The organism is Actinophytocola sp., assembly GCF_045807065.1.
GTDB lineage: Bacteria > Actinomycetota > Actinomycetes > Mycobacteriales > Pseudonocardiaceae > Actinophytocola.
Map to the genome: position 1 here is coordinate 1 of NZ_JBJMIE010000819.1, position 51,755 is coordinate 51,755.

The 51,755-nt window shown below is 66.9% G+C and carries 49 protein-coding genes, 1 tRNA gene and 1 pseudogene; 24 read left to right on the forward strand and 27 right to left on the reverse strand.

Annotated elements, in window-relative coordinates; genetic code table 11:
* Positions 1–549: 549 nt before the first annotated feature.
* Complete coding sequence (locus ACJ73U_RS47260) at positions 550–1,128, forward strand: hypothetical protein (protein WP_407784361.1); 579 nt, start codon at positions 550–552, stop codon at positions 1,126–1,128.
* A 20-nt stretch (positions 1,129–1,148) separates the two neighbouring features.
* Here the strand turns inward: ACJ73U_RS47260 and dusB are convergent, their stop codons facing one another.
* The 3 genes from dusB to ACJ73U_RS47275 form a co-directional block, all read right to left on the reverse strand.
* On the reverse strand, positions 1,149–2,291 hold the full coding sequence (gene dusB / locus ACJ73U_RS47265) for a tRNA dihydrouridine synthase DusB (protein WP_407784362.1): 1,143 nt from the start codon (positions 2,289–2,291) through the stop codon (positions 1,149–1,151).
* A 63-nt stretch (positions 2,292–2,354) separates the two neighbouring features.
* On the reverse strand, positions 2,355–5,504 hold the full coding sequence (locus ACJ73U_RS47270) for an SNF2-related protein (RefSeq protein WP_407784363.1): 3,150 nt from the start codon (positions 5,502–5,504) through the stop codon (positions 2,355–2,357).
* Positions 5,505–5,515: 11 nt separating this feature from the next.
* A complete protein-coding gene (locus ACJ73U_RS47275; RefSeq protein ID WP_407784364.1) occupies positions 5,516–6,727 on the reverse strand; it encodes an MFS transporter in 1,212 nt (403 codons plus the stop codon).
* A gap of 42 nt (positions 6,728–6,769) precedes the next feature.
* Between ACJ73U_RS47275 and ACJ73U_RS47280 the strand changes: the two genes are divergently transcribed.
* Positions 6,770–7,294: an ArsR family transcriptional regulator gene (locus ACJ73U_RS47280; RefSeq protein ID WP_407784365.1), complete on the forward strand. Its 525-nt coding sequence runs from the start codon at positions 6,770–6,772 to the stop codon at positions 7,292–7,294.
* Between the two features lie 4 nt (positions 7,295–7,298).
* Positions 7,299–8,075, forward strand: a complete 777-nt coding sequence (locus ACJ73U_RS47285) for an FHA domain-containing protein (RefSeq protein WP_407784366.1) — start codon at positions 7,299–7,301, stop codon at positions 8,073–8,075.
* Between the two features lie 81 nt (positions 8,076–8,156).
* Here the strand turns inward: ACJ73U_RS47285 and ACJ73U_RS47290 are convergent, their stop codons facing one another.
* Complete coding sequence (locus ACJ73U_RS47290) at positions 8,157–10,505, reverse strand: serine/threonine protein kinase (RefSeq protein ID WP_407784367.1); 2,349 nt, start codon at positions 10,503–10,505, stop codon at positions 8,157–8,159.
* A 32-nt stretch (positions 10,506–10,537) separates the two neighbouring features.
* Between ACJ73U_RS47290 and ACJ73U_RS47295 the strand changes: the two genes are divergently transcribed.
* The 3 genes from ACJ73U_RS47295 (at position 10,538) to ACJ73U_RS47305 (ending at position 12,235) form a co-directional block, all read left to right on the forward strand.
* Complete coding sequence (locus tag ACJ73U_RS47295) at positions 10,538–11,023, forward strand: hypothetical protein (RefSeq protein ID WP_407784368.1); 486 nt, start codon at positions 10,538–10,540, stop codon at positions 11,021–11,023.
* A 93-nt stretch (positions 11,024–11,116) separates the two neighbouring features.
* Positions 11,117–11,635 (forward strand): hypothetical protein, encoded by a 519-nt coding sequence (locus tag ACJ73U_RS47300; protein ID WP_407784369.1) that lies wholly within the window; start codon positions 11,117–11,119, stop codon positions 11,633–11,635.
* A 132-nt stretch (positions 11,636–11,767) separates the two neighbouring features.
* A complete protein-coding gene (locus tag ACJ73U_RS47305) occupies positions 11,768–12,235 on the forward strand; it encodes a DUF6328 family protein (protein ID WP_407784370.1) in 468 nt (155 codons plus the stop codon).
* Here ACJ73U_RS47305 and ACJ73U_RS47310 read toward each other — a convergent pair.
* The 3 genes from ACJ73U_RS47310 to ACJ73U_RS47320 form a co-directional block, all read right to left on the reverse strand.
* Positions 12,232–12,957 (reverse strand): hypothetical protein, encoded by a 726-nt coding sequence (locus ACJ73U_RS47310; RefSeq protein ID WP_407784371.1) that lies wholly within the window; start codon positions 12,955–12,957, stop codon positions 12,232–12,234. The two genes, ACJ73U_RS47305 and ACJ73U_RS47310, sit on opposite strands and share 4 nt — an antisense overlap.
* A gap of 106 nt (positions 12,958–13,063) precedes the next feature.
* The gene (locus ACJ73U_RS47315; RefSeq protein WP_407784372.1) at positions 13,064–13,555 is read right to left on the reverse strand and encodes a hypothetical protein; all 492 of its coding nucleotides are present in this window, start codon (positions 13,553–13,555) and stop codon (positions 13,064–13,066) included.
* A 258-nt stretch (positions 13,556–13,813) separates the two neighbouring features.
* On the reverse strand, positions 13,814–14,554 hold the full coding sequence (locus tag ACJ73U_RS47320; RefSeq protein WP_407784373.1) for an isocitrate lyase/phosphoenolpyruvate mutase family protein: 741 nt from the start codon (positions 14,552–14,554) through the stop codon (positions 13,814–13,816).
* A 105-nt stretch (positions 14,555–14,659) separates the two neighbouring features.
* On the opposite strand from ACJ73U_RS47320, the gene ACJ73U_RS47325 reads away from it, so the two are divergent.
* Positions 14,660–15,145 carry a methylated-DNA--[protein]-cysteine S-methyltransferase gene (locus ACJ73U_RS47325; protein WP_407784374.1) on the forward strand — a complete coding sequence of 162 codons (486 nt, stop codon included), beginning with the start codon at positions 14,660–14,662 and terminating at the stop codon, positions 15,143–15,145.
* A 219-nt stretch (positions 15,146–15,364) separates the two neighbouring features.
* Here the strand turns inward: ACJ73U_RS47325 and ACJ73U_RS47330 are convergent, their stop codons facing one another.
* Entirely contained in the window at positions 15,365–15,895 is a 531-nt protein-coding gene (locus ACJ73U_RS47330; protein WP_407784409.1) for a bacterial proteasome activator family protein, read from the reverse strand.
* Between the two features lie 76 nt (positions 15,896–15,971).
* Between ACJ73U_RS47330 and ACJ73U_RS47335 the strand changes: the two genes are divergently transcribed.
* Complete coding sequence (locus ACJ73U_RS47335; RefSeq protein WP_407784375.1) at positions 15,972–17,180, forward strand: cysteine desulfurase-like protein; 1,209 nt, start codon at positions 15,972–15,974, stop codon at positions 17,178–17,180.
* Here the strand turns inward: ACJ73U_RS47335 and ACJ73U_RS47340 are convergent.
* A complete protein-coding gene (locus tag ACJ73U_RS47340) occupies positions 17,173–18,138 on the reverse strand; it encodes an NAD(P)H-quinone oxidoreductase (protein ID WP_407784376.1) in 966 nt (321 codons plus the stop codon). The genes ACJ73U_RS47335 and ACJ73U_RS47340 overlap by 8 nt on opposite strands.
* A 148-nt stretch (positions 18,139–18,286) precedes the next feature.
* Here ACJ73U_RS47340 and ACJ73U_RS47345 point away from each other — a divergent pair, with 148 nt between their 5' ends.
* From ACJ73U_RS47345 to ACJ73U_RS47355, 3 genes are all read left to right on the forward strand, one after another.
* Positions 18,287–19,825, forward strand: coding sequence for a M28 family metallopeptidase (locus ACJ73U_RS47345; RefSeq protein ID WP_407784377.1), 1,539 nt, complete (start codon positions 18,287–18,289; stop codon positions 19,823–19,825).
* A gap of 542 nt (positions 19,826–20,367) precedes the next feature.
* Positions 20,368–20,452, forward strand: a tRNA-Ser gene (locus ACJ73U_RS47350).
* A gap of 1,124 nt (positions 20,453–21,576) precedes the next feature.
* Positions 21,577–23,706: a CHAT domain-containing protein gene (locus ACJ73U_RS47355; protein ID WP_407784378.1), complete on the forward strand. Its 2,130-nt coding sequence runs from the start codon at positions 21,577–21,579 to the stop codon at positions 23,704–23,706.
* A 133-nt stretch (positions 23,707–23,839) separates the two neighbouring features.
* Here the strand turns inward: ACJ73U_RS47355 and ACJ73U_RS47360 are convergent, their stop codons facing one another.
* From ACJ73U_RS47360 to ACJ73U_RS47395, 8 genes are all read right to left on the reverse strand, one after another.
* Positions 23,840–25,162, reverse strand: a complete 1,323-nt coding sequence (locus tag ACJ73U_RS47360) for a tyrosine-type recombinase/integrase (protein WP_407784379.1) — start codon at positions 25,160–25,162, stop codon at positions 23,840–23,842.
* A 1-nt stretch (position 25,163) separates the two neighbouring features.
* A complete protein-coding gene (locus ACJ73U_RS47365) occupies positions 25,164–25,472 on the reverse strand; it encodes a helix-turn-helix domain-containing protein (RefSeq protein WP_407784380.1) in 309 nt (102 codons plus the stop codon).
* Positions 25,469–26,791: a DUF3631 domain-containing protein gene (locus tag ACJ73U_RS47370; RefSeq protein WP_407784381.1), complete on the reverse strand. Its 1,323-nt coding sequence runs from the start codon at positions 26,789–26,791 to the stop codon at positions 25,469–25,471. Before ACJ73U_RS47370 ends, ACJ73U_RS47365 begins: the two co-directional genes overlap by 4 nt.
* A complete protein-coding gene (locus ACJ73U_RS47375) occupies positions 26,788–27,315 on the reverse strand; it encodes a hypothetical protein (RefSeq protein ID WP_407784382.1) in 528 nt (175 codons plus the stop codon). Before ACJ73U_RS47375 ends, ACJ73U_RS47370 begins: the two co-directional genes overlap by 4 nt.
* A gap of 315 nt (positions 27,316–27,630) precedes the next feature.
* Positions 27,631–29,865, reverse strand: a complete 2,235-nt coding sequence (locus ACJ73U_RS47380; protein WP_407784383.1) for a cell division protein FtsK — start codon at positions 29,863–29,865, stop codon at positions 27,631–27,633.
* A 3-nt stretch (positions 29,866–29,868) separates the two neighbouring features.
* On the reverse strand, positions 29,869–31,047 hold the full coding sequence (locus ACJ73U_RS47385; RefSeq protein ID WP_407784384.1) for a hypothetical protein: 1,179 nt from the start codon (positions 31,045–31,047) through the stop codon (positions 29,869–29,871).
* Positions 31,044–31,343 carry a hypothetical protein gene (locus ACJ73U_RS47390; RefSeq protein ID WP_407784385.1) on the reverse strand — a complete coding sequence of 100 codons (300 nt, stop codon included), beginning with the start codon at positions 31,341–31,343 and terminating at the stop codon, positions 31,044–31,046. Before ACJ73U_RS47390 ends, ACJ73U_RS47385 begins: the two co-directional genes overlap by 4 nt.
* 61 nt (positions 31,344–31,404) lie before the next feature.
* On the reverse strand, positions 31,405–31,770 hold the full coding sequence (locus ACJ73U_RS47395; protein WP_407784386.1) for a hypothetical protein: 366 nt from the start codon (positions 31,768–31,770) through the stop codon (positions 31,405–31,407).
* A gap of 123 nt (positions 31,771–31,893) precedes the next feature.
* Between ACJ73U_RS47395 and ACJ73U_RS47400 the strand changes: the two genes are divergently transcribed.
* A complete protein-coding gene (locus ACJ73U_RS47400; RefSeq protein WP_407784387.1) occupies positions 31,894–32,247 on the forward strand; it encodes a winged helix-turn-helix domain-containing protein in 354 nt (117 codons plus the stop codon).
* A gap of 13 nt (positions 32,248–32,260) precedes the next feature.
* Here the strand turns inward: ACJ73U_RS47400 and ACJ73U_RS47405 are convergent, their stop codons facing one another.
* The gene (locus tag ACJ73U_RS47405) at positions 32,261–32,464 is read right to left on the reverse strand and encodes a hypothetical protein (RefSeq protein WP_407784388.1); all 204 of its coding nucleotides are present in this window, start codon (positions 32,462–32,464) and stop codon (positions 32,261–32,263) included.
* A gap of 247 nt (positions 32,465–32,711) precedes the next feature.
* Between ACJ73U_RS47405 and ACJ73U_RS47410 the strand changes: the two genes are divergently transcribed.
* The gene (locus ACJ73U_RS47410; protein WP_407784389.1) at positions 32,712–33,545 is read left to right on the forward strand and encodes a phosphotransferase family protein; all 834 of its coding nucleotides are present in this window, start codon (positions 32,712–32,714) and stop codon (positions 33,543–33,545) included.
* Here the strand turns inward: ACJ73U_RS47410 and ACJ73U_RS47415 are convergent.
* Together ACJ73U_RS47415 and ACJ73U_RS47420 are read right to left on the reverse strand one after the other, a co-directional pair.
* Positions 33,505–34,920 carry an XRE family transcriptional regulator gene (locus ACJ73U_RS47415; protein WP_407784390.1) on the reverse strand — a complete coding sequence of 472 codons (1,416 nt, stop codon included), beginning with the start codon at positions 34,918–34,920 and terminating at the stop codon, positions 33,505–33,507. The two genes, ACJ73U_RS47410 and ACJ73U_RS47415, sit on opposite strands and share 41 nt — an antisense overlap.
* 6 nt (positions 34,921–34,926) lie before the next feature.
* On the reverse strand, positions 34,927–35,136 hold the full coding sequence (locus tag ACJ73U_RS47420) for a MerR family transcriptional regulator (protein WP_407784391.1): 210 nt from the start codon (positions 35,134–35,136) through the stop codon (positions 34,927–34,929).
* Between the two features lie 123 nt (positions 35,137–35,259).
* Here ACJ73U_RS47420 and ACJ73U_RS47425 point away from each other — a divergent pair, with 123 nt between their 5' ends.
* Together ACJ73U_RS47425 and ACJ73U_RS47430 are read left to right on the forward strand one after the other, a co-directional pair.
* Positions 35,260–36,519 (forward strand): helix-turn-helix transcriptional regulator, encoded by a 1,260-nt coding sequence (locus tag ACJ73U_RS47425; RefSeq protein WP_407784392.1) that lies wholly within the window; start codon positions 35,260–35,262, stop codon positions 36,517–36,519.
* Positions 36,516–37,055, forward strand: a complete 540-nt coding sequence (locus ACJ73U_RS47430) for a GNAT family N-acetyltransferase (RefSeq protein ID WP_407784393.1) — start codon at positions 36,516–36,518, stop codon at positions 37,053–37,055. The genes ACJ73U_RS47425 and ACJ73U_RS47430 overlap by 4 nt, the downstream gene beginning before the upstream one ends.
* 138 nt (positions 37,056–37,193) lie before the next feature.
* On the opposite strand, the gene ACJ73U_RS47435 is transcribed toward ACJ73U_RS47430, so the two are convergent.
* The 3 genes from ACJ73U_RS47435 to ACJ73U_RS47445 are packed head-to-tail and all read right to left on the reverse strand — an operon-like array spanning position 37,194 to position 38,850.
* Positions 37,194–38,072 carry a helix-turn-helix domain-containing protein gene (locus ACJ73U_RS47435; protein ID WP_407784394.1) on the reverse strand — a complete coding sequence of 293 codons (879 nt, stop codon included), beginning with the start codon at positions 38,070–38,072 and terminating at the stop codon, positions 37,194–37,196.
* Between the two features lie 11 nt (positions 38,073–38,083).
* Positions 38,084–38,623 carry a helix-turn-helix domain-containing protein gene (locus tag ACJ73U_RS47440; protein ID WP_407784395.1) on the reverse strand — a complete coding sequence of 180 codons (540 nt, stop codon included), beginning with the start codon at positions 38,621–38,623 and terminating at the stop codon, positions 38,084–38,086.
* Positions 38,620–38,850 (reverse strand): hypothetical protein, encoded by a 231-nt coding sequence (locus ACJ73U_RS47445; protein WP_407784396.1) that lies wholly within the window; start codon positions 38,848–38,850, stop codon positions 38,620–38,622. The genes ACJ73U_RS47440 and ACJ73U_RS47445 overlap by 4 nt, the downstream gene beginning before the upstream one ends.
* Before the next feature lie 793 nt (positions 38,851–39,643).
* Between ACJ73U_RS47445 and ACJ73U_RS47450 the strand changes: the two genes are divergently transcribed.
* The 3 genes from ACJ73U_RS47450 (at position 39,644) to ACJ73U_RS47460 (ending at position 42,328) form a co-directional block, all read left to right on the forward strand.
* Positions 39,644–40,090: a hypothetical protein gene (locus tag ACJ73U_RS47450; RefSeq protein WP_407784397.1), complete on the forward strand. Its 447-nt coding sequence runs from the start codon at positions 39,644–39,646 to the stop codon at positions 40,088–40,090.
* A gap of 30 nt (positions 40,091–40,120) precedes the next feature.
* A complete protein-coding gene (locus ACJ73U_RS47455; protein WP_407784398.1) occupies positions 40,121–40,600 on the forward strand; it encodes a hypothetical protein in 480 nt (159 codons plus the stop codon).
* A gap of 345 nt (positions 40,601–40,945) precedes the next feature.
* A complete protein-coding gene (locus tag ACJ73U_RS47460) occupies positions 40,946–42,328 on the forward strand; it encodes a HEPN domain-containing protein (RefSeq protein WP_407784399.1) in 1,383 nt (460 codons plus the stop codon).
* Positions 42,329–42,443: 115 nt separating this feature from the next.
* On the opposite strand, the gene ACJ73U_RS47465 is transcribed toward ACJ73U_RS47460, so the two are convergent.
* A complete protein-coding gene (locus tag ACJ73U_RS47465; protein WP_407784400.1) occupies positions 42,444–43,298 on the reverse strand; it encodes a hypothetical protein in 855 nt (284 codons plus the stop codon).
* A gap of 861 nt (positions 43,299–44,159) precedes the next feature.
* On the opposite strand from ACJ73U_RS47465, the gene ACJ73U_RS47470 reads away from it, so the two are divergent.
* The 3 genes from ACJ73U_RS47470 to ACJ73U_RS47480 are packed head-to-tail and all read left to right on the forward strand — an operon-like array spanning position 44,160 to position 46,726.
* On the forward strand, positions 44,160–44,585 hold the full coding sequence (locus tag ACJ73U_RS47470; RefSeq protein WP_407784401.1) for a hypothetical protein: 426 nt from the start codon (positions 44,160–44,162) through the stop codon (positions 44,583–44,585).
* A 22-nt stretch (positions 44,586–44,607) separates the two neighbouring features.
* The gene (locus ACJ73U_RS47475; protein ID WP_407784402.1) at positions 44,608–45,291 is read left to right on the forward strand and encodes an HD domain-containing protein; all 684 of its coding nucleotides are present in this window, start codon (positions 44,608–44,610) and stop codon (positions 45,289–45,291) included.
* A gap of 31 nt (positions 45,292–45,322) precedes the next feature.
* Positions 45,323–46,726, forward strand: coding sequence for a TIR domain-containing protein (locus tag ACJ73U_RS47480; RefSeq protein ID WP_407784403.1), 1,404 nt, complete (start codon positions 45,323–45,325; stop codon positions 46,724–46,726).
* A gap of 86 nt (positions 46,727–46,812) precedes the next feature.
* Here ACJ73U_RS47480 and ACJ73U_RS47485 read toward each other — a convergent pair whose 3' ends face one another.
* Positions 46,813–47,286 (reverse strand): MarR family winged helix-turn-helix transcriptional regulator, encoded by a 474-nt coding sequence (locus tag ACJ73U_RS47485; protein ID WP_407784404.1) that lies wholly within the window; start codon positions 47,284–47,286, stop codon positions 46,813–46,815.
* Positions 47,287–47,313: 27 nt separating this feature from the next.
* The gene (locus ACJ73U_RS47490) at positions 47,314–48,039 is read right to left on the reverse strand and encodes a class I SAM-dependent methyltransferase (protein WP_407784405.1); all 726 of its coding nucleotides are present in this window, start codon (positions 48,037–48,039) and stop codon (positions 47,314–47,316) included.
* 249 nt (positions 48,040–48,288) lie between these two features.
* Between ACJ73U_RS47490 and ACJ73U_RS47495 the strand changes: the two genes are divergently transcribed.
* Together ACJ73U_RS47495 and ACJ73U_RS47500 are read left to right on the forward strand one after the other, a co-directional pair.
* Positions 48,289–48,813 carry an RNA polymerase sigma factor gene (locus ACJ73U_RS47495; protein WP_407784406.1) on the forward strand — a complete coding sequence of 175 codons (525 nt, stop codon included), beginning with the start codon at positions 48,289–48,291 and terminating at the stop codon, positions 48,811–48,813.
* Positions 48,813–50,057: a hypothetical protein gene (locus ACJ73U_RS47500; RefSeq protein ID WP_407784407.1), complete on the forward strand. Its 1,245-nt coding sequence runs from the start codon at positions 48,813–48,815 to the stop codon at positions 50,055–50,057. The genes ACJ73U_RS47495 and ACJ73U_RS47500 overlap by 1 nt, the downstream gene beginning before the upstream one ends.
* Positions 50,058–50,102: 45 nt before the next feature.
* Here the strand turns inward: ACJ73U_RS47500 and ACJ73U_RS47505 are convergent, their stop codons facing one another.
* Positions 50,103–50,534 (reverse strand): helix-turn-helix domain-containing protein, encoded by a 432-nt coding sequence (locus ACJ73U_RS47505; RefSeq protein WP_407784408.1) that lies wholly within the window; start codon positions 50,532–50,534, stop codon positions 50,103–50,105.
* 159 nt (positions 50,535–50,693) lie between these two features.
* On the opposite strand from ACJ73U_RS47505, the pseudogene ACJ73U_RS47510 reads away from it, so the two are divergent.
* Positions 50,694–51,755 (forward strand): annotated as a pseudogene (locus ACJ73U_RS47510) (hypothetical protein); the annotation flags it as partial.

Sequence of the window (51,755 nt, forward strand, 5' to 3'; positions counted from 1 at the left end):
GCACCACCCCCGGCCCCGGCGAGCCCCGCCGCCCGAGCACGGCCCCACGCTCAGGCGTGCCCCCCGATTCCGCCACCACCTGTCCCCATCCCATCTGTGGCAGCGTTGCCGCCGCCGGCGCCTGGTCAGCAACCACCGAGTCCGCCGTCGCCGAGCGGTGCCTGGCCACCACCAGGCCCGTTGGCGCCACCCGGGCCAGCTCTCCCCGGTGCGGCACCTGTCGAGGCGGCGCCCGCTGAGCCGTCCCACCCTGAACCTGTCCAGCTCCCGGCGGCGCCCGTCGAACCACCGGCCGGTGCGCGGCGTGCTGTCGAACCGTTGCGCGTCGAGCCAGCCCCCGCATCCCCTGCCTCCGCGCCATCCGAGCGATCGCGCCCGGAGCGCGCTTCCGCACAGCCGGGCGCCGTTGAGCGCCCAGAGCCAGCCCCTTTTTCCCCCGCCGGACCCGAGGTGTCGGGTCTTCAGGCCGAAGCCGAGCCGGTGCGCCTCTTGCCGTCCGGGTCGGCATCTCCCGCCGCGCCGTTGCGGCTCGGGCAGGTGCAGCCGGTTGTGACTCCCGGTGGAGAAGTCCCGGTCACCGTTGAGTTCTCGGCGCCTCGGCGGCCCGGTGTCGTGCTCGGGGGGAGTCGTGCGGAGCTCGACTTCGACGACGACTTCGGTGGTGCGCGGCGGGCCACGGTGCTCGCCGGGCCGCTCGCGCCTCCCGACCAGCCCCACCGCCGGCTGATCCGGTACGACCTCCTCGCCGGGGCGGCGCTCCTCCTCGCGCTGCTCGCGCTCGTGCCGCTGCTGCTCCTCCGCGGTGATCCCGAGGAGATCTCCAGCACGCCCAGGGTTCCCGCCGCCGGCGGGGCGGGCTCCGGAGAAGTGACCGTCGAGCTGGCCGAGCCCACCGATCTCAGCGACAAGGTGCAGCTCAGCTGGAAGGCCAGCCGCGATCTCGACTTCGCCGTCGTCGTGGCCGCGGAGGGGGAGTCGACCCGGGTGTTGCTGGCCGAGCGGAACCACACCATGACCGTGGACGTCAAGCCTGGGCGCAAGTACTGCTTCCTCGTCCAGGCGTCGGACGGCGACCGGGTCTACGAGAGCGAACCGCAGTCCCTGCGCGGCGCGAGCTGCCGGAAGTGACCGGTAGCCACCGGAAGTGATCAGCCGCCCGAGTGCATCATGTCGGCGCCGGCCGGCACGGTCGGGTCGTCCGGGTCGTCGAGCCAGCCGTACGGCAGCGTGACCTTGCCCGCCGAGCCCTGGCGGCCGCGTGGACCCTCGCCGGCGGCCGGGAACGGGGCGTCGTGGTCGAGTTCGGGTAGGTACGTGTCCAGTTCGGCCAGGGTGGACACCATCGAGAACTTGCGGCGCAGGTCGGTGCCGACCGGGAAGCCCATGAAGTACCACGCCATGTGTTTGCGCAGGTCACGCATGCCCTTATCCTCGCCGTCGTGTTCGACGAGGAGTTCGGCGTGGCGGCGCAGGACCCGCGCCACCTCCCCGAGGCAGGGACCGTCGGGGACCGGCTCGCCGGCGAACGCGGCCTGCAGCTCGCCGAACAGCCACGGCCGGCCAAGGCAGCCGCGGCCGACGACCACGCCGTCGCAGCCGGTCTTCGCCACCATGGACAGGGCGTCGGCGGCCGTGAAGATGTCGCCGTTGCCCAGCACCGGGATGGTGGTGACGGCCTCCTTCAGCCGGGCGACGTGCGTCCAGTCGGCCTGGCCGGAGTAGCGCTGGGCGGCGGTCCGCGCGTGCAGCGCCACCGCGACCGCGCCCTCGGCCGCCGCGATCCGGCCGGCGTCGAGGTAGGTGTGGTGCTCGTCGTCGATGCCGATGCGGAACTTCGCGGTCACCGGGATGTCCCCGGCGGCCTCGACCGTCGCGCGGATGATGTTGGCGAACAGCTTCCGCTTGTACGGCAGCGCCGCGCCCCCACCCTTGCGGGTGACCTTGACGACCGGGCAACCCCAGTTCGTGTCGATGTGGTCGGCCAGCCCCTCACCCACGATGATCTTCACGGCCTCCCGCATGGTGGCCGGATCGACCCCGTAGAGCTGCACGGACCGCGGCGACTCACTCGGGTCGAACGTCATCATGTGCCGGGTCTTGGCGTCCCCGATGACCAGCGCACGGGCCGTGATCATCTCGCACACGTAGAGCCCGGCACCATACTCCCGGCAGAGTCGCCTGAAGGCGACGTTCGTGATCCCGGCCATGGGCGCGAGCACGACCGGCGGATCGACCCGGTAGGGGCCGATCTCGAGGACAGGCTTGGTCAGCGTCGCGGTCACGCCGTCCATTGTCACTCCCGCCCGAACCAGACTGCCGGTGACCTCCGGTGCCACTCCCCGTGACCACTCGGATCAGTCGAACAGGCCTCGGACGTCCTCCGCGGTGAGGGTGGGGCTGAACGTGTCGCCGTCGTCCATGACGTTGGTGAACAGTTCGGCCTTGCGGCGTTGTAGGGCCATCACCTTCTCCTCGATCGTGTTCCTGGCGATCAGCCGGTAGACCATGACGTTGCGGGTCTGGCCGATGCGGTGGGTCCTGTCCACCGCCTGGGCCTCCGTGGCCGGGTTCCACCACGGGTCCAGCAGGAAGCAGTAGTCCGCCTCCGTCAGGTTCAGGCCGAAGCCGCCCGCCTTCAGGCTGATCAGGAACACCGGGGCCGCGCCGCTCTTGAAGCCGTCGATGACCTCGGCGCGGTCCCGGGTCCGCCCGTCCAGGTAGCAGTACTCGACGCCCTCGGCGGCCAGCCTCGACCGGACCATCGACAGGAAGCTCGTGAACTGGCTGAACACCAGCGCTCGGTGGCCGCCGGCGACGACGTCCACCACCTGCTCGGCCAGCGCGTCGACCTTGGCCGAGGGCATGTCCGCGTGTTCCGGCGACACCAGGCCCGCGTGCAGGCTGAGCTGACGCAGCGCCGTCAGCGACCGCAGGATCGTGAACCGGTTGCGGTCCATGTCCTCCAGCAGGCCCAGCACCTTCTGCCGCTCCCGCTGCAGCACCGTCTGGTACAGCTTCCGGTGCTTCGGGTGCAGCTCCACCTCCAGCACCTGCTCCACCTTGGCCGGCAGGTCCGTGGCCACCTGCTCCTTCGTGCGGCGCTTCATCAGCGGCCGCACCCGGCGGCGCAGCTGCGCCAGCAGCGAGGCGTCGCCCTCCCGCTCGATCGGCCGGGCGTAGTAGTCGCGGAACCGCGTGGGGCTGGGGAACAGGCCCGGTGCGGTGATCGACAGCAGCGACCACAGCTCCATCAGGTTGTTCTCCATCGGCGTGCCCGTGATCGCCAGCTTCACCGGCGCCGGGACCCGCCGCAGGCACTGGTACACCTTCGACTGGTGGTTCTTCGTGTACTGCGCCTCGTCCATGATCAGGCCGGCCCAGGGCACCGCCGCGTACGCCTCCACGTCCAGCCGCAGCAGCGTGTACGACGTGACCACCACGTCGACGTCCGCCGGCAGCCCGGCACCACGCCGGGCCACGGACGCCACGCGCAACCCGGGCGTGAACCGGGCGGCCTCCGCGACCCAGTTGGACACCACGCTCGTCGGCGCCACGATCAGGAACGGGCGGTCCGCCGCGGCGTGGCTGATCAACGCCAGCGCCTGCAGCGTCTTCCCCAGCCCCATGTCGTCGGCCAGGATGCCGCCCAGCTGGTGCTCCCACAGGAACGCCAGCCACTGGAAGCCGTCCACCTGGTACGGCCGCAACCGGGCCTCGAGCGCGGGCACCTCGTACGACGCCACCGACGACAGCGACAGCAGCCCGTTCACCTGGCTCTCCCACGCCGCCGCCTGCCGCTCCACCACGCCGAGCGCCGCCAGCTCGTCCCACAGCCCCGCCTGGTACCGGCTGATCTTCAGCGTGCCGTCGGAGAACTCCTGCAGCGACCGGGCCTCCTCGATCAGCCGCCGCAGCGCCTGCAGCTCCGGTTTCTCCAGCGAGAAGTACGCGCCGTCCGGCAGCAGCAGGTGCGACTGCTCCCTGGCCAGCGCCACGAAGACGTCCAGGAACGGCACCTCCCGCCCCTCGGCCCGGATCGTGATTCCCAGGTCGAACCAGTCGTTGTCACCAGGCACAGACGACGTCGACACGCCGATCGTCACCGAGTCGCCGACCTCGCGGTAGTCGGCCGTCTCGCCCTCGACCACCACGTCGACGTCCGGCCGGTCGAGCAGCAGCGGCAGCACCTCGGTGGTGAACAGCATCGTGTCGATGCCGCGGACCTCGCCCGGCCACAGCGTGCCGTTCGAGCGCACCCCGAACTGTTCCAGCGGCACGTCGTCGAGCCCGTCGAGCAACGCGCGCTCGGCGCCCGGGTCGCGGTAGGCGGCGACCTGACCCTCCAGCGACGAGTACATGGACGTGCCGTCGACCTCGTACCGCCACTCCCACCGCAGCGCCAGCCGGTGCCCGGCGCCGTAGTCGGCGTGCAGCACGAGCACGGGCGCGGAGATCGCGACCGGCGTGAACGAGGAGTCGGACGAGACGACCGGCGCCAGCCGCCGCAGCCGCGGGTAGTACTCGGTGGCGAACCTCCGCTGCTCGGCGAGCGGGATCTCGAGCCGCCGGCCATCCAGGGCCAGCTGGCGCAACTGCGCCGGCACGGCCTCGACCAGCCGGGCCAGCCCCAGCCGCCACTCGCGGTGGTCGCTGACCGCGCTCATCTCCGCCCGGTCGACGTGCACGACACCGTGGTCGCCGACGAACGCCACCGGCACCGGATCGGCGACGCCGTCGATCCGCAGTGCGGGCCCGAGCAGCAGGTTCTTCCCGTGCCGCGTCGCGTCCAGGAGCAGTTGGGCGGAGTCGTGCCGCGGCACGTCACCGAGCCGCTTGCGGGCGTGCACCACCCGCAGGCCCATGGCGTCGGCCTCGTCCAGCATCGACCACAACCGGGCACTCCCGAACGTCGACAGGTCCAGGAAGTGCCCGTCCTGGAAGCCCGACAACGCGTACAGCTCCGTCAGCAGCCGCACGTGGTCCGGTAGGTAGTCGCCCTCCAGGCGCGTCCAGCTCACCCCGCCGCTGGTCCACCCGCTGCGCCCGGGCCGCACCACCCGCGCGTACACCCGCGGCTGGTCGGCCATCGACAGCTCGACCGCCAGCGGCGTCGCCCCGCGCGTCTCGGGCACGGACAGCAGCGAGTCCAGCGACTGGTCCCACGTCACGGCCTTCGGCCTGGCCCGCTGCCGCGGACCGGCGAGCCCGGCCGCGGTCAGCACGAGCGCCACCACGTGCTTGCAGTCGAGCGCCACCGGGCAGTCACACTCGCCCTCCGCGAACCCCAGCGCCTGCCCGAACCCCGAGGCGAAGTACGCCGTGGTCGTGTAGACCTCGCCGTGCGAACCCTGCACCCGCCCACGCACGGCACACGACGACTCGTCCCACCGCATCGAGACGACGGCGCCCTTGCGTGCGTAGGCCAGGCCCCGCGTGTACGACGTGGGCCCGGCCGCCTCCTCGAGCCCGAGGAGGTCGGCGCCGGCGAGCATGGCGTTCTTCATGGTCGCCAAAGCTAGCCGCGGGCACCGACAATCTCGGTTCGGCGCGCCAGCGGCGGGGCCAGCAACCAGACGACGGCCAGACAGGCGACCGCGCCGAACACCAGGAGTGTGGCCCGGGTCCCGGCGTACGTGGCCAGCCAGCCACCGAGCAGGCCGGCCACCGGCACCACGGCCCACGCCGTCAGCTCCATCATCGCGTTGACGCGGCCGAGCAGCTCCGGCGGGCACACGACCTGCCGGATCGTCATGGACACGACGTTCGTCAGGATGACGCAGAAGCTCGCCACGAACCCGCTGGCCACCCACCAGGCGAGCCCCCAGCCCGGGGTCGTGAACGCCTGCGCCAGGAACGCCAACCCCAGCAGCAGGGTGCCGCCGGCCAGCGCCCACGCCTGCCCCAGCCGCGCCACCAGCCGGCGCGCGATCCCGGCCGACAGCACCGCCCCCACCAGCCCCACCGTGCCGAGCAGGCCGATCACCCCGGCCGACAGCCCGATGTCGCGCACCAGGAACACCACGCTCACCGCCATGCCGCCGCCCTGTCCGAACACGATCGTCGCCGTGCTCAGCGCGATGGGCCGCAGCACGGGGTGCCGGACCACGTACCGCACGCCCGCGGCGATCTCACGCCCGAGGTGGCGGTCGGCGGCACGCTCCACCGGCGGCTCGCGGTGCCGCACGGCCCGCACCCACAGCCCCGACCACACGAACGACGACGCGTCGATCAGGAACACGAACGGCGCGGTCACGAGCTGCACGAGGTAGCCCCCGGCGCTGGCGCCCGCGAGCGCGGCCACCGACGCGTTGGCGGCCAGCTTCGCGTTCGCCGCCACCAGCTCGTCCCGCGGCAGCAGCCGCGGCAGGTACGACTGGTGCGCCACCTCGAAGAACACGGTCAGCACGCCGACCAGGAACATCACCACGTACAGCTGCCCGAGCGCGAGCGCGCCGAACGCGGCGGCCGCCGGCACCGACAGCATCAGCGCCGCCCGCCCGAAGTCGGTGACCAGCAGCACCGGCCGGCACCGCAGCCGGTCCACCCACGCGCCGGCCAGCAGGCCGAACAGCAGCCACCCCAGCGTCTCGAACGTCCGGACCAGCGCCACCTGGAACGTGGACGCGTCCAGGTACAGCACGGCGACCAGCGGCGCGGCCAGGAACGTCATCCGGGTGCCGAACTGGCTGACGGCGTCCGCCAACCACAGCCGACGGAAATCCCCCATGACGACACCCTAGCATTCGCTAGGGGGTCGCATACTGGTCGCATGGTGGATCCCGTCCTGCGTGCGCTCGGCCATCCGACCCGGCTGCGGATGCTGTCGTTGATGTGGGCCGGGCCGCTGTCCGCGGCGGGCCTGGCCGCGGAGCTGGGCATCTCGCACGGCCTGGCCAGCCAGCACCTCCGCACCCTCGACCGCGCCGGCCTCGTCGAGCTGGCCGAGGTGCGGGCCAAACGCGGCGGCCGCGAGCGCCTGTACCGGACGGTCAAGGGCAGTCCGCTCTCCGACCGCACCGACGTGTCGCCGCTGCTCACCGAGGCCTTCGTCAGCAACCTGCGCCACCGGCTCGCCACGCGGGCGCCCGACTCGGCCTCGGTCGTCACGGACGCGGAGCTGTGGGTCACCCCGGAGGTGTGGCGCGAGGTCCGCAAACGTTTGGCAGACCTGATGTACGAGCTGCACGAGCACTCCCAGCCACCACACACGCCGGGCACGACACCGATCGGGGCGTTCCTGATGGCCTTCGAGATGCGATCGGGGACCGGTCCCGAGGCACCCGACCCATACTGAGGGCATGTACCCCCAGCGACTGCCCCCGTCGACCGGCGGGCTGGCCGGCCGGGTGCCGCCGGCCCCGCCCGGCAGCATCTTCGTGCTGGCCGCCGGTGGCGGGTTCGCCGCGCCGCCGCGGGCGCGGTTCGAGGTCGTGTTCGGCCGCAGGGAACCGGACGTGCACGTGTGCGTCGGCGCGGACGACCCGCGCATGAGCCGGCTGCAGGGCCGGTTGGTGTGCATGGGCACGGAGTGGTGGCTGCGCAACGAGGGCAAGCTGCCGATCCGCCTGCCGCAGTCGCGCTTCCTGCTGTCCGGCAACGAGATCCCGCTCACCGAGGGCTACAGCCCGCTGTTCATCAGGACGTCCAAGCGGCGTGAGCACCTGCTGGAGGTGCGGGTGGTCGGCGCCGGCCGGCAGGACACGCTGACCGGCGTGGACGAGGGGACGGTCGAGCCGGAGAGTTGGCCCATCGACGACAACGAGCGGGTCGTGCTGACCGCGCTGGCGCTGCGGTACCTGCGGCAGGAGCCGCACCCGCAGCCGCAGTCGTGGAAGCAGGTCGCCGCGGACCTCAACGCCGCGACCGGCATGCACGCGGACTGGACGGAGAAGAAGGCCGCGAACGTGGTCCTGAAGGTTCGCGACCGGCTCGCGCCGCACGTGTCCGGCCTGCGCCTGGAGGACTGGGGCGACCCCGCCGGCAACATGGTCAACCACCAGCTCATCCAGGAACTGCTGCAGACGGCGACGCTCCGCCCCCCGGACCTCCGCCTGCTCGACGCCGACGACGGCTGACCGCCCCTGTGCGTTCCACACCCCCGCCCCGCCATGAACGGCGCGTTGTCGACATCGAGCGTCCGCCACCGGCCCGAACGCTCAGGCCGGTCCGGCGCCGTTCTCCCACCAGGCCAACAGGTCCTCCGTCGTCCAGGCCTGGAAGGCCAGCGCCAGGATGTCGTACTTGTCGGAGGTCCAGATCAGATGCAGGTTGTTCGCCGAACCACACGAGAGCCGCCCGGAGTCGCCGCCGCGCTCGTAGGGCGCGTCCGCGGTGAAGCCGGCCGGGTTCGTGCGGCAGTCGCCGCCGCTGACCTGCTGTTGCGCGAGGTACGCCGCGTTCATCGCGTTCGCGTCGGGGAACTGGTAGTAGAAGACGATCGGCGCACCTGGCGACGGTCCGCACACGACCCCGGCGGTGCTCGCCCCGGCCTCGTTGAGCTTGACCTGGCCCGCCGACGGGCGCATGCAGTTCTTCCTGGTGCCCGCCGGCACGTGGGCGAGCAGCGCGGTCTCACCGGCCGTGGGGAACGGCGGCCGCGACTTCCTGTTCGCCGCGCCGACCACCTTCCCGATCGGGATCCCGTACGTGCGGTTGAACCACTTCACGAGTCCCTCCGGCGTGCCGCCGGTCGCGCGGACCATCACGAGCAGCGGCTCGACCGTCCACTCCAGCACGGGTTGGCCGCGTTCGTCGGTGTAGCAGAGCATCGAGCCGAGGTCGACGCTGCGCAGGTCGTAGGAGCGGTTGCCGAGGAAGTTCGTCGGCAGCGGGTCGTCCGCGCACAGCACGCCGCTCGGCGGGTTGGCGGTGTCGACGTGCTGGTCGTAGGTGCGGCGCAGGGCGTTGACGTCGCTGAACCGGTAGTACGACACGCTCGTCACGCCCTGCTCGATCGGGTCGCAGTCCACGGCCGCCACCAGCTCCCGGAAGGTCGCGAGCGCGCCCGCCCGCGCCCGTTCGCACCGGCTCAGCTCGACCAGGTCCACGAGCGACTTCTCGTCCCCGGTGGGGAACGGCGGGATGCCGACCCAGCCCGTCCACGCCTTCGCGAGCGCCTGGTCGTCCGCCTCGCGGGTCCGCGCCTCGGCGATCGTGCGCCACTCGTCGTTCGTCCACACGAGACTCGTGGAGCCACCCTCGGCGTAGCACAACACGCGGCCGGTCTGCTCGCCCCCGTTGGGATAGCGGTGCTCCGCACCGGTCGCGACCGTGCAGTCGCCGGTGTCCTGCGCGACGCCGGAGCGCTTCACCGCGTCGGCGTACTCGTTGTCCATCGTGGACCGGTCGGCGAACAGGCTGAACCGCACCTGCCAGTCACCTTGTTCGCACAGCAGCGTTTCCTCGGCGCCGGCGAGGTCCGGCGAGGCACCGGTCGTGGTGCAGTCACCCCGCAACGACGGCGGGACGCGGAAGATCGGGCTGGCCGACCCGCCGCCCGTGTTGGTGGCGACCAGGACCGTGGCCGCCGCGGCGACCGCGACCGCGACCGCGACCGCGGCCGTGATCGCGGCGACCGGCTTCCACCCGACCGTCCGGCGGTGTGCGCTCCGCCGCACCCCGCGCACCCGCCCGCCGGACACCGCCCGCGCCAGCTCGTCGGCCAGCTCCGTGCACGTCGAGTACCTGTCCTGCGGCCGCTTCGTGAGCGCGGTGGCGAGGACCTTGTCGAGTGCCGCCGGCAGCCCGGGCCGCAGCGCGGTGACCGGCGGCGGGTCGTCGTGGCCCTGTGCCCACAGCAGGGCGTTGACGTCCGAGTGCTGGTACGGCGGCCGGCCGGTGAGGCACTGGTAGAGCACGACACCGAGCGAGTAGACGTCCGCACGCGGGTCGATCGGCGCCTTTTCCCCTTCCCCGCCCGGAATCAGCTCCGGCGCCACGAACCCGGGCGTGCCGACGGCCGAGCGGCCCACCTCGGTGAACCGCTCACCCAGCGCCTGCGCCGCGATGCCGAAGTCGCACAGCAGCACGCGACCGGACTGGCGGTGCACCAGGATGTTGCTGGGCTTGACATCCCGGTGCACGATCCCCGCCGAGTGCGCGAAGTCCAGCGCGGCGGCGACCTCGCGGATCATGTGGACGGTCCAGGGCAGCTCGAGCGGGCCGTGCGCGAGGAGGTCCCGCAGGTTCGGTCCGTCCACATAGGGCATGACGAGGTAGAGCAGCTCGCCGTCGGTCTGCGCGTGGTAGACGGGCACGATGTTCTGGTGGTCGAGGTTGGCCGTGCGCAGGATCTCGGCGCGGAACCGCTCGCGGAAGCTCTCCTCCTGCGCCAGCATCGGGGCGATGACCTTGACCGCCACCTGCCGGTTGCCGAGGTCGGTCTCCTCGGCCAGGTAGATGACGCTCATCTTCGTCTCCGACAGCTGCCGGACGAGCCGGAAGCGCGGCAGCCTGTCATCGAGCTCCGGCTGGCTGGGAAACTGGTCGTCAGTGCTGTCGTGCAACCAGGAACCCCCCGACGAGACTGGACGCCACCGTGTTGACCCATGATGCCAGGCGCCGTGCCGGCGTCGTCGCGTTGTCGCTGCTGTTGGCCGGCTGCAGCCACGAGGTCGCCGGCTCACCCGTCGGCACGGGCCAGGTCGTGGACTCGAACCCGACCACCGCGAGTTCCGCCGCCGACCCACCACCGAGCCCGACCAACCCGAACTGGCCGAAGGCCGCCGACGGCACGGACATCACTGCCTGCTACGACGGCACGTGCGAGGTCGAGCTGCGCGCCCCGGCCACGATCCCGATGGACCCGGCCACCGGCGTCCGCGAGTGGCACCTGGAACGCGTCGACGACGTCAACGGTGCCCACCTGACCGCCACCACCGCGGACGGCAGCGGCACCCTCTCGGCCGACGTGTACGCCGAACCGGGCAGCGGCGGCGCGACGGTGGTACTCAACGGCATCACGATCGTCGGCCTGGCCACGGCGAACGGCGTGGCGGTCCTGCGCTTCTCGGCCCCGCGCTGACCCCTACACTTCGCTTCTGAATAAATCTCATGTTCCGCATTCCCGGTTCGCCCGCGGCGCCACCGACCCGCCGCCGGTCGCCCGCCCGCGGGCATGACGAAGCTTGGAGGACATGTGGACGCCGCCGCGCTGGCCGCGAGTTTTGACCGTCCGTCCGGATTCGCCGCGGTGATGAAGGGAATGTTCCGCAACGGCAAGGCCACGAAGGCGCACACCCTCTGGGCTTCCGCGCAGCGCAAGGGCGTCTACCCGACCGTCGAGCTGCGCTTCTCGACCCACGACGCGACCGGCTACGCCGTAATGGCCTTCTCCGACCACGGCCCCATCGACCTGCCGACGCAGGAAACCCTTGCGGCGCAGGCGGAACGCTTCCCCCTCGGCACACTGCGGTACGAGGCATGGGTGTACTCCGCGCTCGATCCGCACGGCTGGCACCCGCGCTCCTGGGACCCCAACGCCCACACGATCGACGCCATCGCCGACCCGTACCCCGGCATCCACGTCTTCACCGCGGTCACCAAGCCGAAGGGCGCGGACCGCCCGCTCGTCGCGCACTGCGTGGTCGACGGCAGGAACTACCTCTACCCCATCCCGGGTGATCGGCTTTACTGACATGCTCGGCCAGCCGGCGGCACGTTCTGGGTGGTCCCGGTCGCGCGGCGGCTGCTCAGCGACGGTCCGAGCCCGCTGTGGGTGCCGCTGCGCGGCGGTTTCGGGCCGGTCGGGCCGAGGTAAACATGCGGGGTGGCCACCACCACCGAGTCCCAGGACGAGCAGCTCGCCCGCAACCTCAGCGAGTTACTGCAGGAACTGCGCGTCGCACAGGCGGGCGTGCAGTTCCTCTTCGGCTTCCTGCTGGCCGTCGCGTTCACCGAGCACTACGCCCGCGCGTCGGGGTTCGAGCAGGTCATACACCTGATCGCGGTGGTGTTCGCGACGGTGTCCGTCGCGTGCCTGACCGCACCGGCCGCCTGGCACCGCCTGCTGTTCCGCAAGGGGCAGCGCGTGCAGATCCTGCGGGTGGCGAACAGGCTGACCGTCGCGGGCCTGGCCAGCCTGGCGATCGCGATGACGGCGACCGTGTTGCTGCTGTTCAAGGTGGTCGCCGGCCCCGCCGTCGCAACCGTCGTGACCGTGGTGGTCGCGGCCATGTTCGCCATGCTGTGGTTCGTGCTGCCGGTGCGTGCCCGGCTCAAGTACGAGAAGCGCTAGTTGATCATGTCGTCGTACCACTCGCTGATCGAGTCGTGGTCGACGTCCGGGGCGTCTTCCAGGTTGTCGAACAGCGGGGTCGCGTCGCCGTCCTCGTCGTCACGGGGCTCGTAGCCGGAGCCGGTGTCGTCGTGCCCGGTGTCGTCGTGCCCGGTGTCCGAGCCGTCGGCACCCGAGTCGGGCATTCCCGGCGCGCTGCCGTGGTCGTCGTCACCGGTGTGGTCGCCGTGGTCGCCGGTGTGGTCGCCGGCCCCGGGCAGGTCGGTGTGGTGGGCCCCGCCGCCGTCCTGGTCACCGCCGTCCTGACCGCCGCCGCTGTCCTGGCCGCCGTCGTGGGTGCCGTACGGCTCGTAGCCGTTGTCCGTGTCGCCGCCGCCGTGGTCGGTGGGGCCGGGGGTCGGCTGCGGTTCCGGCTGCTGCTGGTGTTCGGGCGTGGACTGCGCGGTGCCGCCGCCCTGGCCGTGGGCGTTCCACGTGCCCTGCCCGGTCGGGTCGTGGTAGGCGTCCTCGGCGACCCCGTCGTCGTTCTCGTCGAGCAGCGCGGTGTCCGCGACCCCGTCACCGTCGGAGTCCCACATGACGTCGTCGACCCGGCCGTCACCGTCGAAGTCGAGCGCCACGCCGTCGGCGGTGCCGTCACCGTCCACGTCGACGTCCGCCTCCGAGTGGTGGACGTTCGCCGCGCTGTCGCCGGTGCCGAACGAGTACTGGATATCGGGCATGGTGATCCCCCCGGGGCCGGGTCCTGTCTTCGGAACGTAGATGCGCCGGAGGGCGCCTCGGTTCCCGTTCGAAGTGTGCCAGGTCCGGTCCCGCGGGGGAGGCGGGTCAGGCGGCCAGGTTCTGCTGCTGCGTGAGCCGGCGCGTCACGCCGATCACCGCGTAGGCCGGCGGCAGCACACGGCCCGGGCTCGGCGGCTCGATCCAGCGCCAGCCCTGCCCGGAGGTCGTGTGCGGGTCCGTCGGTATCACGATGTACGCGCCGTGCGGTGCGACGTCGACCCGGAGGTGGGAGAGGTCGGCCGCGATGTTGGGTCGCAGCCGGTCGAGCGGCTTGGTCAGGAACGTCCAACGCCCGCCGTCCGGCTCCGCCACGATCGGCGCGGACAGCATCGCTATGCCCAGCTCGGCACACACCCGCGCACCGAGACTCGCCGGCATCGTCACGGCATCGAGGGTCTGGCCGATCGCGACGATGAGTACCCGCTTACCCACCTGGACGGAGACCGGCCAGCCGAGTAACTCCTCGTAGGATGCGCGGCCGTGGGCAAGCTCTCGCAGCCACGCCGGCGCCGGCCGGTTCGTGATCGAGATTGTCATGGTAATCCCCGGTTGAATTCGGCAGTGCCGGAGCCGGGCCCCGGCACTCTTCAGATTTCCACGGCGCGGACGACCACCGCTGGAATTGACATCTACTGCCGATTCACTGGCACCGGAAAAACACGCCGCCCCGACGCGGCGTCCCCGCCCTGGCCTGCTGTCGTACCTCCGTGGTGTACATCACAAGTACAAAACCAACCACCCGGTATGTCAATACCGACCGGCTGGTTTTTTCTGAACCGGAGATCAACCTACCCGTCAGTGAACGAAAGCGGAGTTCAGCTCACCGTGCGTCAGCTCGGCCCGGCTGCGCTCGTAGGTGCCGAACCGGAGGATCTCGGTAGCCGCGGCCATCACAAGCGAGTACGCGGCCATCGGTATCGAGGCCCCGACACTGACCCGCCGCACCCCGAGCCGAGCAAGCTCTGCGACGGACGGCGCCCCGGGCCCGGCCATGACGTTGACCGGCGCGGGGATCTTCTCGACCAACTCGGCGATCACGTCCCCGTCGACCACCCCGGGCACGAAGATCCCGTCGGCCCCGGCGTCGAGATACTGCCGAGCCCGCGCCACTGTCTCACTGATGTCGCCCCCACCGAGCAGGAAGGTGTCGATCCGCGCGTTGACGAAGAGCTGCTCGTCAACAGCCCGCGCCGCCGCGATCCGCTCGGGCCGAGCCCGCGTCCCGTCCTCGATGTTGATCCCCACCACCCCGACGTCCCGAACCCTGCTGACGGTGCCGGCGACGTCCCCGTACCCACCCTCGATGTCCGCGGTGACGGGCACGTCGACCGCCCGCACAATCCGCCGGACGACCTCGACGGCGTCGTCGGCACCGAGCCGCTCCCCATCGGGCACCCCGAGGCTCCAGGCGATTCCGGCGCTGGTGGTGGCGACGACCTCGGCCCCGGCCCTCTCGACGAGCCGAGCACTGGCGGCGTCCCAGGCGTTGGGCAGGACGAGCGGTTCGCCAGACTGATGACGTGCACGAAAGTTCATGCCGGCAACTCCACCAGCAGACCGACCCACGCGCTGGCCGTTTCCGGACACGTACATGTCCGAAAAGGGCCAGCCCCACCACCCCGAAAGCGGAAGGCTAAGCCCATGCGGACACACACGGTGATGGACAGCCCAGTAGGCCCCCTGACCCTGGTGACCACGAACGGCGCACTGGCCGGCCTGTACATGCACGAACAACGCCACCGCCCGCTGCCCGAAACGTTCGGCCCCCGCGACGACACCCAGTCACCACAGGTCATCGAACAACTGAACGCCTACTTCACCGGCGAACTAAGGGAGTTCGACGTACAACTGGCCATGGAAGGCACCGAGTTCCAACGTCGAGTATGGACAGAACTCCAACACATCCCGTACGGCGAAACAACCACGTACGGCGAGTTGGCCGAACGCCTGGGCTGCCCCACAGCCGCAAGAGCGGTAGGCCTTGCCAACGGCAAGAACCCCATCAGCATCATCGTCCCGTGCCACAGAGTAGTCGGCTCCACCGGCAACCTGACGGGCTACGGCGGCGGCCTCCCAACCAAGCGCTACCTACTGTCCTTCGAAAAGGGCGAACCCACACTGCTGTAATGCGCGAGGCCTTCGACCAGGCCCACCCAACCCAACCCTGCACGCCAGGCCCCCGACCACGCGTGGACATCAACCGGGCCTGGCCAGCTCAACCCCGTTCACCAGGCCCCCAACCACGTGAGGGCATCAACCGGACCTGGCCAACCCAACCCACTTGCCAAACCCGTCCCCACGCACCCCCCCGGCCCCACCAACCCGCACCCACCAGAAACCAGAGACTCAGAGATACTGCCCACTCCCCCGAATCCCATGCCCCTCCACCCCTTCAACCCCACCAGCCCCAGCCGGCAACCCCCGCCGCATCTGCTCCAACTGCACCCTCGCCGCCATCTGCTGCGCGAAGAGCGCCGTCTGAATCCCGTGGAACAACCCCTCCAACCACCCCACCAACTGAGCCTGCGCAATCCGCAACTCAGCATCGGAAGGCGTGTTCTCCTCGGTGAACGGCAGCGACAGCCGCTCCAACTCCTCACGCAGCTCGGGCGCCAACCCGTCCTCGAGCTCGGCGATCGACCGCTTGTGGATCTCCCGCAAACGATTGCGCGAGGCCTCGTCGAGCGGTGCCGCCCGCACCTCCTCGAGCAGCTGCTTGATCATCGTGCCGATGCGCATGACCTTCGCCGGCTGCTCGACCATGTCGCCGACCTGCTCACCCGCGCCGTCCTTGAGTGAGGCCGCGCCAACGGGCGTGCCATCGGGGCCCATCACGACCAAGTGCTGCGGCTGCTCGCCGTCCTGGTCAGAGTTCATCTGCACGGGTTCGAGGGTAGCCGTCACGCGCACCCCGCAAACGAGGCCCCCGCGCCCGTCCGTACGGTGTGGTGCCATGGCGTTCGACGTCGCTGCGATTCGGGGTTGGTTCCCCGCGTTGGGTGACGGCTGGATTCATCTCGACGCCCCTGCCGGCATGCAGGTGCCCGAACAGGTGGCGACCGCCGTCTCCACGGCGTTGCGCGCACCCGTCTCCGGTCCCGGCGGCGTCTTCCCGGCCTCGCAACGCGCGGAGGCGATCGTCGACGCCGCCCGCCGCGCCATCGCGGACGTCGTCGGCTGTGACCCGGCGGGTGTCGTGCTCGGGCCGAACCCCGCGGTGCTGCTCCAGCGGCTCGCCGAGTCCATGGGCGCCGGCTGGGTGATCGGCGACGAGGTGATCGTCTCCCGGCTCGACCATCAGCAGAACATCGCGCCGTGGCTGCGGGTCGCCCAGCGCGCCGGCGCCACGACGAAGTGGGCGGAGATCGACATCGAGACCTGCGAGCTGCCCGCCTGGCAGTACGAGGGCCTCATCAACCACCGCACGAAGGCCGTCGCCGTGACCGCCGCCTCCGGGGTCGTCGGCACCCGGCCGGACCTCACCAAGATCACCACGCTCGCGAAGGACGCCGGCGCCCTGGTCGTGGTGGACGCCTCGTCCGCGGCGCCGTTCGTGCCGCTGGACATCAGGGCCCTGGGCGCCGACGTCATCGCCGTCAACGCGAGTGCCTGGGGCGGCCCGACCGTCGGCGCGCTCGCGTTCGCCGACCCGGCCCTCATCGAACGCCTGCCGCCCTGCTCGCTCGGTCCGAACCAGACCGGCCCCGGCCGGCTCGAACTGGGCCAGCACGCGTACCCGCTGCTCGCCGGCCTCGTCGCCTCGGTCGACTACCTCGCGAGCCTCGACGACGCCGCCACCGGCACCCGCCGCGAACGCATCCAGACGTCCATCGGCTCCGCCAGGTCCTACCAGGCCGGCATGCTGGGCAAGCTGATCTCGGAGCTGCGCGGCCTGCTGCACGTCACGGTCATCGGCGACGCCATGCGCCGCATCCCCGCGCTCGCGTTCACCGTGGCCGACATCAAGGCGTCCAGGGTGATCGTGCACCTCGCGGACCGCGGCATCTGCGCGTTCGCCGACGACGTGCCCAGCGGTGTGTTCGCCGCTTTGGGGGTCGCTGAGGTGGGTGGTGCGATCCGTGTCGGGCTCGCCCACTACACGACGTCGGTGGAGATCGAGGCGCTCGTCGAGGCGGTCGCCGCCCTGACCTCGCTCAGCTGACCGTCAGCAGCAGCTTGCCGAACACGTCGCCCTCCTCGAGCCTGCGGTGCGCGTCGGCGGCCCGCTCCATCGGCAGCACGTCCTGGATGATCGGCTTGACCGTGCCCGCGTCGACCAGCGGCCACAGCTTCTCGACCAGCTCGTGGCAGATCTCCGCCTTCTCGGTGACCGGCCGGAACCGAAGGGACGTCGCCGTCACGGTGCCGTTCCTGGCCAGCAGCTTGCCGAGGTTCAGCTCGCCCTTGACGCCGCCCTGCATGCCGATGACGACCAGCCTGCCGAGCCGCGCGAGCACGTCCACGTTGCGCGGCAGGTACTTGGCGCCCATGTTGTCGAGCACGACGTCCACCGTCGGCCCGAGCACCTCGACGAAGTCCTGCTCGCGGTAGTTGATCAGCACGTCCGCGCCGAGCGACGCGCACCGCGCCAGCCGCTCCGCCGACCCGGCGGTCACCGCGACCCGCGCGCCGAGCGCCTTGGCGACCTGGATGGCGTGGGTGCCGATGCCGCTCGCGCCGCCGTGCACCAGCAGTGTCTCGCCGGTCTTCAGGCCCGCGACCATCACGACGTTCGACCACACCGTCGCCGCGACCTCGGGCAACCCGCCCGCGGTAGTCACATCCACAGTGGACGGCAGCCGCATGACCTGCCCGGCCGGCACGACGACCTTCGTGGCGTAGCCGCCACCCGCGAGCAGCGCGCAGACCTCGTCACCGAGGGCGAACTCGTTGACACCCTCACCGAGTGCGGCCACCCGTCCGGAGCACTCCAGTCCGGGGACCTCGGTCACTCCCGGTGGCGGTGCGTAGTTGCCCTGGCGCTGCAACAGGTCCGCCCTGTTCACGCCGGCCGCGACGACATCCAGCACAACCTCACCTGGGCCGGGCCGCGGATCGGGTTGCTCCGTCCAGCTCAAGACTTCCGGACCACCGGGTTCGTTGATCGTGATGGCGTGCATGGGAAGACGGTAACGGGCTGACGTAACAGTCCGTATGTGGGTCTTGACCAGCGCAGGAGTTCGGACAAGGCTGCCGAAGCCGGGCGCGGCGATCGGGGTTCGGGGCAGATCCAGCGCCGGCGTCTGAGCCTGTGAGAGAGGAAACTTCATGCCGTCCGCCAAGACGACATTACGAGCCGGGGTCGCGGTGCTCGCGGCCGCCACCGGTCTCGGTATCGCGACCGTGCCAGCGTCCGCGCAAGCGTCGCCGATCCCTGACGGTCCAGCACTGGCCCGCCAGCTGGTCAAGAAGGTCGACGTGGCGAACACCAACCGCCACCTGATCGCGCTGCAACGACTCGCCGACCGCAACGGCGGCACTCGCGCCGCCGGCACAAAGGGGCACACGGACTCCGCCGAGTACATCGCCACGAAGCTCGAGGGCGCCGGCTTCATCGTGGACCGCCAGGAGTTCCCCTTCACGTTCGACCAGACGACGGCCGCGTCGCTGACCGTCGGCGGGCAGTCCGTGCCGGTTGTCCGTATGACCTACAGCGAGGACACCCCCGCCGGTGGTGTGACGAGCACGCTGGCGGTCGTCCCGGCGGACGCGACACCGGGCTGCGAACTCTCCGACTTCACCGCGGCGGGCGTCGCGGGCAAGATCGCGCTGGTCAGCCGCGGTACGTGCACGTTCGCGGTGAAGGCCGCCAACGCGGCGCAGGCGGGCGCGGTCGGCGTGGTCGTGTACAACAACGTGCCGGCCGCGCCGGGCGGCACGCTCGGTGGTGTCGTCGCGGGCAGCGCCCCGGCGGCCGCCATCTCGCAGGCCGACGGCCAGGCACTGATCGCCAAGAACGGCGCCCCGGCGACCCTCAACCTGCAGGGCCTCACCGAGCAACGCACCACGTACAACGTGATCGCCGAGACCCAGACCGGCCGGACCAACAACGTGGTCATGGCGGGCGCGCACCTGGACAGCGTCCCGGCGGGCCCGGGCGTCAACGACAACGGCACGGGCTCGGCCGCGCTCCTGGAGACCGCGCTGCAGCTCGGCGGTTCCCCGAAGGTCAACAACAAGGTCCGCTTCGCGTGGTGGAGCGGTGAGGAACTGGGCCTGCTGGGCTCGAAGTACTACGTGCAGAACCTCGACTTCGAGCACCAGCTCGACATCGCGCTGTACCTGAACTTCGACATGATCGGCTCCCCGAACGCGGGCTACTTCACCTTCGACGGCGACAATTCGGATGGCGTGGGCGCCGGCCCCGGCCCGTACGGCTCGGCACAGATCGAGCAGGCGTTCACGGCCTACTTCGACTACACCGGCGTACCCCTGGAAGGCCGCGACTTCGACGGCCGCTCCGACTACGGCGAGTTCATCCTCAACGGAATCCCGGCGGGCGGCCTCTTCACCGGCGCCGAGGTCATCAAGACCGAGGACCAGGCCAACAAGTGGGGCGGCGTGGCCGGCGAGGCATTCGACCCGTGCTACCACCAGGCCTGCGACAACCTGGGCAACATCGACCGCGTGGTCCTGGACCGCAACTCCGACGCCATCGCTTTCGTACTGGGCTCGTACGCGATCAGCACCGAGGACATCAACGGTGTGCCCCCGCGTGCCGCCCGCGCGAAGACCCGAGCCGCACAGGCCCGAGTGGCCCAGAAGGCCGTGGCCCACGTCCCAGCAGCGAGCGCCGGCCTGAGCTGACAAGGCCGTTCTCTGCTTGTCCCTCAAGGAAGGGCCCGCATCCGGGAAGACCTGGGTGCGGGCCCTTCCGGCTGCCGCACCCAGGTCTCGCTGTACCGCTCAGTTGTGGTTGGCACCGTCCACCAGGCCGACGTGGATCCTCCCGGCACCTCTCGAGAGATGCGCTGAACCAGAGGAGTCAACAACGCCAAGGCGCACGGAGGTACGTTGCGCGCACGCGCGCACCCAACCCCTGGCACTCGCCCCCGCCACGGGCAGTCATCTCACCCGAAACGTAGGCAAACCCGGCGGCCCACCACATCCTGTAAAGGCATCGCCACGGCACCACCTGCCTCTCCCGGTCTCCCCGGCGGCCCCACATCAGCCGTCCGTACCTCCAGCATGCACCGCCCCACCGCCCCCCACAACCCGAACACAGCCCCCTGAACTGGTGAAACCCCCGCTCACTCTCCGAAACGAACACTCGCGCCGCGCTCCGGTGCCCACCACGGGGACGGCACCACCCCAGCACAGCCCGTGACCCGCTACCCTTGCACCCCAAGGGAGGCGTGGCAGAGCGGCCGAATGCACCTGTCTTGAAAACAGGAGACCTTCACGGGTCCGGGGGTTCAAATCCCTCCGCCTCCGCAGCTGTGACCAGGCAAGACAGCGGTTGTGCTGGGCGGTGAGCTCCGCCGTCTGGCGTCGCAGTCTCAACCGCAGTCTCATTTGCGCCCTCGAAGCAGGACGTGGCGGCATGCGAGCAGTCCGGAGTAGCCCACGCTCCGCGGCAGATTGTTTATCGTCCGCCTCAGCCCGCGACAGTGGCCTCTGCCTCCCCGACGCGCGCTTCACGGGTCCTTCTCCTCGCATCTATCACGCTGAGTTTGGTCATCCTGGTGCTCAGGACAGGTGTCACGGTCACCGCGCTCCTGTCGTCGACGACCACTGGCTGGCTAATGTTCAGCTATGGATGTCGCCGCCTTCATCTTGTCGATCATCGCGTTGGGCTTTTCTGGTGCCAGCGTGCTGTACACGCGCCGAGCCGCTCGGGCGAATGAACTGTCCGCTGCTGCAGATGGCGCTACTGCTGCTTTGGACATGGATCGGCGACATGCCGAACTAACACCACGCCTACGCGTTAGATGTAGGCCGCCCAACCCGAAGTCCGATCGGCTTAAACTGACCGTAGAGTTGATCGGGCCTCCGGAGTTGAATCGGCTGAACGGATTGATTGTGACAATCCGAGACGACCGTCCGTGGCAAGAACAGCCTACGTTGACAGCGGGCGGCCCGACGGCTGAGCAGATTGCAGCCCAGATCTGGGGCCCATTCCGGTTCGTTCCTGGGACCGGCCCCGGAGCTGGACCATCTGGTCTTCCTGGAGCCGACGCCACTGGTCGCAGGACCCCGACAATGGGACTACCAGTCGGCGAGGAACTACCGTTCCACCTGGAACCGACCCAGCCGCCTTCTTGGTCAGGCATGAGCATCCAGGACTGGCGACGTCAACGTGGCGCGACGTTGCGACTGACCTTCGAATTACGCAAGGACGGCATGGAGTCATGGATCTTGACCGCGGAGATCGACACGCAGACCGACAACCCAATCGAGGTTCCTACTCTCAGGCCATGACAGCGCTGAAGGATCTTGGTTGCGTTCGTGGTAACGGTCGCCCAAGAGCGCACGATCCATCGGCGTCCAATCATGGTGCAGGGTTCGCTTGAGCAAATAGCAGGTACCTACAAACCCATTGCCTGAGATGAGAAGAAATGGCGACAGAAGAAGAGGTTTCGATCTACGAGCGACCACCGTTGTATGTTGTGCTCTTCTCAACCAACGAGGATCTATCTTTTCAGTCGCTTCCTGTCAAGTTTGAGCAATTGCGAGCAACAGACCAGGTTACGGTGCCACACGCGATCGCACGGGATATGGCTCAGGCTTTACCTGGGTTATGGTACTGCTTGCACCTGCCGAATACGTTCCAGCACCTGCACGATATTCCAGTCAAGTATCTAAAATCGTTCCAGAAGCTCCACCTTGATCACAACATAATATTGACACCGATTCAAACTTTTAGCGACCAATACTTCGGCGAACTCCTCGATCAGCAGACGGCCGTTCTAGCCGTTTGCCCAGATTCATTGCTTGAAGAAGCCGAGGCCCGCGCTCAAAAGTTGCACTCTTCGCTTCCTGTTGCAGCTTACTCACAGCTATCTGATTCCAGTTTGGAAAAGCATTGGCGAGAGATGAGTGTGCGTTTTGCGCCGAACGTGCCATATTTTGGATATTCGCCATCACTAGCGTCGCGGCTTGACGTTGCCACTACAGACTTGCCGCGACGACTGCTAGAACGCGAGATGTCGCCAGTTAGGCGTGCAACACCGGCACAACCTGAGAACAGCATCAATACCGCTGGACACCTTCAGATCCTCCTAGCCGCCTTGGCGAGGCTGGAACGTGAAGGAAGAACTCCGGCTGAGGCCGATCGTGAACTAGAGCATGTGATGCTTGAGGAGGCGCACACTATGCAACTCCCCGTGGTGATCGGTCTACCTGGCGTATCATCGACCTACTCAAGGAAGGCCTACAGCAAGCCTCTCCTAAAGCGAGTTAGGCCATTTGCTTCGCTTGACGAGCGTGACACGTGGACGGTGGCGACCGAGGATCGACCCGACGATCTCATTGAAAGATCTGCTATTGAATTCTGTGTAACCCATCAAGCTATAGCGCGAAGCTCGATGGGCCTGATGTTGCCGAGCGTGCCTCAAGAAGCATTCACGATACTTGCGCAACTTGAAGAGCATTGTACCGGCAATGTGCACGGTCCAACGGTGTGGCGCCTACTTGAACGGATTAACGGAATCATGGCGCCGATATGGACGGAAGATGTGGTCGCAGCTGTGTCGAGGGCATCGCAGCTAATCGCATTTACCAATTTTCCGATTGGCCTATGTAAACTCCCGGGGGATAGTGCTCCCCTGCTCGATCGCGTCCCGATATCCTACAAGCCAATCTTGCCGCTTACCACTACGATACAGCGGGAGTTGTCCGCAAACCGATCAGTAGACCTGAGTCGTGGGATCCGTATTTTCGTCGCAGAGTGCATTTTCGCAGATGACCCCGTCGGGCAAATATCGCGCGAAGCTTGGAAGACTGTGAGTACGTCAGAGGGGTATAAGGATCTTCCCTTGACGATCACAGTAGGTGAGACGTTGAACGTCGACGATTTGCGTGCAGAGATTGCAGAAAGAAGGCCAGATATTTTGGTGATCAGCGCTCACGGAAAAATAGATGTCAGGCAAAACTTTGCAGGATTGTTGGTTGGCGACGAGCTGTGCCTAGGTCCCGAACTTGGCTCGCTACCTCCGGTAGTAGTTCTCAGTGCGTGTCATGTCGCGCCTCGGGGCGCTAGCGTCGTCACTATCACAGATCTCCTACTTCGGCAGGGTGCTGTAGCTGTACTGGGAACGCAGGTTCCCGTGAACGTAGTCCACAATGCAGTCTTGATGGCGAGGTTCTTTGTATATCTAGCCGAGGTGATGGCGGGACGTGAAGATCATTCGACTATGCTGGAGATTTGGCACAGAGTCCAATCGTCAAACGCGATTAACGATATTGCCAACGGTAGTCCTCAGCTTCGGTCCTGGATCCTCAACAAACAATCCAGTGGAGACTCTGTGTTGGCGGAGTTTATGGCAACTCGTTCCGTTGAACGGTTGCGTCTGCAAGGGGCATACTTAGACACAGAGACAGTCCTGGCTGAGATCGCCGACGAGCAGGGAATGGGAGACCGCGTTCGCAACTGGTTTCGATCGCCAGGTTACATGCCGGAGTCACTTTTTTATGTCTTCGCCGGTAAGCCTGAGAGTATCTATGTAAAAGCAAGAGAGATCACGTGACATATCGGTGACAAGTCGTGATTGTGGCGATGGCTCGGTACTATATGCGGCCGGCCTGCGGGCACTTGGGTTGCCCGAAAATGAGTGACATAATTCTGTGTGGCAACCCCGGACAGTGAACCCGTCGCGGCCTCTATGTGGCTCCCCAAAGCAGAGTGTTGACTTGCGACGCTATGCTGCTCTGAATCGTGGAAGTCACGTGCGAGTAGCGCTTGGCAATCTTCGAGTTGGACCAGCCCATGATGTCCATGACGGCTGGCAGTGGCACGCCGAGCAGCAAGAGAACGGTCGCTGCCGTGTGCCGAGCATCATGGAGGCGCGCGTCTCTGACGTCGGCTTCCGCCAGTAGTGCCTTCCACTCATTGTGGTCGGATCGAGGGTCGATCGGCTTCCCGTTGGGCTGGGTGAACATGAAGTCGCTCTCGTACCACAGGTCGCCCGCGAGTTCCCGCTCCTCGGCTTGCTTGGCCTCGTGCTCCGTGAGCAGGTCGAACAGCTGATTGGGCAGCCGAATACCGCGGCGACCAGCTCGCGACTTCACGTCGACGTCGACAACACCACCGATCCGCTGTGGGCAGTACATGGCGTGCTTCGTGCAGCCCGCTGGGCATAGTGGCGGGCACTTCTTGTGCGTTCTGCACGGTTGGCGGCACGGCTTGACCTTGTGATGGCCAGCCGCGCACGCCACGGGGTCTGCGCACCCATGCCGGTAGGTCTGCCGCTGCCGCTGCTTGCGGACACGCAGTACCTTCGTCTTCTTGTTCAACCATCCCCAGCGGAAACCGATCGTCTCGCCCTTGCGGGTGCCGATGGCCAGCGCCAGGACGAAGCGCACACCATTCCGCCCCTTCAGAGCTGCGGCGAGCAGGGCCTTGATCTCCTCGATCTCGAACGGTTCCACTTCCTCCTCGTCGACCCTAGGAGCCTTCACGATCTCGAACGGGTTCTCGGTGATGACCTTGCGCTTTTTGGCCTCCCGGAACGCGGCCCGGACCGTGATGTGCACGTGGTGCACCGTGTACTGGCTGTAACCCTTAGCGGTGAGGTCCGCGTACACCTTCTCGAACCGCTCGGGCTCGTGCTGGATCTTGTCCATCTTGTGAGCGCCGATTCGAGGGATGAGGTGCTTGATGATGTCGGTCCGGTAGCCCTCCTCCGTCTTGTATCGGATGTTGGGTGCTGCGATGTTGTCGAGCCAGTGGGTGAGCCAGTCAGCTACCGTCTGCGACTTGCTGCCCGGAGCGCGCACTATGCCCTCTTCGCGTTCGCGCTCCAGCTGCTTCACGGCCTCGACAACGGCGTCGTACGCTCCGTCGCCCTTCCGCATGACGTGGCGGCGGTCCGGCTCCCCGTTGTCCTTCAGGCCCATGGTCACGCGGCCGTGCCAGTAGCCGTCCTTGCCGAGGTAGATGCTCGAACGGCCCTTCGGAGCCCTGGTTCCCTTCTTCCGTGGCATGTCAGCGCTCCTCGTCGTCGCTGGTGTTCTGCCACGCCGCTGCCAGCCGAGCGGCGTAGGTGTCAACAGCCGACAACGGGACCCGCCGGAGCCTGCCGATCTGGACCGAGCGCAACTGGCCGTTTCTGACCAGGCCCCATGCCGTAGTTCGTCCCACACGGAGTCGATCGGCGGCCTCCTCCACGGTCAGCAGCACCCGGTCCGGTGAAGAGGCCGGCCGAGGCGCAGGGACAGTGGCAGGCGGGATCGTCGTAAGCAACTGCACGACTTGGGCGAGCAGCGCGGCTACATCGGCACTGGCGGTGGTCACGCGGCACCTCCGGAGATCCTTCGCAGTGGGGTGGTCGTCCCTGCCGTCCCAGGCGTCCCCTTGCTGGTGGGGCTGGGACGGGCCGGCTCGGGGGGACGGGTTGTTCCGTCCCGCGACGATTCCTCGGGTGGGTGGGGACGGCTGGTTCCGTCCCAGACGGTGAAGGCGTCCCGCGCTGACCTGGGCGGGGACGTGTGGGACGGCTGGGACGTCTCCTCCCCTGCATGGCGCGAGGCGGTGAGGTCGGGGCAGTAGCGCATCCAGGCGTCCTCGAAGTGGGCGCGTTGGTAGCCCTTGGCCTGGGTGCCGTCCGGGAACCGGATGTTGGCTGAGCGGATGTCGTACTCGCGCAGCAGGGCGCCGAGCTTGGCCGCGGTGAGGCCGTTGACGCCGTAGGTGAGCCACGGGGCTTCGGGGTCGCGCTTGAGGCGGGTGAGCAGTTCGCTGGTGGACAGTGCGGTGTCGTGGTCGAACGCGGCGTGGCAGTCGATCAGTAGCCGGATGCGGGTGGACTGCTCGCCGTTCTCGTCGGCGTCCGCGGTGAGGGCGAGCACGGCCGCTCGGGCGCGGTCGGGCCAGTGCTGGCCGGCGTGGTCGGCGACGATCACGAGTGGTTCCCAGGTGTCGGCGGCGCGGTCCTCGACGGGCATGGCGGGTTCCGCCGCTTCCAGTGCGGCGAGGTCGGCGCGCAGCCAGGCGGTGAGTTGGTAGGCGATTGCCCGCAGTGCCGGTCGGTCGCGACGGTGGCGGAAGGGAGCGACGGTCTCGCCGGCTGCGCGGCGGCGCATGCGGACGATCACGGCGCGGTCCTCGATGGTGTCGGGCATCGCGCCGATCCCGGCGAGTGCGGCCATGGCGAACGTGGGGATGGACTCAACGCGGTTGCTGGCGGCGTCGTACCGCTTGGCCGGTCGGTTGCGCTGGTGTCCGGCGTTGAGCAGGCCGCGGAGGTCCTCGTTGCCGTCGGCCTTCGGACCGAAGATCGTGTCGGCCTCGTCGACGAGCATGGTCGGCGGATCTTCGGTGATCGATCGGTACACTGCGGCTGAGCTGCTGTTGACCGTGATGAACGGGTTGTGACAGGTCGCCTCGATCACGTCGAGCAGCCGCGACTTCCCGCAACGCTTCTCCGGTGCCCGGATCACCAGCCGCGGTGCGTGCGCCCATGCCGGCTGTGCGTGGGTCGCGGCGATCCACAGCACCACGGCGTCGGCGGCCTCGTCCGACGGCAGGCACACGTAGCGGGTGAGCGCGGTGCGGGTGACGTCGAGCAGTTCGGCGCCGGTCAGGTACTCGTCGCGCGTGTCGTGAATGGTCATGCTGCCCCCTGTTCGTTGAACGTTGCTGTGGTCGGTTGCGCCCAGGAGGCGCGTGCGCGTGCACGCAGCTGCTCCGGTGTCGGCTGGTGCCATCCGCAGTCGCCGCATGCGGTTGCTCCAAGGCGGAGCGGTCGGCGGCACTGTCCACACGGGAAGGTGCTGCGCCGCCGGACGAGTTCGGCGTGGGACGGTCCGATGCCGTACCCGAGGTCATGCCAGCCGGCGGCTATGTCCGCGTGCAGCTCGACGATCGAGCGTCGCCAGGCCGTGGCGCGGTCGTCCAGTTCGGCGCGCAGGCGCTCGGCGACCGCGGCCGGGGTCCGTTCCACCAGCTGCGCGAGCGCCGGACGGAGCGCCGCCGTCAGCTTCCGTGCGTCCGTGTCGGCCAGCGCGGACCACGTCGGCGAACCGAGGGCTGGCACCACGCTGACGGACTCCACTCGCGCGAGCACCCGCGCGGTCCACGCCCGTACCTCGTCCACGTCTGGGGTGTGCTCGGCGAGCCAGCGTCGAACGGCCGCCATGTCTGTGGGATGGGGTAGCTGTGGGAGAGACATCGTGAACCTCGTCTGTCACGTTCAGTGACGGTCAATGGGCGTGCTGGGGCGTGACGAGCGCCAAGGGCAGTGCTCGCTGGTTGTCTTGAGGCTGGTTAGCGCGAGGGTTAGCGGCGGCGCGCGGAGTTAGATTTCTAACTGCGCGGATTGAGTGGGCGATGTGGCCGCTGAGCTGCGCGGAGTTAGGGAGTTAGCGGGTAGGCTCACTGGCCTGGCGGGGTCGGATCGGCCTGTTTAACGGTGGGGCCGATGGTCTCGCCGAGCTAACTCACTCGCGTGCCGTCACGTCTGCTCGTCGTCGGCGTCAGCCGTTGCTCGACGAGCCACAACTTCACGCACGGTGATCGGATCGACGGGGTAGCGGTTCCTAGTAGCGGGGACCTTGACGCCGTACTCGTTGAGTGCGGCGACGAGCTTCGGGACGGTCAGCTCCTTGTACGGCCGCCAGGTCGGGGCAAGCGTGCGCAACGCGCCGATCACCTCGCCGGCCGGGACGGGGGCGGTGTCGAGCACCTTGTCGAGATCGTCGAGCAGGTCTCGGGTGGCTTCGAGCTGCGGCAGCGGCCGGTCCCCTGCGACGACGGTTCCGCGCGCCAGCTGGGCCATGGCGCGGTCGATGATGTCCGCTGCGGCGTCCCACCCGGCATCGTCGTTGACCTCGATGAAGAAGGTCCGGACGATCTCGAACAGTTCATCCGACACGCCGGTCACCACCATCGTTCCCCGGTCCACATTGAACCGCAGCTCGGTCGCCCGGATGCCTGCGGCGAACGATCCGTCGCCCAGGAATCCGTCGTTGCTGCGCCACGTCTTGACCGCGAAGCACCCATTGATGCCGACGTTCTCGACCAGTTGGGACGGGATCGCGTCGGTCCGCGAGGACTGCGTGTCGTAACCGGTGATGACGCCGGTCTTCCGACCGCGCTTCACCACTCGAATGGCCAGCTCAGCGGCCTCCTCACCGCAGTCCTTGTCGCCGAACAGCTCGTGACACTCGGAGAACATCGCCACAATCGGCCGCAGGTCCGCGTGCTGCTCGGCGAGCGGTCGAGTGAGCTTCTTCGCTCCGAGTTCGGCGAGCCGGTTCTCGCGACGTTCCACCTCGGCGAACAGCTCCCGCAGATGCTCGGTGGCGATTGCTGCGTGCTCCGGCGTGGCGCCCTTGTGATAGTGGGACAGCCGCTTCGCGTAGGCGTCGAAGTCGCCGTTACCAGCGAAAACGTGCACTCGCAGCTCGCAAAGCGGGTCCAGCGCTGCGCCGGCCATGACCACCCGAGCGGCGTTGGACTTGCCCTGGCCGGGTTGGCCGCCGAACACGAAGTTGCCGCCGAACAGGACGAACTTCACTACGTCGCCGCGCTGGGTGATGCCGACTGGCACGCCGGCGAACACGTCGCCGACACCGGTGTGCATCAGCGGGTACTCGGGCGTCGGCTTGTCCATCACCCCCGCGTCAGCCACGTACAAGTTCACGTAGCCAGGCTTGCCGCCCTTCTCCTTGCCGTAGTCGCTGGGCCACACCTCCACCGCGTTGCGGTGCAGGTTCGTCGCCAGCACGTCGCCCTTGTCGGCGACCATGTCCGGCGTCACGCCGAGCGGCAGGTCGAAGATCGCTCGGTAGCCCTTGAACGCGCCCTGACCCTCCCGGGTCGGGGTGAGGTCGAACCTCGGCAGCCACCCACCCTTGAACGCCCTGGTCATCGCCGGGATGTTCAGGTGCTGCAAGGCTTGGACGATCGCGTCCGCGGTGACCAGGACCCCGCCCTTGGCCTCGTCCTGGTCGATCGAGCGCAGCCAGCCCAGCGCGGCCATATCGGAACGCCGGCCCAGGTGCCACAGATACAGAAGCCCGATCCACGGCCCGACCAGCACCAACGGCCCCCACACCACTGCGACCAGCCACACGGCCCACTCGATCACGGACAGAACGCCCTCGATCGGCGCGAGTACTTGCGCGAAGTCCTCGGCCGCGAGCGCGAGGATCACTCCAAGGACGAGCAGGAAGAACACGAACCCGACGACACTCGCGGCGAGGGCCTTGAGCAGTTGCCACGGCGCCGTGATCCAGTCCATCACCCGGTCGTGACGGCGCTGCTTGGCCTGCTCAGCTCGCTGCTCCCACTCGCCGAGCGCCTCGTAGTCGCCAGCCATCTCCGAGCGGCGCATCATCCGCTCGTACCGCGAGTTGGTCTTGGCCTCCCACACCCGGCGCAGCAGCACCCCGGCACCCGCCGGGACGTAGAGTACGTTCCGCAGCACGGCCTTCGCGGTGGTCTTCGTCCGGTCGTGCGTCGCCGCACGGCGCGACCAGTTGACCACGGTCACCAGGTCCTGCCTGTAGCCGCGGTACCGCTCGATCGCCTTCGCCTTCTGGCTGGTCAACCGCGCGTACTCCTCGTCACTGACCAGCTCGCCCTCGAGCACCTCGTCCGTACGGTCGGCACGGCACGCGGGCAGGTAGTGCACGTTCGATCCGGTGCCGGGTTGGATCGATCGATTCGCCTTGTCGGTCGTCATCGTCTACACCTCCTTCTCGTCGGACTGGTAGTCGTCACGGAGCTGGCGGGCACGGGCTGGCGAGCACCGCAGAGCACGGCGGATCGACTCCGCTGACCTCGGATCGATGGACCCGGGATTGGCGTCGATTCGTGCCCGCAACTCCGCTCGCAGCTCGTCGATCGATCGGGCCTTTCGCGTACCGCTCGATTTCCGCTGCTCGTCCACCCGATCGACCGGCGGTAGCGCGTCCCGATCGAGGGTGGCGACCCCTCCGTCTCCGGCCGCCACACCACGATCACCGGACTCCTGATCGGGGTCGGCGACTAGGTCGGCCAGCTCCCGATCGAGGGCGTCCCACGCCGAGCCGAGTACAGGTGCGACAGGCAGCCCGGACACCACCTGTGGGGTCAGCCGGCCGCGACGTGGCCATCGGGTGCCCAGGCGGTACCGGCCAGGAGCGAACACGAGCCGAGCGGTGCCGTCGGTGTCGATCTCGGCGACTGCGGCCTGTACCGCTGCTCGGCGCGCTGCTGCGATCTTGCGTGCCTCTCGACGCGCTACCCGTGTGGCGTCCCGGTCCGCACGACTCCGCCGAGGCGCGGCGGTCACCAGCTGGTGTGCCACGACTCCGGCCACGCTGGCCACGGCCATGACCACGCCCGCTTCCACGCCGCGTGTCAGACCGTGCATAGCGTTGAGGACCGCGGCGACCGTGGCGAACGACCAGACGCCGAGTTGCAGCGCCCACACAGGACGGTCCGGGTGCCGCCGATGCGTGTACTGCACGGCCACCGCGAACGCCCACATACCCAGCTCGGTGATGACCGGCAAGGCATAACCGGCAGCCGTGCCATATACGTCATGCCCAAACGTGGCCATCGCTGGAACCGCCATCAAAGCGGACACCACAGCCAGTGGATAGATCAGCAGGTCGACGGTACGCGTGGCCAGCCAGTCCCGAGCCGCGAGCAGCAGGCGCACCCGACGCTGTCGCGCGGCGTCCTTGCGTGCGACGCGAGCCGCATTGCGCTCCCGCACGGCCTCATGCCGCAGCTGCGCCTGCTGCGCGTTGGCGGCCAGGACAGCTTGGGTTCGGGTGCGTTCTCGGATGGCCGCGATCTCCGCAGCGGTGACCGCGTTCGCGCGTGCCTGCTCTGCCTCGGCTGTCCTGTCGCGACGACGCTCCTCACGCCAGCTCATCGCGCATCACTCCGGCCAACCGCCGGATATGGCTTGTCCTCTTCCGGCTTGCTGGCGTCCAGCGCGCGCGTAGTGCGGCTCGCCCTGATCGCTCGCTGCCGTCGCCCCAACCGCACTTCGTGAACCGCCCAGATCACTGCCACCACAGCGGACACCGCGGCTGCCCACGGCGTCACGGTCAGCGCGACAAGGCCGGGCAGCATCACGCCGGCCACCTCGCCGATGTGCCAGCCGATCCACGACACCAGGCTGTCCGTGCGGGGCAGCGCATTTGACCTACGCAGGTTCTTGCTCATGGCGCTCCCTCCCAGACAGACCGCGTCATCCCGCTGGCGCTGATGGCCTTCGACGCAGACATCAGGCAGCGCCTCGTTCCGTGCCGTCCGCCGTGCCGCGTGCTCCGTCCAGCTCGGTGAGCAGCTCCAGGACGGCGTCGTTCGCCGCGTCCAACTCGCCCCGCAGTCGTTCGTTGTCCTCCAGGCAGCGGGCGAGTGCGTCCACCACGTACCGGAGTTCGGCGTTCGCGATGTCCAGCTCGAACGCGTCCTCCGACTCTCCAGCGCCGGTACTTGCCATCACGTTCTCTCCAGTTCCTTCGAGGGCGTCGACCGCCTCGGACTCGATGGCCGCGTGCTCCTCGGCCGCGACGGCAGCGATGTCCTCGTCGAGCAGCGGTCGCAGGGCCTGAACGACCCGTCGGTTGGTGATGCGTGGGGAACTCATCGGTCTCCTCCGCGTGAATCTGGACTAGGCCAGAAGGCAATATTGGGACAGTAAGTGGGCCAGATGAGATGTGTCAAGTTCTGGCCTAGGACAGCTAGACTTCGATGCGCCGAAAGGGGACTAATGCCTTCTCGCGAGGAGATCGCGGCGCAGCTGCGGGAACGGATCGTGTCCGGTGAGTACGAGGTGGGCGCGAAGATGCCGAGTAGTCGCGAGATCGTCGCCGACCTCGGCGGCTCGCGCATGACCGCCTCGGCGGCCCTTCACCTGCTCGCCGAGGAGGGCCTTGTGACGATCAAGGACAAGAGCGGCGCGGTCGTCCGGGCGAGCAAGTCGAGCGACAAGGCGCCGGACGCCCAGCTGGCCGATGCGCGGCGGGAGCTGCTCGCGATCAGGGACGACGTGGCGGACGTGCGGAAGCGGCTGGACGACGTGACGCAGCGAGTCACGGAAGCGCTGACCAAGCTGGGTCCGTGACACGCTGGCTGCGTCACCCGAGTTGCTGCACGAAACTCCACAACCCGTCGAGCACATCGCCTACGAGCCCAGCCACCTTCCTGGCGATCACCGCGGCTTCGGCTGGATGCTTGACCACGATCACGAGTAGCGCGATGACGACCGCGAAGCAGATGATCTTGCGTAGTGGTCCGCCGCCGGTCGGAACCGGTATCTGTGTGCTGGCCCTCTTCGCCATGGCTTCCTCCCCGGTAACCGGTGGTCGCTGTGTGTGCCATGGCTCTATGGAAGCGCCATTTGACTTGCGCAAACAGGCACATAAGGGGGCGCACTCGAACAGTGGGGACACACACCCGGCCCTGCGTTCTCCGCCTACGAGGACTTCGCGAGACACTGGAGCGGGCAGCAGAGACACGAAGGGACTGCGGCGATTGAGCAGCGGGACATCTCTGACCGAGGCAACGGCGCGTCGCGTCCTGGCGGAGGTGTGCGGTCGTGTCGACCTCGACCCGTCTGACGCGGAGTTGGTCCGGCTCGGCTCGAACGCCGTCTTCCGACTCACCGAACCGGTGATCGTCCGGATAGCCGGGGACGGGGCCACCGTCCAGGACGTCCGCCGGCAGGTGCTCGTCGCTCGATGGCTTGAGGAGGTCGGCTATCCCGCGACGCGCGCCCTCGACGTCGAGCAGCCCGTCGAGGTTGACGGGTACGTGGCCACGCTCCTGGTGTCCGTCTCAGATCGGGACGAGTACGCGCCCATCCGAGAGGTCGCGGACCTGGTCCGGCGGCTGCACGAACTCGATCCCCCCTCGGGCTTCACCCTGCCGACAATGCGTCCGTTTGACGGACTCGACGGCCGACTGGTCGGCATGAACGAGGCCGATGAGGCATTCGTCGCGGACCGGCTGCGTGAGCTGCACCGGCAGTACGAGGAGTTGACGTTCGCGCTGCCACCAGGGGTGATCCACGGTGACGCGAACGTCGGCAACGTCATCATGAGCCGCGACGGGAATCCGGTCCTGATCGATCTCGACGGCTTCAGTGTCGGTCCGCGGGAGTGGGATCTCGTCCAGACGGCGCTGTTCTACGAGCGGTTCGGCTGGCACACGGAAGACGAGTACCGGACCTTTGTGGACGTTTACGGGTTCGACATCATGGAGTGGTCGGGCTACCAGGTCCTCGCCGACTATCGCGAGATCTCGATGACACTCTGGCTGGCAGGCAAGGCCAAGAACGACGAAGCGTCGGCAGCCGAAGTCCGCAAGCGCGTCGAGGCCATCAGGACCGGCGGGAGCCGCCGGGACTGGGCGCCGTTCTAGCGTCGTTCGGCGTCCACAGGCGACGCTCGGCCGCCTGCTCGACGAACTCCTTGGCGGCCGGACTGTTGCCGACCTTGGCGAGACGAGCGCGGAACTCGTCGACATACGCGCCGCATCGCGCGGACTTGAGCTGCTCGCCGATTGCCAGTGCTTGAAGCGCCACCTCGCACGCCTGCTCGACCTCGCCCTGGTACAGGTAGGCGTCGGCGAGGACCATCGTCACGAAGAAGTCACTGCGGACGTAGCCGCTGGACGTCGGCCCGAGCGACATCGTGGCGTAGGTGCTGGCGTCCGCCGGGCGGCCGAGGTCGCGGTTGCAGTGGCCGAGTTCGGCGGCCAGCTCGGCGTCGTTGAAGTACCCGAACCAGTCTGCCGGGTCGCTGTCGGTGTTGCGCCGTTCGAACTCCCGCACAGCCGTGGCCATCGCCTCGTCGCAGCCGGCCGCATCGCCGAGCCGGGCCAGCGCGCGTGCTTCCATCGCGGCGAAGTGCGCCGTGGCGCTCGCCGAACCAGCTGTGGCGGTGCCCATGCGTGCGGCACGTGCCAGGTTGGCCGCTTCCCGATATCGGCCAAGAAACGTCGCCTGGTGGCTCATCGCGTCCAGGACGCTGGCGCCGAGCAGCCGGTCCTCGGCCGACTCGGCGAGCCGCAGAGCCTGGATGAAGTAGCGCTGGGCCAGCCCGTGCAGGCCGGCGTCGTAGGACATCCACGCGCCGAGCAGGGTCGCTTGTGCTGCGGCTTTGAACAGCTCGCGCCCGACCTCGGCGTCATACCTTCCGCGCAGCAATGCGGCGAGGTCGGTACGTAGGAACTCGATCAGCGCTCGGCGCGCGTGCCCACCGCCGTGCTGACCGTCGAGGTGGTCGAACATGTCCACCGTGCTGCGGATACCCGCGATGTCGGCAGGGCCGACCCGCCGGCCGCCCGCGCCGCTGGCCGCATCGTGGCGCGCGGCCACGAGCCAGGACAGCGACGCGTCGTTCCACGCACCGACGTCGGGCGGCGCGGTGAGCAACGCGGAGGAGCCGGCGATGTCGGCCCGCCACAGGTCAGTAACCAGGGCGATCCCGTCGGTCGCCTTGTCCGGGTAGACCAGGCCCAGGTCAGGGGCTACGTCCTTACCCTCGCCCAGGCCCACCTCGTTAGGCCGGACCGGTCGGCCGAGCCGCTCGCCGAGCGCAAGCGTGATCGCTCGCCGCATCTTCTCCTCGCGAGGGACCATCCCGTTCAGCCAGCGGCGGACGTACGTGTGCGTCAGCTCGCGGCCGGCGTGACGCCCAACCGCCCGTGCGAACACCTTCAGCCCGACCGTGCCGTCCTCACGCAAGAAGCCCGCTTCGAGCATCAGCGCTTCGAGCTGCGGATTCCCCGACATGAGCTGCTAGCCCTGGCTGGCACGAGGACGTTCGGAGAGCTGGCGCTTGAGGTCCTCGACGTCCCATCGGGCGTGGCCGCCGGCGGTGATGAGAGCCGGAGTCACCAGCCCTTCTGACCACCAACGCGCAAGCGTGGCGCGGCCTACCCCGATCTCGCGGGCAGCCTCGCCAGTCGGCACGTACTTGGGCGGCACGAGTGAGACGTAACCACACATTCAGCTGTGTTTGTGCAGGTGAGAGACGTTTCATAGCGAACGAGACGTAAGAGTCAGTTGTAGTTATTTAAGACGTTTGCGTGTTACCGTGGGCGTCCCGCCCGGTTTGCAGGAGGTGTCGAGATGGGGGCCAAACGTCGCCGAACCGGACTGGTGGCGACCCGCAAGGCGGCCGGATACACCCAGGAAGGTCTGGCCGAAGCCCTGTTCGTCGACCGATGCACCGTGAACCGGTGGGAGTCGGGCCACCATGCCCCGGTGCCGTACCTGTGGCCCAAGCTCGCCAAGCTGCTTGGTGTCACCCGTGAGCAGCTTGCAGAGTTGCTCGCGGATAACGAGCACGCATCCGCGTTGTCGGACACGGTCCCGACGGCGAACCAGGCGGTAGCGTTGGAGGACATGAAGCGCCGGACGCTGATGAAGTGGGGTGTTGCTGCGACAGCAGCGGCCAGCCTGACCAGCGGTGCAGGCACCACAGTCGGACTGGCGGACGTGCAGCGGTTACAACGTGCTGCCGCGCGCCTGCACGGCCTGGACCAGCGACACGGTGGAGACGCACTGTGGCAGGCCGCGCTCGTGCAGGCTTACGACGGCACGCATCTCCTCGATCACGGCAGCTATACCGAGACCGTGGGACAGCTCCTGCTGACCGCGACCGGCCAGCTCTACATCTGCGCCGGTTGGCTGGCGTTGGACGCTGGCCAACACCAGGTTGCCCGTGATTCCTTCGGCGAAGCGCTGAGCATGAGCCGCCAGGCCAACGACCCGAAGATCGAGACCCGTGCTCTCGCCAACCTGGCCTACCAGAGCACCCTGCTCGGCAAGCCGCGGGAAGCGCAGCGCTACGCCTACGGCGCGGAGCTGGCCGCCACTGGCAAAGGCGCACCGAAGTGGCTCGCCGCCATACCGCAGTTGCGGCTGGCGGTCAGCAGCTCCCGGACCGGCAACGCCCGCGACGCTGACCGGGCCGTGGGCCAGGCCCGCCGCGTGCTCGACCGTGACAGCGACACGGCAGGTGAGGAGTGGGCGGCCTTCCTCAGCTCATCGGAGCTCGACGGCATCGAGGCCACGTGCGCGATCGAGCTGGGCCGCCCCACACAGGCCGAACGGCTGCTGGAACAGACCATAGCCAGCTACGAGCAGCAGTTCGCGCGGAACCTGGCGGGCTGGCGGGTCCGCCTGGCCCGCGCTCGCCTGGACAAGGGTGCCGTTGATGGCGCCGCCGAAGCCGCCCATGGTGTGCTCGACGACCTGAGCGGCGAGGTCGCCAGCTGGCGCGTCGGTGCGGAGCTGGACGTCGTTGCCGCCCGGCTGACCGCTGCCCCGGAGGTACCCGAGGTAGCCGACTTCCTGGATCGCTACCGGACCGTGGTCCACGCGTGAATGACGACTTGGCTGTCGCTCGCCACGACGGCGAGGGGCTCCGGGCGCAGCAGGACGACATCCTCGCCGTGTACCGAGAAGCGTATGCCGAGCGCCTCGACGACCCGTTCTTCTACCCGGAGCGCTTCTGGGAGCGGATCGAGCGGGGGAGCTACCGGGAGGGCTTCCGGCTGGTGACTGGACGCGTGCAGAGTGAACTGGTCGGGTTCACGCTGGGTTCGGTGCTGCCCGCGGACACCGCCTGGTGGCGTGGCTTCAAGGGCACTCCCGACCTCGACCTGGTGCGCGAGACCGGCAGCCGGACCTTCGGCATCAACGAGCTACAGGTACGGCCGGCCTGGCGGCGACGCGGCTACGCCAAGGCCATGAGCGAAGCACTGCTGGCGGATCTGCCCGTGAAGCGGGTGACGCTGCTCGTGCGAGCCGAGAACATCCCTGCCTACACCGCGTATCTGTCGTGGGGCTTCCAGGTCGTCGGCCAGATGCAGCCCTTCGACGACTCTCCCCTGTACGAGGCGATGGTGAAAGAGCTGTAGCGCCCAACGGCTATGCGACTGAGCGGCGCAGTCCCGCCGATTGACCAGGTCAGGCCCTGGCTCTGGCAACTACATCGATGCTGATGGAGAACGGCGGCGTGCGCGGCCTGGCGTTCCACCAGCAACGGTTGGCTCCGCTCATGCGGGCCGTCCCTCCAGGCACCGGTTCTGGTCGTCGGCTTCCATAGCTGGACCGAGGCGGTCGGCCAGGCCAAGTAGCCACGTTCGGGTGGTCTCGGCGTCCATAGCGAGGTTGCGGAGGTAGGCGACATGGCTCCGGTAGCCGCCGACCGTGTCTGGGTGTTCGAGGTAGGCGGATGTGTTGAGGTGTTCGAGGTAGACGAGCGGCGGGTGCTTGGCGAAGGTCATGAGGGTGAACGAGCCACTGCGGCGAGGTGCGGCTGTCTCGGGGATGACGCGGATGGTGATATCAGGGCGCACCGTGAGTCGGAGTAGGTGATGGAGCTGGTCGGACATCGTCTCGCGCGGGATGCCACCGTGGGTGAGGGCGCGTGCGTCGATGAAACTGACCAAGTTGAGTGATGCGTCGAGCAGCTGTTGCTGCGCCTCGTAGCGATCGGCTACGAACTCGTCGTGACCCTCGGGCGTGTGGTTGGCCACGAATAGCCGCAGGTAGCCGAGGGTCTGCAGCGGCGGATACACCATATCGCCGCTGTAGGTGGTGATCTGAGTTGCGGCGAGTTCGATGCGGCGCAGAACGCTTGATTGGCCGTGAGGGCGGGTGCCGTGTTCCTGCCACCAGTTGGTCCGACCGAGGCCTCTGGCGAACTCGACCAGCTCGTCACGATCCCGGCCCACGACGCCGAGAACGGCGAGAATCGCGATGACGTCGTCTGGGTGAGCGCGACGGGCACCGGTCACGATCCGGCTGACCTTCGAGTTACTCCAGCCCAGCGCCTCTGCGAGCGCCATGGCAGTCCACCCCCTCCGCCGCAACGCATCAGTGATGGCGAGGCCGATAGCAAGGGTGCGCGCGGTGGGGCCGCAGTCCATCATCGCTGGGTGTCCTACTCCGAGTTGGTGGCTTCGGTGTCGTCCGGAACGAACATGGCGAGGTAGTCAGCCAGTTCCCGGACGGTGTAGCCGGCGAAGATCGCGAGTTCCCGCGCCGCCGCCGGGGCGAGTTCGGCGATGCCGTCGGGTGTTTCGTTGAGCTTGTTACGTGCCCACTGAGCCATAGGCCGGAACTTGTCACTGCTGTCCCTGAGCATGACCCGGAGGTCGATCCTCAGGTTCTGGTTCTCCAGGTGAATGCGTGCTCGCTGGAGCGCGTGCGCCACCACGGTGTCCGCGGCTACACCGAGGGCGTTGCACAACTCGATCAACCGCAGCACCGTGAGGTGCCGGGTGCCATGCTCGTACGACAGGAGTGTCCGATCACCGATACCGGACGGCAACATGCCCACCAACTGCGCACGCGACCAGCCGCGCGCCTCCCGCGTCCGACGGAGCTCCTCACCCAGCGCGCGGGAGATAGCTCGCTCGGTCAGGTCGACTCTGGCGCCGCCCGTGGCTGTCCCGGAGGCGAGGTCGACCGGCGCGTTCACGATTCACGCCTGTTCAGGCATCCGGACGACACGTCGGATCTAGAGATCTCGGCGGCCGCGGCACGTGCTCGTCGCCGTTCACGGACCGAGTCGAGCGTCAGCCAAGCGGCCGCCCAGATGAAGAAGCCCTGGTAGGGAATCGTCACCAGCAGGAAGAACACGACCTTGCTCACAAAGTCACCGCTGGTGGTCACGCTCGCGGCGGCTCGCCCGAGCACGAAGACCATCCGCGGCCGATGCGAGAAGGTCCGCCAACGATCGCTCGTCCGCCGGCGAAACGTCGGCGACGTCCCTGTTCACCAACCCCGTGGACCGCAGAATGTACCTCGCGACCAGCGTGTTCAAGGTGGCCAGCTCAGCTATGAGCATGCTGTCCTGGTGAGCCGACTCGTCCGGGGGCGGTAGCTGGGTCCGGCCGTTGGGCCTGGCAGTTGCCCTGTGGGAGATGACAGTGGGCGTCGTCGTCCAGTTGGTATCGCGCATTCGCTTCGCCTCACATCGCTGTTGCCGGAGCTGGCTGCGCGCAGCACCGACCGTGGCTGACTTTGATCTCTGGTCAGCCAAACTCGTGAGGCAGGATCTGCCCACTGCGGAAACGTGCGGATTCAGCACGGCGGATGTAGCACTCTGTCCCGTGACCTGGGAAGATGCGGGACTCGTCTGTTACGGGTAGTGCGTCAACTCGGCGCGGGCGATGCAGGCGCAGCACGTGCTAGTCACGGTTGTCTGGCCTGCAGGCGCAACGTGCGACTGAGCGGTCTGGAGCCTTGCTGCGAGGTTTGCGTAGTGGGGCCGTCATCGCGTGGATCAGATTGGCGCGCGAACTAGAGCGGCGCGGGTCATGCCTGTGAGGTCTCAGATGCGCCAGGGTTGACTCCAGCCACATCTTGTGGATCAATCGTCAAGCGGCAGGGCAGGATCCGAGAGGTCGTGAATAACCTGGAGTATCAAGGAGATTGTGAAGCTACTTATGATGGCTCTGTCGAAGCGATACTGAGGCTCCCGTTTACACTTCCCTTCATGGGTGAATCGCTAGGGCAAGGGTTCCGGACCTCCATAAACGGCCTTGATGTAGAGTTAGTTCTTCCCGAAATTGTCGAAGTATCGAGCAGTGAGTACGCCGAACATTTTCTTGTCGCACCCAAAGTTCACGCAGCACTTTCGCAAGTCGACTGGGACGAAAATCTCGAAACCGATCGAGTGTGGGGAACTCCTCACTACTACTGGGGTCAAAATGACACGCAGCTGATCATAAGCGGTTATGTTCATTGCATACTTCTTCGGATATCTATGCCGTCAGATACTGCCGCGCGTCACGATCAATCTGCGCAGGAGATCCATAAGCATATTGTCGAAGGCATCGATCCTTGGCTCCGTCGCGTGCGTAGCTGGACGGAGTCGGTGCTGGCACTCTATCTATCTGAGACTGGCGTTAATCGATGGTTCGGAAATGGGTTACATATCTAGTCGTTCGATGGCACAAGCGGGCGCAAGCTCATGAGCGGCGCGAATTTGCCGAAAAATTTCCAGATTGAAAGTATACCGAAAATCGATGCTGATACGTGGAGAAAGATACTCAATAGATCGGCCGGCGGTGACACTCCACCAATGGAGCATCTATTGCTCTGTGATTCGCGCCGTAGTCTTATCTTGGGCGAATATCGGCGGGCTGTGTTGGACGCAGGCACTGCGGCAGAGCTTAGCCTGACAAGACTGCTCGATAGCGAACTGGAGGCGACCACAGAACCTATTCGAAAGATGATTCGTAAGTCGGTCTGTCAGCTTGGGCCGCTTGTCGAAACGCTGAGAGGGCTCGGCATGTCCTTGCCGGACAACATTCAGGTCGAATTAATCCGCCCGCGGAATCTGGCCAGCCATGCAGGTATTTCCCCAACCGACCATGAGGCAAGTAAGGCGGTAGCGATGGCTAGTGTCCTCGTCGATATTCCACTCCCACACGACAAACTGCTAGATTAGCTCGTTCCTTTAGGGCGGGCCTCTGGCGTGTCACCAATACTTGCCTGTGCGCCCTCAGGCGTCGTTGTGTTAGAAGTTCGTCACCGCTCATGGTTCTTCGATTCTGCCGGTGTGAACTTGAAAAAGGATTGCGTAGTCCCAATGTCGCGAGCTCAGTGAAGCCGCCGGGATCCCCCCGCGCGGTCCGTCGATCGTGACCTGCCCTAGATTTCTCGGCAGAGTGTGTCCAGAGTCTGGTTCCCAGGCAGAGAGCGCGTTGTCCTTGTCACACGACTGAGTCACCGTTCCTATGGGTAACGTCCTCGTCGAAGCAACGCTCTGGCACTCCTCAGCGATGGTCGTAGTATGCAGATCAAGGATGCTTACGAAGGTGAATGGTGGTTGCCGTGTGATGAGGCCCGCAAGGTTGGAGGGAGGCTTGAACTTGGCGACAAGTTCGAACTCCGCCTGTTCGGCTCACTTGAGGAGCAAGACCCTCCTCCGCTGGTGCCTACGGTGGACCCCACCCTCATCCTGGGGCGCAGCCTCGGTAACGCAGTGACTCTGCTCAGCAGCAGCTTCGGCCCTTCGAACATGTCCTTGTTCGACGGCAGTTCAATCACCAGTCTGCATGTTTCGGTAGCCCTGGTCGGACAATATTGGCTCGAAGTGCCCGACGAAGCTGTATTCGATAAAGTCGACGCCGAACTCACCAATCTAGTCCCATGGGCCGACCAGCGGGCGATTAGCAGGGAGTGGAACGATGATGGAACCAGTATCTTAACTAACACGTGGTTGCCTGACTCGCAAGCTTCAATACCTGGCGCACTGCTGAAATTGGGCCATGGATTTGACGAGAAGACAGGTTCATACTCGATGTCATGGGCACAGTCGGCCGGACTGGTGATTGATTTATCGTCACCTGTCGATATCGGAGATGTCGACTATAAGTTCGTGCGGCCCTTCCGTCATCTTCTGAGCCTGGCTACCGGAGTGGACTCCGCCGCCGGACGGTTTCGTGTGGGGAATAAGGCATACGTCGAGGATCCACGCAACGTTTGGTTAGATGCTCACGTCTATGGACGCAGCAAGGCATACTTGAATGCTGAACAGGAACGTGCTGAGCGGATGCTCTTCACGCTGGCAGATGTCGACTTTGCCGAATTCGTGCCGCGGTGGTACCAGCTCGTCGATAAGCTTGGCATTACGTGCGACCTCTTGTTCTCGGCCAATTCTTCTCATGTTCCATTCGCAAGCAATAAGCTGTTCAACCTCGCCTCCGCCGTGGATGGAGTACATCAACGTCTCTATCCGAGTGCGGATAAGAAGACAAGGGAGCACCGCGTTCGGGTAAGTGAGGTCGTCGATGCCGCACCTAAGCAGCATCAGAAATGGCTGCAGAATGCGCTGCTATTTTCTCACAGGACAGATTTTGAGCAACGCCTACATGCGCTCATTGATCACGCCGGCCTTGCCCTCCATCCGTTCCTTGGTGACCGCGACAAGTGGGTCACACTGGTGAAAAAGTTGCGTAATCAGTTTGCGCACGCACCGCGAAGTCGTCATCCCCTCGAGAGTGACGTTCGAAAACTCAGCCGTTTGAGCGCCACGATAGACGTACTTCTTCGCATTGTTCTCCTGCGGGAGATGGGCTTCTCGAATGACCAGTGCGCAGAAATGACTGATCGAGCCCCACGGTGGCGCTACCTGAAGAACGTCCTGCCAACCGAATTGCCAGACATCTTCTGAATATTCGCGGTGCTCACCAATGGGCACAGCCCTGGGTCAAGTATGATCCGGATCGGGCGTGGCCGGTATGCGTCGGAGAGACATCGCACCGCAACGACGAGTCAAATATGTGGAACTACACGACGGACTTATCTTCCTGTTCATTCTTACCGATTGAGCTAGAGTGGATACGTACGGCCGAGTGATCTCCAAGAATAACGCTATTAGCATCTTTGATATGGATTTTTCTATCTGTGTGTCGCTCGTTCGCGATCAGATTTGTAAGAAGCCGAGTAACCGGAACGATATGTGGCACAAGTAGAGCCAGTAGGATTAGAGTGGCACCGCTGGCCGCTAGGTCGCCAAGATCGACGATGAGGTTACGCAGGACTGGTGGGATCAGCAGTAATGTCAAAACGATGACAAGGAAGGGTTGTAGGTGCTCCTTGTCTTCACGTACTCGGGACAAGTCACGCTTCTGAAATAATACGTCACCATGTTCATTGAACGCATGTGGAGACCAATCCGCCGGCACATTCCCGTCGAGGACGAATTGGAACGTAACCTGCATCGTAGATTCAAGGTGAGCAATCGTGTATATGCGCTCGCTTGATTCCTCCCGTGCGTCCTCAAGTTCTGCAACTCCCAGTTCGCGTTCGGGCTTTGGGTCGAAGAAGTTCTCCAGGATCTTCACCTCCTTCGGGAATGTGAATCGGACGCGCTCTTCCTTCACCACTCTATTCCCTGTGTTCGAGATGCGGCACTTCATCACCGCGAGGCGACTTACTTGGTGCTCGTTGTACAGAACACGTACCTTCGCAAAAATATCCTGACGAACTGATACTAGACTGTTGCTGATCTCCGCCTCCCATGACAGTTCAGTTTTGGGTTCACGGCGCGCCTTGATCCAGTCTAAAATCACCGCGAATGCGAAGCCAAAGCCAGCGCTGATGAGCGCTAGTATCACCTTGGTGAGAATGCTGTCGCTCATTACTCATCCAATCAGACTAATCCTGCGTCTCGCTCAATGGGGTCAAGGTGCTGTCGGATCACAACGTAGCGGGCCCAAAGAAGTCCGTCGACCCTTGCAGCGACGTCGGCCTGTGTGATCGTCGTGGTGTGGGGCAGTGGCGAGCCAAAGTTGAGCTGGGGCGGCACATGAACATCCATGATGACAACGTGCTGAGAATCCTAGGACCAGGAGCGCGCGCGGCGGTCGGGGAACCTCCCGCGCTGCTCGCTTGTCATTGACCACGGCTCTCAACGCCTCGATCTACGTGTCTTACGCCGCACAGGTCGAGCTGAGCACTGAACCACCGTCCCGTGACTCAGGGTCTCATTCGGGGTCTCATTCGGCCCTGTTCGTAGCCGCTCGCTGACCGCGTGGAAAAGCCTTGACCAGGGCGGATGTACCTGGCCGAACAGCCTCGCACGGGGTTACGTAGATCTTGAAAACAGGAGACCTTCACGGGTCCGGGGGTTCAAATCCCTCCGCCTCCGCAGTTGTAACCTTCAGGGTTTTGTCGAGCGCCGGTCCGGTCTCAGTCGGTCGCGGTCGCGGAGCTGAGATAGAACCAAGTTCCCATCAATGCCAGGGCTGGTTCGTCAAGCCCGGGTGTTCGGGTAGAACTCGAGCGCGGGTGGCGCCGGCTCGCCCTCGCTGAAGATATTGATCCGCGTACGACAATGTACGATTCTTGACAGTTTCTGGACAGTGTCAGACACGTCCTCCTAATTCTAGGCCGGTTCGGCTTAGCTGGCATCAACCGACGGATGGATCTGCCCCAGTGACACCGGTTGCGCAGCGCACACATGCGAGGGTCAGCAGGTCTATCGCCGCCAGGAGGTTGCTGTGAGACTGCGTTTCAAAGTGATTCGGAAGAAGGGAAAGGTGTTCCTTTATCGCCTCAGTTGGCGCATGGGCGACGGTGGATCGATCAAAGTTCACCTCATAGTGAACGACGACCTTGACGGAGCGCACAAGCACCCGTGGAACTTCACGTCCTTGTCGCTGCTGGGTGCCTACATGGAGGAAGTCGACGGCGTCGGTGTCGCGCACTGGCCGTTGACACTGGTTCGGCGGCGAGCCAGCGAATGTCACCGGGTAGTGCTCTACAAGATCTTCGGACATCCGATACCGTGCCTCACCGTCGGACGGTACTCACCCAAGCTGCAGCCCTGGTGTGAACATCGGGATTTGTGCGACTTCTGCACGCCTTCTGGTGAGTGCGCCGACGACGTATATTGGAATTCGCGACTCCAGCAAGAAGGCAGGTAGGACGAAGATGTGGCAGATCCCAGTGATCACTCTGGAGGCGGCCGAGCAGGCCGCGACCAGTGAACTCGCGCGTGCGGCATTGCGCCACGCCGCCGACGAGTTGGCGGGTGACTCCAGTGGCCACGATCCCTCTCACGTGCTCCGGGTCTTCCGCAGCGCCCAGGGATTGGCGCGCGCCGAAGGGGCCGACTTGGAAAGGGTAGAGATCATTGCCGCTCTGCACGACCTGAAGGACTTCAAGTTCACGGGCGACACCTCGACCGGACCACATGCCGCCTACGCCTGGCTGATCGAGAGTGGTGCTGACGAGATGCTTGCGACCGGCGTGGCGAACGACATCGCCGGAATTTCGTTCAAGGGCGCCGGTACACCACTTCAGCCCTTGTCGCTCGAGGGCGGTTGTGTTCAAGACGCGGACAGGTTGGACGCGCTCGGCGCGATAGGCATCGCGCGGTGCTTCGCCTATGGCGGTCATGTCGGGCGTCCGCTGTTCGACCCCTCGGTCCCGACGGTGAACCACACGACCGTCGAGTCGTACCTCCAGACACAGGGGACGAGCCTCAACCACTTCTACGAGAAGCTCTTCCTGCTTCGATCACGCATGAACACCGCGACAGCCAAAAACATCGCTGACGCCAGGCACGAGTTCATGGAGAAATTCGTTGCGCAATTCCTGGATGAGTGGAACGGGAAAGACTCGGAGTAGAGTCGAGGCCCTCGCGGCAGAGCTTCTGGGTGTGGCCGATTTCCGAGCTCTGTGCGAGTCGATGCTCAGGCGTTGCATGTTGCCGGGGCAACGCTTCGAGGCGGACGAGTTCGGTCGGGATGAGCACTCGTCGGCCTCCGCGGGCGTGATCCTCAACGGCGTTGCCAGCTTGCCCTGTATCGAGCCATCCGTCCGCGACGTCATCGTCAAGTCTGTCTGGAGCTTGGTCAAAGACGACGGCACGTTGCGCGGACACGATCGTCAGGCCAACGTCGGCACGACGAGCTGGTCATTGGCGCAGGTGCTCCTAGGTCTGTCGCGTTTTGGGAGTCCCCTCATCCGCTCGTCCAAGCCGTTCCACGCGGCGATGACTCGGCTACGGGAGTGCCACGACGACGCCGACGGCGGTTGGCTGCTGCGGAGACATGATCTCAAGGACTCGCTCTTCGCCTTCTACCCTGCTCTGCTTTTCGCTGAACTGTCTCGTGACCATCACTGGCGTGACACCGCCCGGGATGTCCTCGCGCGTACCAGGACACACCTGATGACCGTACTTCCTGGCAACACCACTCTGATCGACAAGATATTGGCCGCTCACATCATCGACAGGATCGAAAAGGTGGTTCCCGCAAGCTCTCAGGAACGGGGCGAGTTCGAACGCCAGCGCGCGGCCCTGCTAAACGCCTTGGTGGGCGACTCGGACTTGTTGGTGGAGGACCGGATCGTCCAGAACAACGTCCAACCGAGATGGCACCACGTCACCTGGACGGGCGCACTTTACCCATGCACGCGTCACTGGGGCTTGGTGACAGCTCCGTACAACGTGTTGATTGGTGATCGCCTCCTCCGCGAGTTCGATGTTGAGAAGGGCGCGTGGCACGGAGTACGGAACTCCTGCGGACGTGGTCGGTCTTGGGCTACGTCCCTCGGGCTCCGTGCCACGTACCTGCTCGCCGCGGACCTGCGGATCCAGGGGCTCGACGCTAACGACTGGCAGAAACTGGTCGACGAGGTCGCGGGCGGCCGGAAGTTCGACGTCGTGATCTCCTTCGGCGGACCGGACCGTTCGGTGGCCGAGGCGATACGAGACCGTCTGGTCGCGGCCGGGTTGTCGGTCTTCTACGACGACGACTTCCAGCACCAGCTGCTGGGCGAGGATCTCGCCGTGCTGCTCCAGGACATCTACTTCGCCCGAAGCCGATATGCGATCACCGTACTCTCTCGGGCATTCATCGAGTCGGAATGGGCGGGCAACTGGGAGTGGCGCGCGGTGCTAGCGCGCATGAACAAGCAGCGCGAAGGCTACGTTCTGCCCTACTTCCTCGAAAAAGTGAACATCCCGGGCCTCAACCCGACAATCGGTTACGTGGCCGCCGAGAAGTACACGGCCATCGAATTCGCTGAGATTGTCATCAAGAAGATCCGCGGATACTAAGTCTGGTGCTCGACCAGTACAGAGGACGCCTCAGCCATCGCGATCTCGGTCCGGACTGTTACTTCCGGAGGCGAGCCGGCCGGAACTCAGCCCAGGTGGTCCAGGTGGCCGAGGACTCGTTCGAAGATGTCGGCCAGGGCCTTCTGGTCGTTGGGGCCCAGTAGGTCGATCAGGTGGGCGCGGACCCCGCTCACGTGCGTGGGCGCCGTCTCGCGGAGGCGGGTGCGGCCGGCGTCCGTGATCTCCGCGAACACCCCCCGTGCGTCGTCGCCGCACTCGACTCGTTGGACCAGGCCGGTGGTTTCCATGCGGGCTATCTGGTGGGACAGGCGGCTCTTCGACGACGCCACCTCGCCGGCCAGCTGGGCCATGCGCATTCGGCCGCCCTCGCACTCGGACAGGCGGACCAGGACCTCGTAGTCCGACAGTGCCAGGCCGTGTTGCTCCTGTAACTCTCTGTTGAGCTGTTTGCGGAGAAGTTCGCTGGCGATCACGTACGCGCGCCACGCCCGCATCTCGCCATCGTCCAGCCAGCGGGGGTCGTCCGTGATCGACGTCATTCCTCAAGGGTAGATCCCTTGTGGGGGTCACGGCTTGCGGTAGGTCGAGATGTGCAGTTCGGACTTCGCCGTGAACGGGGCGCCCTTCCAGTCGCCCCGGCGGGACTCCAACCGCAGGCCTGCCAGCTGCGCCATCAGGTCCATCTCGAAGTGGGACACCTGGCGGCCGCAGATCGGGAAGAACTTCGGGCCGTCCGGCTCCAGCACCAGCCACATGCCCTTCTGCTGACCGGTCACCGGGTCGTTCGTGCCGCCCACCATGGTGACGCGGTCCGCCTGGATATCCGTGACCGCCAGTTGGCCGCGTTCCCCGGACGGGGGACGCACGACGGCGGTCTCCAGCACGAACTGGCCGCCCGGCCGCAGGTGGGCCGCGGCGTTGCGGAACAGCTCCACCTGGGCCTCCTGCGTCTCCAGCGCGAAGATCGAGTTGAACGCTATGTACACCAGCGCGAACTCACGCCCCAGCGACACCGTCGTCATGTCGGCCTCGACGGTCGTCACCGACGGTGACTTCTCCGCGAGCTTCGCCAGCATCTCGGGGCTGATGTCCACGCCAACCACCTCGGCGCCGCGCTCGGCCAGTGGCACCGCCAGCCGGCCCGTGCCCACCGCGAACTCCAGCACCGGGCCGCCGCCGGCCAGGTCGAACAGCGTGGCCACCGCCCCCTCGTCGTCCATCAACCCCTTGTGCCACTCGTCGTAGTTCTCCGCCCAGCGCGCCCCGTACAGGCGCGGATCGAAAAGCTCCATGCCCCTCAAACTCCTAAAGCGCGGCGGAGCACACCAAGCGATTCGTCTCAGGACGTAACGGTGCGACCGTCGATTTCGCCTCCGGGGACTGATAGCCTCGCTCAGCTTCGTGTGCTCGCGTGGGGGGACAGGATTTTCGTGCACCAGTGCAACCCGGCCCACAGAAGTCGGGTGTGAGATTTCGTGAGTTCACGCGTTCTCCCTGATGACACGGCGGAACCGGACTGGGAGTGCGGGCAGGACACCGACATGACGGCGACCGACCTCACTGAAGCGCCGCCGTTCGAGCAGGTGTACCGCGAGCACGCCGCCCGCGTCTTCCGGTACTGCCTGTCGCAGGTGAGCAACCGTGGTGACGCGGAGGACCTCGCCGCGGACGTCTTCGCCGCCGCGTTCCACGCCTTCGGCACGGTCGAGCTGACGCCGGGGGCCGAGCTTGCCTGGCTGCTGCGGATCGCCCGCAACGCGGTCATCGACCACCGGCGCAAGCACACCCGGCGGGCGGCGCTGCTGGCGAGGTTCTTCGGCGGCGAGACCGAGGCGGACCCGAAGGCGAACGTGGAGGGAGAGGTCGTGTTGCGGGACGAGGTGCGACGTGCACTCGCCGCGATGGCGCACCTCTCCGACAAGGACCGCACGGTCATCGGTCTGCGGATCGCGGCCGGACTGCCGTACGCGGAGGTCGCCGTGGTGCTCGGCGTCACCGAACACGCCGCGACGATGGCGTGCAAGCGGGCACTCACCCGGCTGCAGCGGCACCTGGGGGAGCCGTGATGGGCAGCACCGACGAGCACGAGCTCCGCGCACTCTTCGCGGAGATCGACGCGCCGCCCGGCCTCGACGGCTGGCGCGACCGCATCGCGGACGTGCACGTGGACCTGTACGAGCGGGAGCCGGAACCCCTGGACCTCGACGCCGACGAGACCGACGAGACCGCCGACCAGACCGATGACCAGACCGCTGCTGAGACCGACGACGAGACCGAGCCGACCGGCGACGCCGAGGTCATCGTGCTGCCGACCGGTCCTGAGCCGGGGCCGGGACGGCAGCGCAGACGTCCGGTCGCCGTGGCCGCCGCGGCGGCGGTGGTGGTCGGGCTCGCCGGGATCGTGGTCGCGTCGACGCTGCTCAGCGACTCGCCACCCGCCGACCCCACGATGATCATCGACGGGCCGGACAGGACCATCACCTCACTCCCGCCGCCCACCGCGGCGACCGTCAAGCCGCCCGGGACGCCGACCACGCGGCCACCAGAGTCGGGGCAGGGCCAACCCCACCCCGGCAGCGGTGGCGGTGGTACCTCGGCCGGGCAGACCACGGGCCGCGCTCCCCGGGGCTACGACGCGGACGCCGCCGTCGAGCCGACGTGGCCCCCGATGTCCGGTGACCCGACCGCCGCCAACACCGGCGTCCCGCTCGGCGCCACCCTGGGCGACCACTACGGCAACCTGCTGATCACCAGCCCCGGCCAGGTGGTGTCCGACCTGCGCGTCACCGGCACGGTGATCGTGGACGCGCCGAACGTCACGCTCAAGCGGGTGCTGGTCGTCGCGCCGAACGGCGCACCCGCCGTCCGTCAGAACGCGACCGGCCTCACGGTCGTCAACAGTGAGCTGACCGGCGGCTCGTCACTCATCCAGGCCGCGAGCGGGCTGAAGGTCAACCGCAGCCGCCTCCAGTACGGCGTGACGATCACCAGCGGCGCGGTGGTGGTCGACAGCTACTTCGACACCGCCGACGTGCTCGTCACGTCCGGCTCCAGCTCGATCTCGTTGCGCCACAACGCGATGGACCGGGTGACCATGAGCGACCTCGACGGCCCGATCAGCGGCGTGACGGTCGAGAACAACCTGCTCAACCGGGTCGACGCGCCGACCCAGGCCGGTTCGGCCAGCATCCACGTGCTGGGCAACCGGTTCCGCGGCAACTCGCCGAGCACCGGCTGGAACCCCTCCGCGCCGGACTACCGCTGGGCGGACAACACCTTCGTGGACAGCGGTGCGCCGGCCTCCCCCTGACACTCGCGGAGCACTGCCCCGGGCCGGCGCACCGCCTGACCGGGGTCAGACGGCGACGGACACCTGCCGTGTCCCGTCACCTTTCCTGCCCTGGTCCAGTGCGGCGAGCAACCGGAGCAGCACCTCCTCCGGCTCGGCGGTCGCCGGCAGGCCACGCAGGTCCACAGGCCGCCACCCCTCGCGTCCGGCCTGTGCCACCAGCTGGCGGAGGTTGTCCGCCACCGTGACCTGTACCCCTCGATGCGACGCCGCCTCCGTGATCGGTGTCGGCGTGCCCAGCCGAGCCGCCTGCTCGAACTCGGCCCGTGCCCGACCGGAAAGCTCCAACGCGTCCGCGAGCAGTCGCACCGACTCCCGGCGCGGCCGGCTCACGCGGCCGCTCTCCAGGTTCTGGATGCTGCGGGGCGACAGCCCCGACCGCTCCGCGAGCCCCTCCTGCGTCAGGTTCGCCGCGTGCCGCCAACGCTGCACCAGCACGGCGAACCTTCCCCCTACCGGTCCGACTCCGGCTGGCCCGTCCCCACTCATCGCGCCCCTCCGTGCCTGTCGATCCCACCCTGTAACCCGGAAGACGTGCGAGCCGGGAAAACCTCACACCTTCGATTGGGAAAGACTTTGAGCCGACTCGCTCTAGCCGTGACCGCGTTGCTCATGCTGCTCGCCGCCGCGCCGGCCGCGGCCGAGCCCGCGGGCGCCGACCTCACCGTGACCGTGGCGTACGACAAGCCCGCCTACTACGCGTACGAGCGGATCACCGCCACGGTCACGGTCACCAACGACGGCACCGCACCGGCGACCGGTGTGACCCTGTGGCACGAGAGCAACGGCCCGTTCTCGTCGAGCCAGTGGTCCGGCCTCGACCCGGCAGGCGGTGGCTCGACGATCGCGCCGGGCGAACGGGTCGAGCTGCCGCCGGCGACCGTCGAGCTGGGGGACGTCGTCGACGTGCTGCGGTTGGACGTCGAGGTCCGCACGCCCGACCCGGAGACCGACACGACGAACAACAGGGCGAGCGCGACGGCCACGGTGACAGTGCGGACCACCGACCTCTCCGGCACCGTCTACCGGGACATCGACGGCGACAAGACGTTCGACCCCGGCGAGGCACTGGCCGGCATCCTCGTCGAGGGCTACGGCGGCAAGCCGACCACCACCTTCGAGGTCCGCACCGACGACACCGGCCGGTTCACCGCCCGGGACGTGCCGGAGGGCACGTACGCGCTCGAGCCCGGCCTGCCCCCCGGCTGGTTCTACGACGAGACGGCCCTGGTCCAGGCCCGCGTCGGTGCTGGCGACGTGCTGGTCCGCGGGGTGGCGGCCATAACGGGTCTGGCTGCCTCGATCACCTTCGACAAGGCCGTCTACGCGGTCGGCGACACCATCCACGAGACGGTCACGCTGACCAACACCGGCCACACCGACCTCGTCGGCCTGACCTCGCGGTGCAACGAGGGCGCGGCGCCCAACGAGCTGTCCGGGCTCGGCTGGGGCGACCTGGTGCACGACCAGGGACCTGGGGTCACGGTGCGGGCCGGCGAGACCAGGACGTTCCAGTTCACCGACGTGGTGCCGCCCGGCGGCCGGCTGTACGGCTTCATCACGATCACCTGCTGGTTCAGCACGGCCTACCGGTACGACGACGGCCCCAAGGTGGTCACGCGCGCCGAGGTGCCCGGCGGCCGGGGCTCGACGGGCGGC

What these genes read in the sequence shown, in the direction of transcription:
- ACJ73U_RS47310 (WP_407784371.1), bottom strand. Translation starts at nt 12,957, where the DNA reads ATGCCCGATATCCAGTACTCGTTCGGCACCGGCGACAGCGCGGCGAAC.
- ACJ73U_RS47360 (WP_407784379.1), bottom strand. Translation starts at nt 25,162, where the DNA reads ATGCCACGGAAGAAGGGAACCAGGGCTCCGAAGGGCCGTTCGAGCATC.
- ACJ73U_RS47330 (WP_407784409.1), bottom strand. Translation starts at nt 15,895, where the DNA reads ATGAACTCTGACCAGGACGGCGAGCAGCCGCAGCACTTGGTCGTGATG.
- ACJ73U_RS47420 (WP_407784391.1), bottom strand. Translation starts at nt 35,136, where the DNA reads ATGTGTGGTTACGTCTCACTCGTGCCGCCCAAGTACGTGCCGACTGGC.
- ACJ73U_RS47400 (WP_407784387.1), top strand. Translation starts at nt 31,894, where the DNA reads ATGCCTTCTCGCGAGGAGATCGCGGCGCAGCTGCGGGAACGGATCGTG.
- ACJ73U_RS47465 (WP_407784400.1), bottom strand. Translation starts at nt 43,298, where the DNA reads ATGAGCGACAGCATTCTCACCAAGGTGATACTAGCGCTCATCAGCGCT.
- ACJ73U_RS47425 (WP_407784392.1), top strand. Translation starts at nt 35,260, where the DNA reads ATGGGGGCCAAACGTCGCCGAACCGGACTGGTGGCGACCCGCAAGGCG.
- ACJ73U_RS47450 (WP_407784397.1), top strand. Translation starts at nt 39,644, where the DNA reads ATGGGTGAATCGCTAGGGCAAGGGTTCCGGACCTCCATAAACGGCCTT.
- ACJ73U_RS47390 (WP_407784385.1), bottom strand. Translation starts at nt 31,343, where the DNA reads ATGAGCAAGAACCTGCGTAGGTCAAATGCGCTGCCCCGCACGGACAGC.
- ACJ73U_RS47415 (WP_407784390.1), bottom strand. Translation starts at nt 34,920, where the DNA reads ATGTCGGGGAATCCGCAGCTCGAAGCGCTGATGCTCGAAGCGGGCTTC.
- ACJ73U_RS47380 (WP_407784383.1), bottom strand. Translation starts at nt 29,865, where the DNA reads ATGACGACCGACAAGGCGAATCGATCGATCCAACCCGGCACCGGATCG.
- ACJ73U_RS47325 (WP_407784374.1), top strand. Translation starts at nt 14,660, where the DNA reads ATGCGGACACACACGGTGATGGACAGCCCAGTAGGCCCCCTGACCCTG.
- ACJ73U_RS47270 (WP_407784363.1), bottom strand. Translation starts at nt 5,504, where the DNA reads ATGAAGAACGCCATGCTCGCCGGCGCCGACCTCCTCGGGCTCGAGGAG.
- ACJ73U_RS47315 (WP_407784372.1), bottom strand. Translation starts at nt 13,555, where the DNA reads ATGACAATCTCGATCACGAACCGGCCGGCGCCGGCGTGGCTGCGAGAG.
- ACJ73U_RS47335 (WP_407784375.1), top strand. Translation starts at nt 15,972, where the DNA reads ATGGCGTTCGACGTCGCTGCGATTCGGGGTTGGTTCCCCGCGTTGGGT.
- ACJ73U_RS47395 (WP_407784386.1), bottom strand. Translation starts at nt 31,770, where the DNA reads ATGAGTTCCCCACGCATCACCAACCGACGGGTCGTTCAGGCCCTGCGA.
- ACJ73U_RS47460 (WP_407784399.1), top strand. Translation starts at nt 40,946, where the DNA reads ATGCAGATCAAGGATGCTTACGAAGGTGAATGGTGGTTGCCGTGTGAT.
- dusB (WP_407784362.1), bottom strand. Translation starts at nt 2,291, where the DNA reads ATGGACGGCGTGACCGCGACGCTGACCAAGCCTGTCCTCGAGATCGGC.
- ACJ73U_RS47320 (WP_407784373.1), bottom strand. Translation starts at nt 14,554, where the DNA reads ATGAACTTTCGTGCACGTCATCAGTCTGGCGAACCGCTCGTCCTGCCC.
- ACJ73U_RS47500 (WP_407784407.1), top strand. Translation starts at nt 48,813, where the DNA reads ATGGGCAGCACCGACGAGCACGAGCTCCGCGCACTCTTCGCGGAGATC.
- ACJ73U_RS47370 (WP_407784381.1), bottom strand. Translation starts at nt 26,791, where the DNA reads ATGACCATTCACGACACGCGCGACGAGTACCTGACCGGCGCCGAACTG.
- ACJ73U_RS47435 (WP_407784394.1), bottom strand. Translation starts at nt 38,072, where the DNA reads ATGATGGACTGCGGCCCCACCGCGCGCACCCTTGCTATCGGCCTCGCC.
- ACJ73U_RS47405 (WP_407784388.1), bottom strand. Translation starts at nt 32,464, where the DNA reads ATGGCGAAGAGGGCCAGCACACAGATACCGGTTCCGACCGGCGGCGGA.
- ACJ73U_RS47300 (WP_407784369.1), top strand. Translation starts at nt 11,117, where the DNA reads ATGACGAAGCTTGGAGGACATGTGGACGCCGCCGCGCTGGCCGCGAGT.
- ACJ73U_RS47455 (WP_407784398.1), top strand. Translation starts at nt 40,121, where the DNA reads ATGAGCGGCGCGAATTTGCCGAAAAATTTCCAGATTGAAAGTATACCG.
- ACJ73U_RS47375 (WP_407784382.1), bottom strand. Translation starts at nt 27,315, where the DNA reads ATGGCGGCCGTTCGACGCTGGCTCGCCGAGCACACCCCAGACGTGGAC.
- ACJ73U_RS47345 (WP_407784377.1), top strand. Translation starts at nt 18,287, where the DNA reads ATGCCGTCCGCCAAGACGACATTACGAGCCGGGGTCGCGGTGCTCGCG.
- ACJ73U_RS47275 (WP_407784364.1), bottom strand. Translation starts at nt 6,727, where the DNA reads ATGGGGGATTTCCGTCGGCTGTGGTTGGCGGACGCCGTCAGCCAGTTC.
- ACJ73U_RS47285 (WP_407784366.1), top strand. Translation starts at nt 7,299, where the DNA reads ATGTACCCCCAGCGACTGCCCCCGTCGACCGGCGGGCTGGCCGGCCGG.
- ACJ73U_RS47385 (WP_407784384.1), bottom strand. Translation starts at nt 31,047, where the DNA reads ATGAGCTGGCGTGAGGAGCGTCGTCGCGACAGGACAGCCGAGGCAGAG.
- ACJ73U_RS47495 (WP_407784406.1), top strand. Translation starts at nt 48,289, where the DNA reads ATGACGGCGACCGACCTCACTGAAGCGCCGCCGTTCGAGCAGGTGTAC.
- ACJ73U_RS47280 (WP_407784365.1), top strand. Translation starts at nt 6,770, where the DNA reads ATGGTGGATCCCGTCCTGCGTGCGCTCGGCCATCCGACCCGGCTGCGG.
- ACJ73U_RS47445 (WP_407784396.1), bottom strand. Translation starts at nt 38,850, where the DNA reads ATGGTCTTCGTGCTCGGGCGAGCCGCCGCGAGCGTGACCACCAGCGGT.
- ACJ73U_RS47490 (WP_407784405.1), bottom strand. Translation starts at nt 48,039, where the DNA reads ATGGAGCTTTTCGATCCGCGCCTGTACGGGGCGCGCTGGGCGGAGAAC.
- ACJ73U_RS47355 (WP_407784378.1), top strand. Translation starts at nt 21,577, where the DNA reads ATGGCGACAGAAGAAGAGGTTTCGATCTACGAGCGACCACCGTTGTAT.
- ACJ73U_RS47340 (WP_407784376.1), bottom strand. Translation starts at nt 18,138, where the DNA reads ATGCACGCCATCACGATCAACGAACCCGGTGGTCCGGAAGTCTTGAGC.
- ACJ73U_RS47485 (WP_407784404.1), bottom strand. Translation starts at nt 47,286, where the DNA reads ATGACGTCGATCACGGACGACCCCCGCTGGCTGGACGATGGCGAGATG.